The following is a 56,397-nucleotide window of genomic DNA, read 5'->3' as shown; positions in this document are numbered from 1 at the left end:
GCCGTCCGTCCGGCAGGGTGGCGCCAGTGAGCTGGCCGGCTGCGTTGTACTGGTATTTGCTGCTGTTACCGATGGCATTGGTGATGCCGGTGAGGTTACCGGCGGTATTGTAATAGAAATGGGGGATAGAGCCGGAACAGTCTGCATGCTGGATAAGCTGACCGTTTTCGTTCCAGCGCAGACGTTTGTTGCCGCCGCGTGCATCGGTGATGCAGACAACCTGTCCGTGCCGGTCGTACTGGTAGCGGGTATGCTGCTGTAACGGGTCGGTGACGGTGAGCAGGTTGCCGCGCTCGTCGTAGTAATAGCGCCAGCTGCTGCCGTCGGGGTCGACGCTGATGGTCGGCAGTGCCCAGTGCGGCAGCCACTGAGTCTGGGTAGTTCTGCCCAGCGGGTCGGTTTCTTCGGTTAACCGGCCCTGTTCATCGTAGCTGTAGCGCCATTGTCCGCCCTGCGGATCGGTTGCACTGACCAGCTGCTGGTTATCATTCCATTCAAATTCGGTGGTCTGACCAAGGGCATCGGTGTAGCGGGTAATCTGGTAAATTTCATTCCAGTAATGTTCGCTGACACGACCCAGGCTGTCTTCTACTGTGGTCAGACGTTTGTCCAAATCATAATGGAAGTGATAGTCTTCCAGTCGCTGACCGTCGGCTTCGCTCCAGTGCTGGGTCACCCGCCATGCGGTCTCTGCATCTGCTGTGCTGAAGTAGCTCCACTGATAATAACACTGCAAGCCGGCGGGCAGGCGGTGGTAGGTCATGCGCCGGTCGCTGTTGTAGGCAAATTCGCGGGTCTGGCGGTTTTCTGCATCAAAGACCTGTTGCAGGTCACCTTGTCCGGTGTACTGGTAACGGTTCAGTAAGCGGCTGCTGCCATCGCTCAGCTCTTGGCGGATTTCGGTCACGCGCTGCGGATGGCGCTGATCCTGATAGTGCAGGCTAACCCGGGCGGCGTTGTCGTTATCGGCAATTTCGACGATGCGGCTATGGGAATCGCGGTAGATAAGTAACTGGTTGTCGTTGCGATCCTGCAGCATGCTCAGCAGCAGACGTCTGGGGTTGTTGGGATCAGGTTCAAACAGACGGTAGAGGCCGTCATCATCTTCAATTACCCAGCGGTTCTGCTCACCGCGGCGGATGGTGAGGTTTTCATTGATGCCACGCATGCCGTGGTTAGGAAGGAGGGCTTCAATCTCAAGTTGTCGCCCCTGTTCATCGGTATAGATGGCAGAGCAGGAACCGTCGGGCTGCGGGTCGATTTGCATTTCGATTTCATAGCCTACGCTCCAGCCGGCACCGAACATGTTGTGGGTACGGGTGTCGGCGCTGTTGTAAAAGCGCTGCCATTCGAAAGGCAGGTGAGCGGGCAGGGAGAAGTCGAGCTCTTCAGAACCGTCAAGTATTTTGGCACCAGTAGGTATATGAACAGGATGACCGGCTTTTATTGCGTTGATCAAGGCTGTGGTAATCATGCTACTACCAGCACCAATCATAGAATCTGTAGCGAAACAGAATATTTTAGTACAAATTTTACCGGGACGCCTTGCTGCCATGATGACAGAAAGTATCAGACCGATTGGGTGTTTGCCACTTTTGATTTCGCGGACAACAACAGACTCTCCGCCGATACGTACATTGTTAGAGACCTTTTTACTCTTTTTGCAATCTTCGGTAACTTTGGCTTCGCAGGTACTGCGGTCATTGCTGCGTACCGCCGGCTGGCTGTTGATGTAGACTTTTTTAGAACCTTCGGCCAGATATTCGGCTGCACCTGTAATCGATCCTATTGCGGCAGTGGTGACACTAATCCCGAGCTCCAGAACACCCAGTGCAGGTGAACTTGGCATACCTATATCGGAGAAAGAAGACGGGTGTTTTTTACAACTAATTTTGTCGTCATCTCTGGGTTCGGTTGTATTCGGATCCGGCGAAGCAACGGTCGGTCTGACCATTTGTTTTAGGGTTTTTCCTATTCCTTTCAATATATTGCCAGCTGTGTCGATAAAACTTTCCGGTTGTTGCGGTTGTTGCGGTTGTTCATTATTTGCTATTTCTTGAGCTGGTTTTACTATGCCTGCTGCACGGGCGGAAGGTAAGCTATTGGTATGAGTATTCTTGGAACCGGTTTTAATTTTACCATCTTCGGATAGCGGAAATATGCTACTGACTTTTTCTGCTAACCCTGATATTAACTTATCACCTCCTGTAAGGCCCATGCCTACGCCAACAACTACGCCTATGGCAAATGCAGCCAGTCCGCCAGTTGCTACCGTGCCAAAGATTGCCAGGCTTACTGCCGCTGTTATGGCCGCATAACAGGCTATTTCAACGGCAGCCTCTACAAGATCTGCGAGCATGGATGTATGTAAAAGTACATCTCCCTTTCGGGCTGCCCAGTATGCTTCCCCCATTTAATACCCCTTACCAATTAAGCTCGAACTCCAGAGTTTGTTTATTATTTACTAATGTAAAAACTTTGCTTTATTAGATACAGTTTTTCAGATAATTTATTTAAATCATCAGGTGTTAAATTCAAAGTTTTGTTTTATTATCTGCCATTGTGCTGCCTCTTCTTCGCCGAGAGTGGTATTTTTTACATAACTCATGGCAAACATGGTACGAGTGCCCGGAATAAGGCACACCAGCTGATACTGATAAACTCTTTCATTTCCTTTGATAAACTGGTTGCGTAGTTCAAAAGCTTCAATATCCTGATTTTTTCCGAAAACAGTTTTGGTTTTCTGCTGGAATTTTAATCCTTTTACTGAGCTTTCCAGACGCTTTAACTGATCATCAAGACTGGACTCAAGAGTTTCATCCTCACCCAGTTCGCTTCTGCTCATAACCAGTGATGTACCAAGATCTTTAAATTTAAGAATATTTAAAGTTATATCTTTTAAATCATTACTAGGAATTTCTATTTTGGTGTCGTTTGTTTTATATAGCATATGACTGTCCTTTTAATTATTTAGACGGAAAGGATTTGGCAACTGCATTATCAATTGCTTCTTTACTACCAGGCCCCTCTGCCGCAGCTGCACCATTTTCCATATTTAAATCCAGCACTCCTCCCTTAGTATTGATTTGTCCGTTGTCGCTGGCAGTAATATTGAAAGTAACACAGGTAACATTAAATTGTCCGTTTGCATGAAGTTCGAGTATAGTTTGCCCACAGCATAATCGTATTAACTCACCGGCTTCTATTACATAATTATTACCGACACTTGTAGATTTATTTCCGCCGACAAGTACAGCATCATTAGCTTTCACGGCTCTTGTACAGTTATTACCAATTTTAGTATCACGATCATTGGCTACTTTAATCGTTTCATTATGATCGATTGTTTTAGAACGATCATTTCCTATCCAATGGCTTTCATCATTATTCACTTCTATGCGCTGATCTTTTTCAGCGTGCAGCCAGAGTTCTTCCTGACCGGGTTTATCCTCAAAGCGCAATGCATTTGCATTTGCCGGTCCGCCACCGATAGAGTGACTGAACATACCGCTTTGTGTTTTACTACCCGGTAATCCCCATGGCGGCATGGTGTCGGCGTTATATACCCGGCCAGTGATAATGGGTAAATCGGGATCTCCGTTTTTAAAATCTACAATTACTTCCTGTCCGATACGCGGAATCTGAATACCACCAAAACCTTTCCCTGCCCATGGCTGGCTGACGCGGATCCAGCAGGAACTGTTTTCATCCCACTTACCATAACGATCCCAGAGAAATTGTACTTTTACCCGGCCATATTTATCTGTCCAGATTTCTTCGCCTGCAGGACCGGTAATAATGGCACTTTGCGGACCATGGGTATGCGGCTTTTCAATGGTGCGCTGCGGACGAAAAACTTCGCTGGTAGGCAGCAGTTCAAAACTGGTGCTGTATTGAAAATGCTGACCCTGACTACTATGCTCTCCGATATCCTGAATCATAAAGGAGGAATCTACAATCAGATATTCACGGTTGGCTTCAACTGTCGGACAGTTTTCAAGATTAAAAGTACAGCCGGTAATCAGAGTTCGTATAGTACCGCCGCCATAGACACGGCTGCCCAGAGATTTCTGAGCCTCCATCCGTACTCTGGTAAGGAATTCACCTTCACTTTTGTCAAAGTAATCACCCGGCCATTCATAATGTTCATAATCCGGATGTCCGGTTTCGCGCGGTCTGGCAACCACACTGGTCAGTTTGGCTTTGGGTTTCTGAAAATCAAAGTCATCCAATACCCACTTACCGGTACGCAGTGATTCTCGGGCCGAAATAGTATCAATGAATTCTTTATCAAGCTTTAATCCCTGCTGATGGAAGCTTACTGTTGGAGAATCCGGACAAGGTTTGTGCGAACCTATGGCATCAACCAGTACAAGTTTATGACTTCCGGCACTATGTTCAAAGAAATAATAGATACCGAATTCCTGCATTAACCGTTGCAGGAAATCGTAATCCGTTTCTCCATACTGAACCTGAAAATTGCGTTTAGGATATGTTTCCGTGAGACGTTTTTCCATTTCAAACGGATATTCTCCTAATACTTCATCAAGAATATCGACAACACTTTTATCCTGAAATATTTTGTAATCACTGGTGCGGGTGGCCAATTCCAGCCAGGGTTCCAGACGCAGTTCATACACTACTCCCCTGCCCTGATGCCCCACAACCCTTGCTGCAGTTACCAAACCACTGATATAACGCTTGCCTCCGCCGTCGAGTTCAATTTCAACAGACAGATCTTTTCCGACCATTGGTTTTAGCGGAAGGTTCGAACTGGGTGCAAAATAACCAATATTCATTTTATCAGGCGTTTTAAGCTGAATGGTATAGCTAAACAGTTCACTGAGTGTTTCCTGCCCGGACATACTGGCAAAAGTGAGCATGCCCTTCGGTACAGCGGCGCCACTGACGGTAACAGTCCGTGTTCCCGCACCACTGATTGCACCGGAAATCGCATCTTTAATATCCTGAGCATCAGTTGGCATATTATCAAGCATGTTCTTCAATGGAGCGGCTGCATCGCCGGCCGCAGCCTGAGCAGCTTTCATAAGTGCAGACGGATCTGCCACATTTCCTATTGCATCAATAGTATCTTTTGCCGTACTGACGATATCTTGTACCTGACTGAGTGCTGCATTGGCTTTATCCGCCAATTGCCCGGCAAGCTGCTCCGCACCAGCCTGAACAAGCTCTCCTGCATCTGGTATTGCACTCTGTCCGCCAACAAAACCCGGTGTCTGTAAAGATGAATTTCCCGGAAGATTTAGTTTATCCGGATCTGCTTTAAAGCTCATAATCTTTCCCCATCGTTATTGTGCCGTATGCAGTTATACTGACCGCACTGACGTATGTTTCAGTATTGGTTACTCTGCTAGCAGACAGATAATCCTGTCCGATATAATAATGCTGCACAACCACTGCACAGTTTCTGGCCTGATTAATAAAAAGTTACTTCTTATTTACTACGGTATCATTCCGTAATCAAAAACAATATTAGTTAATTTTCTGAAATAATCTTTTTGTAATCATTACAGAAAATTATGAATATTTTTAAAAATTCATGCTTAAAATATTCTGGATAAAAAACTACTCTGTAAAATATTTCTACATTAAAAATACCAAACTTGTTGCGCTGGTTAAATAAGCACGCATAGCTACGTCCCCGAAGTTGATTAACATTTTCAGATCAAATCTGGTGCCAATTTGACCATACAAGAATAAAAGCAATCTTTATCACAAATAATAAAAAGTCAGATTCATTATTACTCTTAACCGAATAAAACATTATTATATATAATTTTTACAAAAATAAATGCATACTTTTTTAAAATATTAAGTCAATTGTCTTAATGAACTTTATTTACAACAAAAATTAATCATAAGCTATTTATATGCTACCCAGATAATGATTATCATTTATACAAATATAAAGCTCTTTTCAAGATGATTTTTAGAATGCTTGAAATGACCTATTTGCATAATCAGTAATATTACCACCAATATACCCATACTAAAATAATTCATTAGTTTTCACGGAAAAAATGAATTAGTATTCCGCTTGTAAATTTTTATTTTTGGTAGATAATTGAACTTATTTAATCCAAAAATAGTAATATTATAAGTGAGGAAAACAATGGGATTTGGTGATTTTTTATTAAAAGCAGCCAGTTTTGTAGGAAAAGCATCATTATCAATTGCTTCCGAGATAATTAACACAGGTCATTTACACATAAATAAAATATATTTAAATAAAGCTTTAGAAATAAATGATTTAGATTCCGAACAAAAAAATGATTCTTGAAGCTAAAAAACTGAATGATCAGGCTTTATCTTTAAAAAATGAAGAAAGATGTCTATTGAGAAGAATAAAAGAAATACAGGAAGATCCTGCTTCTAATTCTTTAGATAAATGTGAACTTAACAGATTAGAAGAGAATGCCGACAGATCCAGACAAGAATATGATGAAACATATTCACACCTTAAACCGCTTCTTGATGAAATAAAAGGCTTTGTAAAACCTCTTAAGGATGCAGGTAATTTACATTTAAATAAACAATATTTAAATAGGGCTTTAAAAATAAATGATTTAGATTCCGAACAAAAAAAAAATGATTCTTGAAGCTAAAAAACTGAATGATCAGGCTTTATCTTTAAAAAATGAAGAAAGATGTCTATTGAGAAGAATAAAAGAAATACAGGAAGATCCTGCTTCTAATTCTTTAGATAAATGTGAACTTAACAGATTAGAAGAGAATGCCGACAGATCCAGACAAAAATATGATGAAACATATTCACACCTTAAACCGCTTCTTGATGAAATAAGAGGCTTTGTAAAATCTCTTATGAATGAAAAAAGAGAAAGAAGATGATAGTATTTTCTTTCTCTTTTTTATAAAGAAACCTAACAGTCAATAGGGCTAACTGTGATTCTTCTTTTTTTGCATTTTGGACAATAATCAGGAGTTCCAAACCCTTCTCTACTAGTCCATTCATATTTGCAATCTAAACACTTAGCTCTATAAATCATATATCCTCCTATTTTTGGTATTTTTAGTAATGTATAGTATACATTGTATATTATACATTAACAAATTAAATATAAATCAGCAATATATAATTCTATTTTATTTACGAAGTTTTGTATTTGCAGCTATTTGTTTTAAAAGAATTTATTACTATTCTTTTGTATAATCTGTTTTTTTTGGTTTTAATGTGTGTTGCTTATGTGTTGCTTATAAGTAGATCTATTAATAGCTCTTTATTTACTTTATTTTTAAAATAACAGATATCTAATTGAGTTAAATTTGATCTCCCGTATTCTATGTGTGTTATTTTTCGGCAATTGAATGATTGTATTATATTTTCTACATCCATGTATATTTATTCTCCAAAATAAATATATAAAATAAAAATTCGAATTAAATAATATTTATAGTATATAGTGGTAACGATTTTTTCATATTCATGAACTATTGATTTTAGAATAAGGATTCTGTCATATTGCAGAGAAAACATCTGTCTGAGTCTGGCCGATAAGCTCAAACAGCTGATACCGCCTTTTTCAATCAGCTTAAGCTGAGATTAGGCACTAATCATTTTGTATCAGATTACCTCTGTTACTGATTACACCAGACAATAATGCAAAAATCTGATAACAGCTGCAGTATATAAGGTATCAGCAATTCTTTGGAAAATAATCACCAGTTATTGTGCTGGTTTGTATTTAATTTATAAATATTTGTTATTTAAATACTTTCTCTAGATTTTGATATAAAGCTAACTAGATAAGTAATACTCTCATGGAAGGGATATTAAAATGCAGACATTCTCCTGTCTGAACTATTTCTTCTATTAAAATACCAAACTCTCAACCACCGACTAAAGATTTATTTGATTTAAACAATGCTTTTTTATCTGCAGGTTCTTTTAAAAATAATTTCAAATAATCGGCATAGACATCCGAACAGTAAGATTTCTAATCCGTACTATTTTAAATTTTTCTCTCGTCATTTTAGACCAGCTGTTAGATTCACTATATATCTAAATATAATAATCAGAAAGAATACAGCATGTCATTCCATATTATATACAGACAGAAATACTCCACAATTCTAATGTATACGCATACTTTGTCTTCCAAATAAAAAATTCTTAATTTAACAGACATTTCCATTTAGTATTGCCAATATATAAATCATTTCATGCATAAACCTAAGAATATTATTGCTACTTTCAGCAATATAAAAATATTATTAAACATTACTTTTCTGGAAAATATACCTCACTATTTGTTGTAACCGTGGTATCTTCATACTAATACGGCTGATAATTACTCATATGAGTCTTTACTGAAGTTATAGTGATTGCTGTGTTTTAAATAACTTTATCGTCATTACAGTTTCTCCCTGTGTCAGTAAACGGAATTTTGCTGATTTAGCTGCCAACTTCATTCTTTCCAAAGCGCTGAACCCAGACATCTGGCATCTAAAAACTCACCCTTTTCATTCTGCTGCCAGAACCACCCTTCTGTAGGTGACTGCTGCCATACAAGCTCCGGCCAGTTAGCCCATGGTAAAAAACGTACCCCTTGTAATCTGTCATCACTTATCTGCTGATGACCGGTTAACTCACGACAAACGGCATGATTACCGATTTGTGCCCGTGCAAACCAGCCACCCCATTTCGGGCTATGCAGTTCCCATAGTTTATCCAGTTGTCCGGCAAGATCTTTTTTGTTATTTCCGCCTGGTATTACGTAACCGGCAACCAGTTGTGCCAGCCAGTAAAGCCAGCCTAATGGTGCATCGAGATAGCGTTGCAGCCAATGCTGGTTAACTGTCTGATAAATCACCAGCGGATAGGATCGGCCTATACTGTCTGCAGACGGACTTACTACGCCGATTAGCCAGTTCCGTCCTGAAAACGGTAAAACACCCGGTGCCAGTACAAAACTCCATGGTAAGGCATGGAATGTGATGCCGGTCTGCCCGAAATCAGGAGTCAGACGCAACCATGCCCGTTTATCCTCTTCAGAAGACATTTGTTTAGTATGCAACCATTCCTGTTTGTTCAGCCATACACTCCAATCCTCAACTTCATGACTACGCACCTGATAACGCACATAATCACCGCGGTCTGGTAATTTACCCCATACTGCAGGTGATGAAACGCGCGGAATACCTATCATGGTGTGACTCCTCCCTGGGGACAGGTAAATCCATGCAATGGGTTGTTGACATTTTGCAAATTGAAATCAACATTGGAAGTTACTTCGAGCACAACCCGGCGCCCGTCAAATCTAAATTCCACTAAATGACGGCTGTCACTCATGCTGCTGATGACACGGCCCTGATTAAGAAGACGGAATAATGCCCAGGGACCGTTGGTAATGATGGTTGAGCTATCCTGACGAATACGCGGATTGGCAGTGATTTCAGCCATTGATCCATTGCGCGGACCAGGCCAGTTAATATGAAGCGGCCGTACCGGTCCGTGCATATAGCGCTGAGACTGTCCGTCAATATCAATGATCAGATCGGTGATAGTAGGATCGAGTTCAACCACTTTAATATCCATAGACCATGACATTTTACGTGCACCCGGCTCCTGAAAAAAAGCTTCGCGGATACGTTTAGCCTGCTGGAATGGTTCCAGATTTGGTCCGGGTAGTGGTGTGGAATTACCTTCATTTTGTTTATAACGCCATGGATTTGTGGTTATGTCTACCTGTGAAGCCAGTTGCTTGTTGAAAAAATCATCCAGCAAACCACCACTGGCAAAGACACGGTTAAAGTCGTCGGCACTCACTTCCTGATTACTGGCCGCAAAGGGATAACGACCATCAATTACATTACGACAGTTACCACCTATCATGGCTTCCATTTGCCGGCTAAGAACTTCTCCGGATGCAAGATTGAGTTTACGCGCGCCCTGTGTAGTCAGATCAAGCAGAATATTTTTCAGAGGCGCCGGCATTTTAGCTGCTTCCAGCCGTATTTTTTCGGCTGCATCAATTTTCGGAGGTAATGTATTGGCTGCCAGTGCATTGTCCGCTATCATTAATTGATTGTAATACTCATTGAGCAGGCTGAGCACATTATCCAGTTTTTGCGGACGACTACCGGCATTACTATTCTGGATGTCAGCTACTCCGGTCACAACTTCACGCAAAGCTGCAAAACGGCTATCAACCAGTGTTTTTTCCAGTTGTTCATTAGGCTGTACATTTTTCAATAATTTGGCTGTCTGTACTGCCTCACGTGCATTACCTGACAATCGTTGTTCTGCCCTTTCAGCCAGAATTTTCTGATTGGATTTGATGTCTATAGGCGGGACTAAGGTAGTCTGCTCAACAACTGCTTTGGACAAACGCATCAATGGCGAATCCGGCGCTGCAAATGTACGCAGGGTTTGCAAATCAAAGGCCAGACTGGTGCTGTTGTCCGCACCAGTACTGTTCACGCTATGAATATCTTCAAGAAAAGTCTGCCAGCGTGAGGTGTATTCCGTCAGGTAAAGACGTCGTACTTCTTTGATTAAAGGATCTTCATCTCCGTTAACCCTCCGTGCCAGCTGCTGCGCACGCTCAGCAGTTTTTTTTTGAGAAGCAGTTGTCTCTCTTCCCATAACCCATTCATCATCTGCATAGGCGGCTGCAACAAATTCAGAGATACGTTTATCAAATAGTTCACGATATCCCTGAACTGTAAAAAGCCCCGGAATGCCCTGATCCAGAGGAGTACCGCTGGCACGAATAAAAACAGAACCTGCATCTGCACCCACAGCCCGGACAATAGTAAAATCCTCCGGTGCCTCATCAGTCATGGTAACTTTGGCACGATCATAAATACGTTCAGTGCTGGAACTACCTTCAAGTAATTCCCGTGCGCTGCGAATCAAAGCATCGTTTTTGGCAAATGGAGAATGTACCACACGGCTGCCATCAAATAATGCACCAAGATGTTCGTAAATACTGGCACTACCGCCAAACACAGCAGCTGTATCGTTTTGTTCCCATTTTTTCAGTATCCATGCCTGAATTTCATTAGCATTAAATTTATCCTGATGTTCAGTATCCAAATTCAGTAACAGATAGACACGCAAGGCATCATAGGTTTCTTTAGCATCTTTCTGTGCAATTGCATTAGATAATGTACTTTCCACACCACGGACAATAGGTGGCAGTAATAATTGATCAAGCAGTTGATCATAAGTGGCTGCGGAACTCTCAATAACCGGAGGCACGCTATACAAACCATAACGGTAACTGGTTGGCGGTTTATCCGGATCAAGCCCCGGATAAGCAGCCAGTTCCCGGGCTGAATTCAATATATCCGGTACGGCTTCAGCAGTTGGTTTTCGCGAATAAGCACGAACTTTTTCCGCCAGTACTGTCGTTTTAGAACTGATTGCAGACAGGTAGCTACTATTTTTACCATAACTGGTATACATACCCTGAACCAGCCAAAGAAAAATAATCAGTACTAGTGTATGCCCGGCAAAACGCATTACCCGGTAACGCATTTCCCATTGCAGGTTCGGCTGCACCAGATTAGGTTCCTGAAATACCAGTTTAGTCAGTAAATCATGCAGAAAATAGCTCCGACTGCCGGTAGGTGTTACTGTATTAGCGTAAAGGCTGTTTTTTTCTGTGAGTGCCGGATCACGTTTTATAGCACGCCATAATCGTTGTAATGGTGATTGACGATCGGCATTAGCATTGGCTGGTGCCTGTGCTGCACTTGTGAAGTAAACGCCACGGAGCGTATTGTGTAGCTGGGTAGAATCAAATTTAGAATCAAGAAATACGCGCTCAATAATATCCAGCAATGGTTCAGACAGTGCTGCAAATTCCTGAGGCAGCGCATAAAGATTACAGCGCCGCTGCACATCATATTCTTCCTGCAAACGGTTATCTATACCCTGATCCAGACGTTTTGCCAGCAGTTTCAGCTCATTTTCACAGCTCGGACGTAACTGATCACGACTGTTTTTCTGCTGTTTCTGATCGTACGGAAGCGTAAAGCCCCATATCTGAGCACGACCTTCTGTCGTCAGTGAATTGAAGTAATCGGTAAACCCTGGCAGCAAATCCATTTTGGTAACCATAAGATATACCGGAAAACGAATGCCAAGCTCAGTGCGCAGCTCCGCCAGCCGTGCTCTTAATGCCGCTGCCGCTGTAATACGTTCGGCCTCGGTTTTACCCGCCAGATCAGCTGCATTAATTGTGAGTAATACACCATTAATAGGTGCACGCGGCCGATATTTACGTAATAAACCAAGAAAACCGCGCCACTCTCCGGCATTACGGGACGCATTTTCTGCTGAATCTCCGTCATCCTGGCGAACATACCGGCCGGCAGTATCAATTAATACTGCTTCATTGGTAAACCACCAGTCGCAATGAAGGGTTCCTCCTTTGCCGGGAATGGCGATTGCTTCCGCCGACTGCCCCATTTGTTCTGCTAAAGGAAATTGCAGACCTGCATTTAGCAATGCAGTAGTCTTACCGTCACCCGGTGCGCCAATAATCATATACCATGGCAATTCATACAGATAACGTTTACCGTCAAAAAGACGGCGAAAACCGATTCCCGGTTTACCAATTCTCATCTGTTTTAACTGCTCAATGGCACGGGTAACAATACTGGTAACAGCCCGCTGATCCTCGCGCGATTCTGCAACAGCAGATTTTTCTTTACGCGGCCGAAGAATTTTTTGCAGTAATTGTTCGTCTACCCGCAATGCCTGCCAGAGACGGTATAAACCATAAAGGGCATAACAGAACAAGACAAGACCGATCAGTACAGCACGAACCCAGGCCGGAGCAAAAGGATGAGTCTTACCATATGCCAGCTGTGGTGCGGCTTGCCAGATTAAAACACATATTGCTGCAACCCAGATAATTGAAAGCGGCCAGTTTTTAAACCAGAGAAACAATAATCCAAACAGAAGCAGAATTGTGATCACGCGCATAGGTATGGATGCAAACGGATGAAATTCTCCAAATGCTAACAATGGCCCGACAAACCATATGACCAGTGCCAAAATGATAATACCGAGAATCGCCAGCATGCGACGTGAAAAAAGAAAATCTAGAATTTTTTGCATGTTATTTGCTTTTGCTATCTATTTTGCTGGATTTTTAATAAAGTTTCCCGAGGATATAACCCCTCTGTCGGGAATTTTTCTATAACTGCTATCGCACTGCTATTTCCTGCATTTTCAGTAAATACGATTAGCAACCGATGACCTGTTTGAACTATGGAAAACGGTATTAGTTTTTTGCTATGCTGGAAATAACGTTTTTTTCCCAGCTGCCGTAAAGCCTGCACTGCCGTTGCTTCATCCGGATAGATGAGTTCTAGAAGAGCCAGCTGAATTGGCGTGACGGTACTGTCTACAGACCTAGTATGCAGGTCAATACCATCCACTTTGGTTAGCAATTTCTCCATCCGCAGATCCAGATTACGGCTGACAATAGTATGTATCTGTTCAGCAGGAATGCGCTGCACAGATACCTGTACAGAAAGTTGCTGCTTAATGAATTCAATAAAAGCACGTTCATCAGCATTCATATCTGATGCCAAACAAATAAAACTACTTAAGCCCAGCGAAATGCATAAAAAATGTTTCAATATATTATTCAACATTTTCATCATCACACCTTTTCATGAGATAAGCCAAAGTCTTCTGCTCTCCAATCGGACTTGCACCAACAAAAATTTTGACACACCTCATAATTGATACCTTAATGCCATACACAGCGATATCAGAATTTATCACTATTTCATTCCGTTACAACAATATCTACACGGCGATTTTTTGCTCTGCCTTGCGCTGTATTGTTGTCATCTACCGGCGCGGTGTCACCTAAACCGATAATTTTCAACCGCGATGCAGCCACACCTTTCTCTGTTAACAAAGAAGCGACTTCAGCAGCCCTTTTTTCAGATAAAATCTGGTTAGAGGGAAATTCAGCAGTATGAATAGGCTGGTTATCGGTATGTCCTGTTACCATAACTGTACCGGATACTTTGTTTATTTCACTGGCAACCTTATCTAGTACAGGTATTATCTTTGGATTAACCGTTTTTTTACCCGGCACAAACATAAAATCTCCAAGGAAAGTCACCTGGCTTTGCTGGGCATTTTCATTAACACTAACGACCCCGCGCTCAATTTCATCTTTCAGTAATGATTTGAGACGCAACACACCGGTAGTGGTAACAGCCGGCGGAGGTACAGCTTTGCCTATAGCCGCAATCCGTTGCTGCAATTTTGTATCAGTACCAACGATCTGAAATTTGAACCAAACAAAAATAACCAGTAAAAAACAGGTAAAAAATGCTGCACTTGCCCAAACCGGTATCCAGTGCAGCCGGCGGAGTCTGCCTGCGGCGTCAGCCAGCCAGTGCGGCGACAAATCCCGGGCAACCGGATCTCGTCCGCTGCTGATAATGGATAACAATTGCTGACGGATCAGGTCAAGTTGTTTCCGGCCATCCGGCCGCACACTGTACCGGCCTTCAAAGCCTAAGCTCAGGATTCGGTAAATTACTTCAAGTACATCACCATACTCCTGAGGATTTGGTGAAAGACGACCGATAAGTAAAAATATTTTCTCGCCGCCATAGCTCTCGTTATGAAAAACAATCAGCAGACTTTTCCGTGCCCATGCACCGCCACCACCCCAGGAGGTTTTGTTTGCAGCCTCATCCAGTGCTGTACACAGACAATAACGTACTGCCAGTACATGTTCACGGCGCAAATTTGCCTGATCACACAATGTTTGATAAATGTGAACTTCGCGTATAAGCAATTCGCGCAAGCTCTCAATACCATTATCATAAGAATCAAGTTGTGTTGGCATGTTTGCCAGTGTCAGCAATAATGGCTGTGCGGCTTCAAGCAATGGATTATCAGCAGTTTCAATATCTGCCAGTCGTTGTTTACTGTCCGGACCGGCATCAATATTAGCCATGATTTTTTTTGTATGCTGATCCTTAAACCACGGTGCTTCACTATGCTGATCAAACTCATATCCGTTTTGCTGCGATAATGATTCTGAAGCAGAGGATGCAATTGTATGTTGCCCCGTAATACCTGAATCACCGAGAATACTATCGAATTCATTCATTGATCACGTACTCCCCAAAGTTCAATCAGCAAGCCTGGAAAATCACCGGCAATATGCATGGCCAATCCGCCATAATGTGCGATGTGCTCCCATAGCGGACCTTCACGCAATAATTCAAAATAGACATATCCTGCATTAAACGGAATCTGACGGGGTGGTACCGGCAACGCCTGTAATACCATGCCCGGTAAATGAGAACGAATTAATTCCGGTAGACGATCGGAAGGTCCGATTTTAGTTTGAGCAGAAAACTGATGAACAAGTATATCCGGCGGTATCTGTGCTTTAACAGCCAGCACCATTGAACCAAAGCCTCGCAGTTCGGTTGGTTCTACTACAGCATTCTTGACGCCATAAGCTGCATCTTCCAGACGAATATGCTGCGCACTGCGAATTAAAACGGCATTGAGTAAATGCTGTACATCATCTACAACAGGTTTCAGACAATAATAAGGTGCTTCATGCAGATAAGGCGGATGTTCTACCGGACGCCGTGTATGGGGCCGGACAAATGTGGACAATTCACCAGCCATACTAAGTAACTGTCGATAAATAAACTCTGGCGATGTTGCACCTACTTTAAGTATATGAAAGAGTAATGGTTCATAACGGTTCAGAATTTGTAATAGCAAATAATCTGATACTTCAGCAGCTTCCGCACCTTTACCATGGCCACCAGTGAGCCTGTCAGCCAGAGAATCAGCACGCAGATGTGTCAGATCATGAATCTGTGATAACCAGGTCTGTAATAGAGTATTGGCTGTATACTGAGTCACCGGCGGAATAACAGTACTGTCAATCTCTACACCACCGTCTGAACGCAATGTGCTTATCCGCGCTATCGGCAGACCAATCCATGCATCAGTCAGCGCTTTTTTAGGCATTAACCGTAAGCGCAAATTACTTAATTGTACAGTTTTTGCACCCAGTCCGATTGAATTGGCATCCCGGACATCGCTTTCAAATACTGCATAACGGGCTAAGGATTCAGGATTATCTTCAAAGCTGGTTTCTTCTCCGTTCGGTGTACGAATCGGCAAAGCCAGATAAATAATCTGATCAAGATGTTCCGGCTGAATTGTCAGCGGCGGCGGCAATGGCGTATTTCCCGGTGCTTCAAAGGGAGTTCCGTCCGCAAATACACCGGCAATATCTTTCAGTACCAGCTTTCCCAGATTTAATGCTTCGTGATCGATGTCATAACGGGAGAATCCCCAGAAGAACGGCGACAACGGCGCACTACGACGATGTGCAAAATGTTCCAGATAACGTTCCTGTTGCTGGAAAATCTGCGGCAGCAGAAATTGCCCTTCGCTCCAGACCACTCGGTTGTACCAACTCATTTAGAGAAATTCCTCTGCTTTAATCCAGTTCAGTGACCACAATGGCCCTCTGTCCAATGTTAATATCCAGCTTTACTTTTTTCAGCGGCCACCACCCCCTATACCACGTGGCATACGGAGCTTCAGCAAGGCGGTAAGTTTCACGCCATTGTGATTGAGCCAGTCCGCGATAACCGGCCAGTACGCCGATTACTGTAGTTTCCGGATTTGTTCTGCGGCGAATGGTTTTAACCTCTCCCGGACGCAGAATAAACTCATCACTCACCAGCAGATCACCACCAAGCATTGATTTATCATTATCCTGTAATGAGTAAAAATCTGCTGAAGTAAAAGCGTTATCATTCTTTAATTCGTAAATTCGCACCTGTATAGGTGCAGCACGACCCTTTTCATCAGGATTGACGTTTTCCGCAGCTTCAATGCGCAAATCAATACTGGTTTGTTCCTTAATCGATGGTCTTGTGCTGGTACAGCCGATAAGACCTGTCAGCAAGGTCATCGACAAGAAAATAAGCACAATGCTCCGATGAAGAAAAGTATTTACATATGTAACCATACGTCGTCCTGTGCAGCACACCAAATACCGGCACCAACCAATTCAAACTGGCTGGTACCGGTATACTCAGGTTTAAGCTGCGTCTTTGTTTGCTTTGAAGTCGTAACCTGCAGTAACAGTACCGCCGCTGCCACCCTGCTGATTCTGAACAACATATTCCTGCACGATGGAAGTGAATGACAAACTAACGAATTCACGCGGAGCCATTTCACCGTCACGACTACCACTAGGCATTACTCGAGATACAATTAAATCCTTGAAAGTGTATTTCAAATATTCCAGAGGAGTACCGCCCGGTTTACGCATTGTCAAAACAGCATTGGCAATGTGTTTACCTGTAGTACAGTACTTGAACAGGTTCGGGCTTGCACGATCGATGTAATGTTCAAATTCAAGATCATTTACTGTAACCTTGCCAGAACCCAGACCGCTACCAGTATGCATTGAAGACTCCTGGTGAACTGTCCATGTCCAGTTCAGCACTTCGATTTCATTTTTATGTTTGTCATCTAATGCTTCACCTTCAATACCATCAATTTTTAAAAATATATCATGAGCCATTATTAGCTTCCTTTTTAAAGTTAAAATTACCTACTACATATTCGGGCAATACAATATTGCAGTCCGAAATTCATTCTATGATGTTACTGTTTATGCATTTTCTTTTTTCACAGACGGCAGCTTGGTAACCAGACGCAAAGATCCGGTCAGTCCTTCAAGCTGGAAATGCGGACGCAGGAAGAATTTGGCATCGTAGTATCCCGGATTGCCTTCGACTTCTTCCACTACTACTTCTGCAGCAGCCAGCGGACGGCGCGCTTTAGTTTCCTGTGATGAATTCACCGGATCTGCGTCGACATAATTCATAATCCATTCATTCAGCCAGCGCTGCATATCTTCACGCTCTTTAAATGAACCAATTTTGTCGCGTACGATACATTTCAGAAAATGCGCAAAACGTGAGCACGCAAACAGATAAGGTAAACGTGCAGACAAATTAGCATTGGCTGTAGCGTCCGGATCATAATATTCCTGAGGTTTTTGCAGAGACTGCGCACCTATAAATGCTGCGTAGTCTGTATTCTTGCGATGAATCAGCGGAATAAAACCATTCTTTGATAACTCTGCTTCACGACGGTCAGAAATGGCGATTTCGGTCGGGCACTTCATATCCACACCACCGTCATCAGTCGGGAAAGTATGACATGGCAGATTTTCAACGGTACCACCTGACTCAACGCCGCGAATCATGGTACACCAGCCAAAGTGTTTAAATGAACGGTTAATGTTAACACCCATGGCGTAAGCGGCATTACTCCATACATATTTGCGATGATCTGATCCGTCTGTATCTTCTTCAAAATCAAATTCATCTACCGGATTGGTTTTAATGCCATATGGTAAACGTGCAAGGAAACGCGGCATAGCCAGACCAAGATAACGTGAATCTTCACTGGCACGCAGTGAGTTCCATGGAGCGTATTCCAGATTCTGGGTAACAATTTTGGTTAAATCGCGCGGATTAGCCAATTCCTGCCAGGAATCCATTTGCAGTACAGCCGGTGACGCACCGGCAATAAACGGCATATGTGAGGCAGCTGCTACTTTGGCAACTGAACCAAGCAGATCCACATCCGGTGGTGTGTGATCAAAATAATAATCAGCAATCATACAGCCATAAGGTTCACCACCAAGCTGACCATATTCTTCTTCATAAATCTGTTTGAATAAAGGACTCTGATCCCATGCAATGCCTTTAAACCGTTTCATGCTGCGGCGCAAATCATCTTTAGACAGATTCATGAAACGAATTTTCAAATGTTCATCCACCTCAGTATTGGATACCAGATGAAACAGACCGCGCCATGATGACTCCAGTTTCTGGAAAGATTCATGATGCAGAATCAGATTGATCTGCTCGGAAAGTTTATGATCAATTTCAGCAATAATAGCTTCAATACTTTTATAAGCATCATCACTGATGGTTACTGAATGAGACAGTGCCTGTTCTGCTAAAGTTTTAACTGCCTGTTCAACAGCCTTGGCAGCCTGATCAGTTTTAGGTTTAAATTCTTTGGTTAGTAAATTGCTGAATTCGGATTGCGCAACCGGGCGTTCTGCCACTGCGACATCGGATTGCTGTTTTGACTGTGTAGCCATAAATACTCCTCAATACTTACAAATAGACTCTGAGCGCGGGTTATTACTTGCTATCCGCAGGTGCAGATGCCCCGGTTTTTTCTTCAGTTGCTGACTGTGGTTTTGGTGCTTTGGCCAGTGCCTGCAACAAACCAGGATCCTGTAGCAGCCGGTTAACTAAATTCTCAGCACCGGATTTGCCATCCATATAGGTTTGCAGGTTAGCCAGCTGGGTACGTGCATCCAGCAATTGTTTCAGAGCATCAACTTTTTGTGCCACGCGTGCCGGTGAGAAATCTTCCATACTCTCAAAAGTGATATCAACCATAAGCTGTCCGTCACCTGATAAGGTATTTGGTACGGCAAATGCCACACGAGGCTGAATGGCTTTCATCCGTTCATCGAAATTATCGATATCAATGGTCAGAAATTTGCGCTCTGCAACCGGTGGCAATTCTTCTGCCGGTTTACCGGATAAGTCTGCCAGCACAGCCATGACAAATGGCAGCTCGATTTTTTTCTCAGAACCGTAAATTTCAACGTCGTACTCAATTTGCACCCTTGGCGCACGATTGCGCTGAATAAATTTCTGGGCGCTGCTGTTAACTACCGCCATATTTGCTTCCTTTACTATTGTCAAATAATACCGGCCTTAACCGGCCATTTAGTTTGCTACTTTGTAGATATTTCACCAGCTAACCGTGCCTGAAAAACAATAGGATCTTCGCTACGGTTCGGATCAATGCTGATATCAATGCATTCCAGAACATTCTTTTCGGACAATGCCTGCAACCAATAACGCGATAATGCCGGCAGAATATGCTGTTCAATATAGCCAATCAGTAACCTTGCGCCCGTTTCATGCATCGGACAGTGTTGAATGATATGGCTGACCAGTGCTTCGTCATAATGTAATGCAATACCGTGCTGTTCCTGCATTCGTTGTACAATACGATCCAGATGCATTCTGGCAATACTGCCCAGTGCTTCATCAGCCAGAGGCAGATAAGGTATAACTGTCAGACGACCTATAAATGCTGCAGGGAAATGCTTGCGCAATTCAGGCATCAGTGCTTCTTTCAAAGTACGCCAGTCAGGAGCAAGAGCAGGATCATCATAAAGCTGAGAAACCAGATCTGAACCAACGTTACTGGTTAGCAAAATAACGGTATTTTTAAAGTCAATATTTAACCCTTCGCCATCTTCCATCATGCCTTTATCAAATACCTGATAAAAAATTTCATGAACATCGTGATGTGCTTTTTCTATTTCATCCAGCAATACCACGCTATAAGGCCGACGACGTACCGCTTCTGTCAGAACCCCACCTTCGCCATAACCAACATAACCCGGAGGCGCACCCTTCAGTGTTGATACGGTATGCGCTTCCTGAAATTCACTCATATTGATTGTGATGAGATTCTGTTCACCACCATACATGGCCTCTGCCAGTGCAAGAGCAGTTTCTGTCTTACCTACACCAGAAGGACCGACCAGCAAAAATACACCAACCGGTTTATTGGGATCAGTTAAACCGCAACGTGATGTCTGTATGCGCTCTCCGATCTGCAACAGCGCCTGGTTTTGCCCGATTACCCGTTGTCCCAGATATTCGGACAGATTCAGTACTGCCCCTACCTCATCTTTGACCATGCGTCCGACCGGAATACCGGTCCAGTCGGAAACAATAGCTGCAACCACTGTTTCACTTACTTCCGGAAAAACCAAAGGCATATCGCCCTGATGCTGGCGCAAAACCGATTCAAGCTCTGATAATTCAGACAATGCATCCGCTTCCTCACTGTTCTGACAGCGCTCACGTGCTGCAAGAACTTTCTCAACTGCTTTCAGCTCCTCTTTCCAGCGCATTTCTTCTGTTTTTAAATCTTCAGATAAGGCTGAAATTCTGGCTTCAATCTCGTTAAGATCGCCTGCATAAACACCTATACGCTGCTGTTTGGATAATAATTTATGTTCTGTCTGAGCCGCTTTTAACTGCTGTCTCAGATACTGCACTCTGCTGGGAGGTGTATGCAAAGACAGTGCAACCCGGGCACAGGCAGTATCCAGCAGACTTATCGCCTTATCCGGTAGCTGCCGTGAAGGAATATAGCGGTGAGACAGCTTAACAGCAGCACGAACAGCATCCTCTAGCACAATAACACCGTGGTGTGCTTCAAATGTTGAAACCAGACCTCGCACCATATCAATGGCTGCAACCTCTTCCGGTTCTGCAACCTGTAAAACCTGAAAACGCCGGGTTAATGCCGGATCTTTTTCAATATGTCGTTTATATTCACTCCAGGTAGTGGCTCCAATCGTGCGTAACGTACCTCTGGCCAGCGCAGGTTTAAGCAGATTGGCAGCATCTCCGGTTCCTGAAGCACCTCCGGCTCCGACTAAAGTATGCACTTCATCGACAAACAGAATCACCGGCTGAGCAGAATTGGTCGCTTCTTCCAGCACGGATTTCAACCGCGACTCAAACTCCCCTTTCATACTGGCACCAGCCAGCAGGGCGCCGACATCCAGAGCCAGCAGGCGTACTTCAGCCAGACTTGGCGGAACCTCTTTTTGCGCGATAGCCAGAGCAAATCCTTCTACCACTGCAGTTTTACCAACACCGGCTTCTCCGGTCAGCAGCGGATTATTCTGCCGGCGACGCAACAGAATATCGATCATCGTGCGTATTTCGTGTTCACGACCAATCACCGGATCTATTTTTCCCTGTTTTGCCTGCTCCGTCAGATCCGCACAGTAACGAGTTAAAGCAGATTGGCCATCCTGACCGGTACTGGTTAATGACTGACTGGCCTCTCCGGGAGAGGCCGGAGTAAAACCAGAATTGTCATAGGCTTGATCCGCAGACTCCGGAGATCCGGCAACAACACCGGGTAAAATATCTGCCAGTCCTTCCTGAGGAATTTTGGCAAATGCAGCAGAAATGCCAACCAGTACACGCCTGAGCTCAGGAGTCATCACCAGAGCAGCAAGTAACCAGGCACTGCGGATTTTGTTATCATTAAATGTTAATGTTGCATAAACCCAGGCACGTTCAATTGACTGATCAATATAGTGGGAAAAGTCACTTATAGAGCTTGCTCCCGATGGCAACAGCAGCAAACTGCGGGAAATATCCTGTTCGATTTGTGCCAGATCAATGTCAAAATGACGCAACACTCGTATCACATCGCCATCATTTAATTGCATAAGCTGGTGTATCCAATGCACCAGTTCAACATAGGGATTTCCGCGCAGCTTACAGAAAGTCGTAGCTGATTCAATAGAGCGAAAAAGTGTTGTATTCAGTTTACCAAACAATGCCTGGCGCGAAATATCCATACTGGTTTACCTACTCCCCAACTCAAATATTCAAATTGTTTATGCATGTAAAATCTGTAATAAAAATAGATTTACACTACATTATAAATATTATTTAACAAAAATTAAATTAATTTAAATTTTAATATGTTTATATATAGGATACAAGAATAAATCTTGCTTAACAATTCAAAAGATAAGATAATAAACAATTATATGCCACAGATGCATACATTTTTTTACAGAAATAGATTTATTTTTCTTTGCTAAATATAATATTTTATTACTTTTTATATAAAATTATGAAATAAATGTTAATCAATCCATAATTCAGACAAAGAGGACTTGGCGTGTTATTGTCGGGAAAGCGTTATGAACAGTACGCTGTTATTACGTCTTGACTACCTTCGCGGGATCAAGATTGGTGAAGTCTATGAATTGAAAGATTTCGCTTTTTTTATGAAAAATGCGATATATGATCTTCATGTTGAGGAAGCTCCTGAAAACGAAGATTTAGCATTATGCTTTCAATATTCAGAAAACGGATGGCAGCTGTTAAACAAATCTTCAGCAGTACATTGCGCTGTAAACGAAATCACCCTGACACCAAATCACCGGTTTCATCTGCATGATGGCGATATTCTCGAATGGGGATTATCTATCTGGCAAATTAACCCTGAAGAACAAATATATACGAACCCAGAATTTGAAACAACCAATATTATTCCGTCAACTAAAGAAATAATGCCTTTAGAGCTGACGTGGTTTGATTCTCAAAAGCAAAAAGAAAATGCGGAAGAAAATCCTTTTGATCTGATCATACCCAATCTGCCGTATGAATTATTGGAAAGCACGGCATTTAAAGTTAAGGATTCATCTCAGGAAGAATCACCAGCCGAAACTATTTTTCATGAGTTATTACAGGAATATTGCCATGCTCTGGATGCACCGCAATTATCCGATAATGACTATGTCTGGCAAAAGAGACTGCTGCAAAACAATATTTCAAGTTCAGCGTCCACAATTAATCTTGCTGATCTTTCTGGCAATACTGATCCTTTAATGACATTACAGGATATAGTTTCCGGACCATTGAATATAGATGATATTTTTAACGGACTGGATAGTCTGAGAGAGGCAGAACTCTTTCACATTGAAGAAATACCAGAAGTCTTGCGCCTGTTTGCACCAGGCTGGCAACAGCATACCGGTCATACTCATATACCGCCTTCGCTGACCAGAAAAGACCATCATACTGTAAGTGTGGACAGTCATTACCGTATGACACAATTTTCTAATAATTATCAAAAGGATTCTACCGATGACAATCACCAGCAGTAATCATGATAAACCATCAACCCTACAACAATGGATGGCAGACCGGTCAATCACTACGCTGATTCAGGAGACTGAACAACAAATCAAAATTAGCCCGACAGACCCTGCTCAGCGCTGGCTGTTATTTCAGTTATTATGCCTGTTGGGTGACTGGCAGCGAGCATTGAAACAACTGCAGGTTTGTGCGCAAATGCAATCAGGATTTGAACAGGAAGCACATGCTTACAGAGGGCTGATTACCTGTGAAATCTATCGGAAAGAATGTTTTGCCGGCCGCAAACGTCCGGGATTTATTCAGCCACCACCAGCTTGGGTGGATCGGTTACTTGACGCAATTACCCTGAATCAGTCAGGGAATGAAGAAAAAGCTGATGAAATCAGAGAAGGAGCACTTGGATCCGGTAAAGATGTTTCCGGTGTTATTGAACCAGGCGGTGAATTTGCATGGATTGCAGACAGTGACACATGGTTAGGTCCTGCTATTGAACTGGTAACCGGAGGTATCTATACATGGCTGCCTTTTGAACAACTAAGTGCTATTTCTTCTGAACAACCCAAAACTATTCTCGATTTACTATGGAAACCGGCACTGATAACACTGAAGGACGGATCAGAACACCACGCTTTCCTGCTTGCGCGCTGCTGTGACTCTGAATCAGCAGGGGAATCATTAATGTTATGCAGGGAAACAGTCTGGCAAGAGCACGGACAAACATCAGTACGTGCTCTGGGACAAAAAACCTGGCAAACAGATCAAAATGATATTGGTATCCTGGAAATGACTTCATGTACATTTACAGATAATAAAGAAGTAATAAATGGCTGAACAATTTCCTCCATTGCGTCCCAGAGAACACCTGTTACCGACATTATTTGATCGCTTACGCGATGATGCTCCGGGACGCAAAACTGAAATTTCAGATAACTATACAGTCTCTGCCGGCCGGTTACGTGAAATTGTTCAGCGTGATCTGATGCTACTGCTCAATACCACAAACCTGGAAGATGAAATAGATGCGGGGAAATACCCTCAGATTGCTTCATCAGTAGTGAATTATGGTGTTCCGCCCATCGCCGGTCAGTATATGCATGAACGCAAATGGGCAGATATTGAAAAAGCTATTCGCCGGGCAATCCTGCGTTTCGAACCCAGGCTGGAGGCCTCTACATTAGGTGTTGCCCCACTCATGAAAGATGAAACAAAACTGAACTATAACGTTCTGTTGTTTGAAATACGCGGCCGGATTCTGACTGAACCATATCCGACATCATTCATTGTGCAAAGTGCTTTTGATCTAGAAACCAACAGGATTAGCATCATCTGACAGACAATCATGGATCCATTATTACTCGATTACTACAATAAAGAACTGACCTACATGCGTGAAATGGCAGCTGAATTTTCACGCCAGCACCCCAAAATTGCCAAACGTCTGGGTATGCAGGGCATAGATATCGCTGATCCTTATGTAGAAAGGATGATCGAAGCTTTCTGTTTTCTGACTGCCCGTACCCAGTTAAAAATTGATGCTGAATTTCCCCGGTTTACACAGCGTCTTCTGGAAGTCATCTATCCGAATTATGTTACACCAACACCGTCCATGGCCGTAGCACAACTGCATCCTAGCCATACGGAAGGTGATTTCATAAATGGTTTTAAGGTACCCAGACATTCATCTTTCCGCGCCGGCATTCCAGTTGGAGAAAATACAGTCTGTGAATTTCGCAATAGTCAGGAAGTTACTCTATGGCCAATACAGATTACTGAGGCCCGATTAACGGCAGCACCTCCCGATATGCCCTTACTGAATCGTTACTTACCGGCACATATCAAAGTTGCCGGAGCCTTACGCCTGACCCTGCATACTTTTGGTGAAATCAATTTTAATCAGATTCAAGGACTGGATCGGCTGCCTATTTATCTGTGCGGAGAAGAAAGAATTGCTTCACATCTTTTTGAACTGCTGCACACCAGTGCTGTTGCAACCATAGCCGGCCAGCCCGGACAATTTACCGGTTCACTGGATATTAATGTACGTGATGCAGTCGTACACGAGGGTTTAGAACCGGGTCAGGGTTTACTCCCCCTTACCTGGGATGTTTTCCACGGACATAACCTGCTGCATGAATATTTCAGCTGTCCGGAAAGATTTTACTTTTTTACACCTACAGGTCTGGCCACAGGTTTACATAAAATCAACGGTAATAAAGCTGAGATTGTTATTTTACTCAACCGCATTCCTGATAGCTGGCTGATCAATCAGACAACCGCAGATCAGTTTGCTCTGTTCTGCACACCGTTAATTAATCTGTTCCGTAAACGTACCGATCGTATTGAGCTGGATACAACACGTACCGAACTACATCTGGTACCCGATCGCTCGCGACCACTTGATTATGAATTTTATACTATCGAAACCGTACACGGATTAAGAGCCAAAACGACAGAAGAGCTAACGTTCCGCCCGCTTTATCATACTCTTAATAATGATGAAGGTAATTATGGCCGCTATTTTTCATTGCGCAGGGAACAACGCAAACTGTCCAATAATGCACGCAAATACGGTACACGCACTAATTATATCGGCACTGAAATTTTTCTGTCTCTGGTTGACCAGAATGATGCGCCTTATCCGGAATATTTGCGATACCTGTCAGCTACAGCTTTACTTACCAATCGTGATCTGGCCACTCTGGTTCCCCGTAATGGCATTGATGACTTGTCTATTGATGATTCAGTACCAGTAGAAAGTATCGGTCTGATTCGGCCACCACGCCCGCCACGCGCACCTTTTGCAGAACGAGAAATTGCCTGGCGTCTGATCCGGCAATTATCCTTCAATTATCTGCCATTATCAGATATGGCTCACCGCCCGGGAGGGCAGGCATTAAGGGATATGTTACGGCTGTTTGTACCGACACATGACAGCCCGCAATTACGCCAGATACAAAGCCTGATCGGGGCAAAAACGGAACCGGTTACCCGACGTTTACCAGGAGCAGGTCCTTTAGTTTACGGACGTGGTATTAAATGTGAACTAACCATTGATGAAGATGGATTTTCCGGTGTCAGTCCTTATTTGTTCGGTCTCATTCTGGAGCATTATTTGTCGCGTCATGTCGCTATTAATACTTTCACACAAACTGCATTACATAGTATTCAGCGCGGACAAATCGCACTTTGGCCGGTACGTATGGGCGGAAGGGGTGCCATCTGATGAATCAGCCAGCTGAACCGGTAAATACATCCGATAGCACTTGGCATGAGACTCTTAACAGGGCAAGTGAAACACCATGGCGTTACGGATATCTGAGTCTCATGCGCCGATTTGGCGCACAGTCTCAGCTAAAAATGCCAATAGGACATGCCGCACTTCCTCAGCAGGAACCATTTCGGCTCGGGCAGTCACCTTCTCTGGTATTCGCGCCTCGCGAAATTGCTGATGCGTCCCTGACATCAGAAGGAAATTTTCGAATACGGCTATACGGACTCGGTTTATGGGGAGCAAACGGTCCGTTACCGATGCACTATACCGAAACTGCCCTGAGTCGGCGGGACAGTAATCGTGACACAACATTAGTTGATTTTACAGATCTGTTTCATCATCGTTATCTGACACAATTTTACAATGCTTGGCAAAGTGCGCAATCAGCCGGTGGCGGGCTGGACAGAGGCGATGCAGAGGATTTCTCATTTTATATTGCCAGCCTGAGCGGACAAAGCCTTGATGAAATTACTGACAGCCCGCTTCCCTCTCATCCCAGACTGGCAGCCGGGGCACATCTGGTACGTGAAGCACGTAATCCGGATGGTATTACCTCAACATTAGCATATTATTTTGGCGTCCCGTTTAATCTTCAGGAATACGTATTACACTGGATCCCGGTTGCTGATGAAGAGCGTACCCGTCTAGGAATTCCCGGACCGGCATCTGTTATGGGTGAAGGTGCTCTGGTAGGACAAATGGTACCGGATCGCCAGCATAAATTTCGCCTGACGATTGGTCCCTTAAATCTGGACAACTACTTACATTTTTTACCTAACGGGCGTGATTTACCGAGGCTAATCGAGTGGGTCAGGGCTTTTGTCGGTTATGAGTATGAATGGGAAATTCAACTCCAGCTTAATCCGCGTTCAGCCCCACCGGCACAAATTGGGGCTGACCAGCGTCTGGGCTGGACAACATGGCTGGGACAATCAATAGACGATCTTCCGGTTACCGGCATGACCTATCAACCTGAACAATATGCCGGCATCAGAAAGTTGTGAGGAAATAATGAGTAACAAAAAATCAAAAACAAATCCAAAATATGCCAATCTTCTTGGGCCTGTGTCTGATGAGCAGCCCTGTGGCAGCAACCTTGAATACGATCCGGAATTTCTGCTTTTACTTTCTAATTCTACTGAACAGCCAGAAGCGCAATACGGGGATTTTGTAAACAAACCGGAAGGCGTAAACTGGAATGAAGTCGAACGTGATGCATTGAGATTGCTACTGCGTACCAAGGACATCAGGATTTATATTATCTTGCTTCGCAGCAAAATCCAGCTTAATGGTGCTACAGGCTTGCGCGATGGGTTAGAGTTACTGGAATTAGCCTGTAGTACTTATCCGCAAGATATCTATCCGCAGATTGAATCTGATGAAACAGGTGATGAAGAAGATGCGGCTCTGGTACGCAGCAATGCTCTGGCCGCACTAATCGATCCGGAAGGTGTAATGGCAGATATTCGCAGTATTACTTTATCAAGCAATTCAGCACTGCGGCTGCAAATCAGGGACGTGGAACGATCTTTATCGATACCGCGCCCTGCTGATGCACTGGCTCCTGATTCCGTTCGGCGACAACTGGTAGATTTACGTTTACGTGCCAATCAGGCTCTGACAGCATTGGATGAAACTATACCAATTCTTGATAAGCTGCAAACCTGGGCTGATGAAATCCTGAAAAATACAGCACCAGATTTAAATCCGTTAAAAAAATTACTGAAAATATTACAGGATAATGAAACCCGGGCTGCACCAAAACGCGAAACTATTGACGAAAACAATATACAAGCAGATACACAAATAGTTTCCAGTGAAACATCAATCACTGAAACTGCAGAAATGACTCTTTCTTCTCCGGAAGAAACAATAATAAATGAGTCAGAGAAGTTTTTGCCGGCTGCGATTACCGACCGCTTTGATGCACTTCAGCGTATTGAAGACATCCGTAACTGGTTTGAAGCTCATGAACCAAGTAGTCCAACCATTCCGCTGCTACGTCAGGCTGAACGCATGGTCGGCAAACGATTTTCCGAAGTAGTTAACACTATACCATTGGAACTGCTGCAGAAATGGGATGACTCCGAATCATAAAACCCAAGATATTTTTAATTTCTCTAATATTATCTATTTAATTAAAATTATTATATAAGTTCAGTATCAATTATTATTCTTATATAATCAATATTTTAAATATAAACCTTGCAAATTTATCATTGTAGTCACTAATGCAGTTATATTGATTTACCTACCAGATTAATGCACTATCAATTAATAAAAAAGGATTGAATCATTCATGATTCAATCTTTTTTATTGTTCTGATTGAATTATCGTAATCTTATTACCAGTTAACTTTCAATCCTACAGAACCATTTACCGGTGATTTCACATGTGAATCTCCGCCATTAGACCATGTATGACCAATTTCACCATAAGCTTTCACCTTATCGGTAATATCATAACTACTACCAATAGCCATTTCAGTATCGGCATGAGAAGCTCCGGCATTCAATGTAGTTGATGCAGCCTTTGTTTTAAAGGTAGTGTGATCTGCACCATTTGGTGAGTAGAAGAAATTAACCCGGGCATAAGGATGGAGCACACCTTTATTTACCTGATAATTACCTTCCACACGACCGCCCAGACGGAATAACCACGCATTATCATGATCCTGTTTAACCGTGGTATTACCACTGATATCAGTATCATTTAAATCCAGCCATTGATGAATAATCTGTGCCTGAGGTTCAAATTTCCAGCTGCTGCTACCAATAGCAAATGGCTGACCGACCTCAACAGAAGCAGTAACACCATGGCCTTTTTGTTTACTATTTGAGGTGCTATCAGGTTTGATATCTACATTATGGCGTGCACCCTGTAATACAACATCCATATAGGCACCATTATCTCGGGTGTAATTACCATAAGCACCAAGGAAATAAGATTTAGTACTATTTTTACCAACCTTACCATTAATGCCGCTGGCAAAACCGTTTACATCAAGATTTCCATGTAAATAACCTAAGTAGCCACCAATACGCAGACCATTATTGCTCCAGATATCGCTACCAACCTGCAAACCGGAATAGTTACCTTTACTACGGGTATTAGCTGTTCCGTTCTGACGAATATCGCTGCGATTAGCAATTACTCTGCCCCAGCTCATCCGTTCATCAGGAGTAGGAGTAGCACCAATACGTTTATGCATATCACCGAGCATCAGACTGTCTGCCTGATGTAACTGGGCACTAACTGCACTATATAAAGGTACTTCTCTACGATAAGTTGTTTTTGTACCGATTTCCTGCATTTTTTCAGAGTAAAGATTCCATTTATTATCTTCACTCTTTTGCAACCTGTATTCATATGCACCGGCATCAACATGATCGCGAAGTAATGTAAAAATATCGCCATCAGCAGTACCATCAACGGAGACAATTTCAATACCATTTGTACCGGCTGTACTTGCCCCCAAACCACTAACTTCAGTTAGATCAATGGCTGTCTCACCACTCGCATTTCCACCAATATGTAATTTATCAGCATTATTTTGCTCAGGTGTTACTTCCAGAAGCAGTTTACTACCCTTTTCACCATGATAGTCACCCTGAATATTCAGACGGTCACCAACATTACCGTTAACCAGATTAATATTACCGGCATTGTTTACATTACCTGAAATAGCAACCTCATTCTTGCCGGAAGAGTTGTTAATCTTATCAAGTTGTACTTCCGCCCCAGATCCGATATTCAGGTTTTGTGTATTAAGGTTACCGGTTAGAGTTAGTCTGGCTGATTGTCCGAGATGGATATTTTCCCAGTTAACAATACCCGCATCACCTGCACTATTACTGGCAGAAGAACCGCGAAGATTAGTATTAAGGTAGAGTTGGTCATTACTGTTGTCTTTACTATCATCTATATCATTGCCACCGTCCAGCATAGTAAGACCAGTAATATCAGCACCATTATTGATAGTGAGAATATCACTACCATGACCCAGATTAATATTACCGGTTACTTTTGCTCCGCTATTAATGGTAAGTAAGGAGTTGCTATCGCCATCTTCAATTGCAATACCTGATGCAGCAGAAACATCTGCTCCCTTATTAAGGATAATACTACTGTTTGAAGCTGGTAAACCATTGGTAGAGATGCCTGCACCGGTACCACCCACCACCTTACCTGACGTTTCTATTGACACAGCTCCGCCAGTTGCATTTATTATACTGATACCATCAGTACCGCCAGTAATGCTTCCTCCGGTCTGATTTACTGCTATAACTCTTTTCTCACCAGAATCCGCCCAGTTAATATTAGTTGCCTGTATACCAGCACCACTAGTACCTGTTACATTACCTCCGGTTGTGATTTTGGTATCACCTTTACCTAAATTTGTCGCAGCAATTCCGGTTTCTTTACCTTTAATACTACCTGTTGTCTGAGTAATATTGATTGCATTCGCTGTTTCACCATTGTAAGCAGAAATGCCTGTGCCATTTATTCCCAGTTCGTCTGCAATCACTGTACCTGCAGTGTTAATAGTTGTAGATCCGGTACCGGAATTAACAGCATTGATGCCTGCTGCGTCTCCCCGAATTTCACTGCTGTCTTTTAACTGATTAATATTGATATCAGTTGTATTAGCACCATTTGAAACAATAATTCCGTTACTAGTATTGTATTTATTACTATTTAAATCCTCAGGATCTTCTAATACTGTTTCAGTACTGGTTGCCTTTACCTTTCCGTTAATTTCAATATTAGTAGCACCTGATCCATGATTATTAACTTCAATACCACTGTTAAAACCAGTTATATCTCCATCATTCTGAGTAACATTAATTCCCTCAGATGAAGCTCGGGTACTATCTGCAATGTTCTTACCGGCTAATTTCTGACTATTGTACCAATCATCTATGCTTACATCATCTGCATCTGCATCAGCTGTACCTGAAACCGCCAGAATACCTGCACCTGCATTACCTGTTACCTGACCGGATGTTTCCACTGATACTGCACCGCCGGTCGTATTTATTGCACTGATACCATCAGTACCGCCTGTAATGCTTCCTCCGGTCTGCTTTACTGCTATGCTGCTTTTCTCACCAGAATCCGTCCAATCAATATTAGTCGCCTGTATACCAGCACCACTAGTACCCGTTACATCACCTCCGGTTGTGATTTCGGTGTCACCTTTACCTAAATTTGTCGCAGCAATTCCGGTTTCTTTACCTTTAATACTACCTTTTGTCTGAGTAATATTGATTGCATTCGCTGTTTCACCATTGAAAACAGAAATGCCTGTACCATTCTTCTCCGGTCCATCTGCAATCACTGTACCCACTGTGGTAATAGTTGTAGATCCGGTACCGGAATTAACAGCACTGATGCCTGTTGCTGTACCCTGAATTCTACTGCTTTCTTCTAATTGATTAATATTGATATCAGTCGCATTTTCTTGATTTTCAGCAATAATTCCACTACCAGTATTAAATATGTCACCATTCGGATTCATCGGATCTATGGTATCATCAGTATCCACAGGTACTGATCCGGTTCCCGTTCCTTCGCCTGTAACATTTCCGCTAATATTGATATTGATAGCATCAATACCCTGATTATTCACCACGATTCCATTAACTGAACCTTCAATATTGCCTGTTTCAGCCTGACTAATATTAATTGCTTTTGAGTCTTGCCCATTATCTGCATAAATACCCGCCTTAGCTTGTACCGTACCGGCAACATTTATATTGGTAGATCCTTTACCGCTATTAGAAGTTGTAATACCAATATTTTCACCCTTAATAGTACTGCTGCTTGCAGTCTGGTTTACAGTCAAATTGGTAGTATCTTCAGAATTGGTTATTGAAACAGCATCGTCAAATTTTGGTGTATCTGTATCACCTGGTATCATTTCATTCCCTGACGAAATAACATCTCCGGAAATATTGATTATTGTTTCGCCTGTTCCGGAATTTATTCCCCAAAGACTGCCTGTCTGGCCGGTACGTTCGCTTTCAACTCTTATATTTTGACCATCCGCCAAGCCAAGAACGTCAAAAATCCCTTCCTGTGATGTAATTGGATCAACAGAAGGAATACCAATGAATGCATTATCCTTGCCATCAGGTCTGTCCCTATCTGAAATGACAAGTTCCCCTGCTGCATTAGTACATATCTGATTTTGCTCCGAAGTAGAAACACACTGAGCCTGAGCTACATTTGCAGTTAAAGCCAGTGCACCAATCACTGTTGTGACAATCTTGGCTCCAACTACTTTCCCACTTTTGCGAGCCAACTCAGAAGTTACAACATAAGTCTGTTCTCTGGCATTCCAAATTAATTTATATATCTTATTCATTGATTATAATCTCAAGATTAAAATTTAAACTTAAATTTTATAGTTAACTTTAGTTAATACCAATAACATCTAATGCAATTCATATTAACACTTTATAAAGAAAATAATCAATTTTTATATTTTTAGAATTTTAAAATAAATATTATTATATAAAATTTTATTCAATTAGTTTTAATTGCATTTAATTTTAATGTATAGATTACAAAACAGATAGAGATTTATTTTATATGAATAACATATTGAAGTACTGACCCGAAGATTTAATGAATAATAGAATTTTTTAAATAACTGATTAATAGTAAAATGCAGTATTTAAAGTTATTTACTGTTATTATTTTTATTTTCTTGAAATAACCAACACCTGAATAGTCGAATACCTTACTGAACATCAATGAAATAATTAGCTAATTATCAATAAATATGGTTTATTTTATATTTATTTAAAAACATAAATTTGAATGAATACAGCAAAATTAATCCGATATTATTAATTAGATATATCAAAAACGAATGTATTCTGTTTTGTCAGAAAAAAGGCATTGGTATCACCAGAATACAAACCTAATATGCTGGCTTAAAATTGATAATTAAAAAATTTATTTAAATTGAATTTTGTATAAATAATCGCCAGAATTACTACCTTAATATAGATTCTGAAGGTGATTGGCGGGTCGTGAGCGACTCGAACGCCCGCCCAATAGATTAAAAGGTATACGCGATCATCTCGATTACTTCTTCCTGAACAGTGAAGCAGAGATCGGAAATCAGAATAGATAGAAATTTTAAAATAAAATAAATACGTAGTCAGATAAGTGACTGTAATAAAATTTGAATATCGAGCTTAACAAAAGGCGTGAAGCACGCAATATTATCCTCTGTATGTCCGCCGAAATATTGCCAGAGTTTATAAAGAATGCATCAAGGTAATTTTACAGTTAAAAGGCTTCATATGTATTTGCGTTATATACGGATACAGAACGGGCAGATGAACACTACATCCACACATACTTCATTGTGTTTTTTATCGGCGGACAAATTTGAATATAGACCAAATTCACATAAGAATAATTTATATGAATGACATTTACCTTTTGCAGAAAAATCTGAGAATAAGGGGTACCTATACGGCCACACACTCCCAGTATAGAGAAGTAACAATTAAAGCAAAGAATTCATATCGTATTCCATGCATAAATATGGATATGTAAGCAATGTACCTAAAAAATAGCAAAAGAGCTTATTGAGACACTGCAACATAATGAGTGACCAGCACACCTTTTATAAAGGAAGTATGTCACAACTCTAAATAAAATCGTCAGCAACTATACCAAAATGGCCAGAGAATAGTATGAAAATGATATAACAAGCCAGAATTATCAGTAAATTGCCATCGGAATTCTCAGCTATTTTTGATAAATCTGTACATGATCCTAATCAACAGCAATCGCAAAATAATAATGCTCCGATATTGAACACTAAAAATAAAATATGATACTTATTTAACTGGTAGTCAATGGTAAAAATCAATCCTTATTAAATCTGCTCACGACTTACTTTAATTAAACTTATCAGAATTTGAGTCTCTTTATACAGTTACTCATTACTTTGGCTGCACAGGCAACCAAAGTAATTGTATAAAAGCAGCAATAGCCTTTCTTAAATTTAAATATTTTTAAGTGCAGAATACTACTTTAAAAATATTATTCTCACACTATTGCTTAAATTTCTATCGTGCTATTCCACCGTGTCGCGAACAGGCCCCTTTTCCTGCTTTAGTTGAAGTTCCATCATTACATTTAATAGTATTTTTTGGTTGTTCAGTTTTTGGTTTTTTATTTGATTCTCTTCTTGTTGGCAAATCATCATAAACAACCCCGCCATGATGAGAACATGTACCCCTTCCGGTTGAAGTTGAATATGTGCCATCTGCACATTTTGACTTCACTTCCGGATCATGTGCATTAGTTGTGATTCTTGCAAATCCTGATTGTGAGAAAAAAAAGCATAAGAAAAGCATGGCAAATCTGCTATTGATTTTTATCATAATTTCTTCGCAATTTACATAATTAAAATATAAATAATTTCTAACATATGTTTATTATAAAAATCAAATTTTCAACCAAATTATTTATATAATTTCAAATTTTAATTATTAAGAAATTATTTATACAACATTCAGCCTATACTTGGTATATTTAATATTATTCTTATTAATAAATTTTACAGTTCTACTGCTCTGTAACAACAGTTCCAATTTTCTAGTCAAAGTAGTAGCTGATAAAATTAATCATTCTTAATCATTTCAACTACTGTATTAATCAAATCAGAACCACATTCCAGCAGAAACCTTCAAATAATAAAAAACCGGTAACTTAGCCTTCTCCGGCTCTTCAGCATAAGCAGTATCTGGCAAATAGCTCTGCTTTACTGGCTGTTGCCCATCCGAAGCGGGAGCGAATTTAGTTTAAAAGTCCTTATTCTTAATTTGTTTTTTAGTCATTTTTCAAAATACTCAGGAAATAAAGACTTAAATCAGCAAATTTTTTGAGTTCAAATCAATTTAATTATCTTATCTATTTTAACGATATATTTTTTTAAATTTTTATAACTGAGAATTAGGTTATGGGTATTTCAGCTGAAGAATTTATAAAATTACTATGAAAAAATCTTTTAAATTTTAGCGATTTAAAGGTGATATTATTCAATTAATACAGGCTAAAGTATCTAATGTAGACATATCTGGAATTAAACGGCCTACAAACAAGAGTAGCGAATTTTGATTATTACTTAAAAAATACAATATGAGCTTAAATAGCTCGGATCTAGAAATACTATTACTGGTAGCACTGAAATCAGGAATACATGAACAGCAGAAGCTTTGAGTGAGAATTCAGCCAGCATGATTCATGATATACATGGGCTACTAGGCTAGTTGAAGATAGTGTTTCAATGCATGGCATTAGATATGAGTGGCTAGAAATCTCTAGAGATAGATGAAAGATATGCTCATTTAGTACTGAAACATTTAATCCAGCCTGCATTAAAGATTAACAATATCATGACATCAAAATGACACAGTTTTGTCACAACAGATAATACAAGGGAAGAAATGATAAAATGCGTAGAATATTAGAATATATGGAGGAGAAATGGTGGGTCGTGAGCGATTCGAACGCTCGACCAACGGATTAAAAGTCTGATAAATAATTATCTAAGTTATTGTTTTTTAATAAATGAACCGCCTGCACATTTTAGTTCATTTAATTTGATTTTAGTTCAGTTTGGCTTAAATAAGGCAAAAATTATTTGTCATTAAAATTCGATTTCTACAACTAAACCGTAGTTTTGCTTCTAAGTATAAGCATTAACTATTGTTCAGTTGTCGTGATTATATTTTATTTTGATTATCTAACAACGACCGAGTTAAAGTTATTGTAATCTCCACTGAAACTAAAGAGGCTTATTATGAACACAATTTATTCTGAAGGTTGGGATTTTTGATATTTCCCCCAATGCTAGGATAGAAATCTTGCCAGAATTCAACTGTGGTGATCTCCACCACGGTTGAAGATGTACGTAGTCTTAAAGCAGACAATACCAATTTAATTAACTAAACCTGATTAACTAACCCAAGCCAGCTAACCGCTGGCTTTTTTATTGAAGCAAAAGGAATGAAACATGGAAAACGAGCTGATAATTACCCGTGACATCGTTGAAAAGTATGAGAATAAATTTTTTAAAAATGATGATCTTAAATTATTTGAAGATGCATTTAATGAGGTTTTTCCTCATGGTGCTAAAATCTCAGAAATACCAAAATTAATACCAGAACTAGAAGAGGACTATTCACATTTTGTAGATTGGCTGTTACAACAAGTACCTCCCACAGATACACCTGTAGTGGTTGATACATTACAAGATAGTATTGTTCATAATGGCGATGTTATTGTTAAAGGTGATGTAATTATTGATGACAATTCAGAATTTTCGATTTATATAAAAGGAAAAATTAAATTTGAAGGGAAACTAGAGATTAATACCAATCGAATACCTATATATGTCAACATCAATAAATCAGATACATAATATAGGAAAAGCCAGCTATTTGCTGGCTTTTTTATTGGAGAATAAAAATGGAAGCCAAAGAAGAAGAATTTATAGTTACTCAAGAATGGATTGAAAAAGTGGGAGCTTATAAAGATGGGTTTCAAGCTTTTAAACAGCATTTCCCTAATGGCGGAGAGGCTTTAGAGGTACTAAAGCAATGCGAAAAGTTCAATTATAGAGATCTTGGGGAATGGTTGGTAGATATCTTGCCTATCACTTATCCACCTTTAGAGCTTAATACTTTAATAGGTAATCTTTTTTACCCCAATGATGTTCATATTAAGGGCGATATTTCTACTCAAGAGTTCTTTTATATCAAAGGAAGTCTTAAGGTAGATGGGAAATTAACAGTTAATAAATATGGGGAGGCCTCCACCAATAAAGACTTTATAAATGCTGATGAGATTGATCTTGGTGAATATGCATATCTTTACTCACAAATTAAAGCTAATAGTATAAGCTTGCGTAATTCTGCTCATATTTTCGGGAATACTAAAGCTAATGTTATTAAAGTTAATGGCGGTTATCTCCACGGTGACGTTGATGCTGATGAAATTATTAATGATAGTGGAGAGATTCAGGGATACGTTAAAACTATTAAAATTGAAAATATTAATGGTGGAGTAATAAAAGGAAACATTAACACTATTAAAATTAAAAATATCAATGGTGGTCAGATACATGGAGATGTTGATGCCGATGAAATTATCAACGATGGCGGATTGATTAGGGGAGACGTTAACACTTTCACCATTGAAAATATTAATGGTGGTAGAGTTAAAGGAAAGATTTCTTATAAGCGTTCTGATGAACATAAATAAAGCCAGCTAACCGTTGGCTTTTTAATTGAGATTTATAGCCTGCAATAAAAAGGAATTCGAAATGACTGGACAAGTTAATTATTTAGTAGAGGCTCCTGAGTTAGGGCAAGAATATTATGTTTTGCATATTCAGAAAGACCCATTTTATTCATTCTATAGGTGGGAAGATAAAGATTTAGAAAAAAGATGGCTTGCCCTGCATAGAGTTTATCCAACTAAAGAGGATGTTGTAAGGGCTGCTGAATTCGTAAGGAACTTCTACATATCGCATAAAGAACAATTAAACTATTTGACATCTGAACCCGAAGCCGGAACCAAATTATGGCTTGATATGAATGTCATGTGGTCGTTTGGCAGACCATATATTTATTTTAAATATAGAGATAGAGATTCTTTTCACCAAGTCTTATTAGAGACCTTCCAACTTTATGGAACTCGTGAGGACTTAATAAAAGACATGAATCTAATAATTGAAGCGTTAGAAAAGGAATACAAAAAAGCCCACTAAACAGTGGGCTTTAATTTTGAACTTAGGCTAATCAATCCAAGCACATTTAAACAAGTGTGCTTGTGTGGATCAGTAGACATGCCAGCCTCAGCTGGCTTTTTTATTAGCTATAGATAAGAGGTAATCATAATGTTCAATCCAGATCAACTTAAATTTGCTTTAGATCTACGCGGATTATCAAAAGCAGATCTGGCGAAAATGATGGAGGTAACACCTAGAACAATAACTAATTATCTTAAAGGAATAAGTGAACCTGATCTAAAAACATTGGGGAGAATCTTAAAATTCTCTCCTGATTTTTTTAAAAGGGATGATTTACCTGTTATTAGTGAGCATGCTGTCAGTTTTAGATCTTATGCCAGAATGCCTGCAAAATACAAAAAAATGGCTTTAAGCTATGGTGTAACTGCTTTTATTTTGGATGATTGGATTAATAAAAAGTTTGAACTAAAAACAGCAAATCTTCCTGATTTATCCTCTCTTCCGCCTGAAACAGCTGCACAGATATTAAGGTTAGAATGGAGCTTAGGTAATAAACCTATTCCTAATCTTATTGCACTACTGGAATCAAAAGGTATAAGAATCTTTTCTATATCTGCAAAGGCGAAAGAGATAGATGCTTTTTGTGTATGGAATAATAGCACTCCTTTTATATTTCTCAATAATCAAAAATCGGCTGAACGAAGCAGATTTGATGCGGCTCATGAATTAGGACATTTAATTCGCGATACTTCAAGTATGAAACATGATGGTTCCTTTAATGTTAATAACAATGATGGCGAAGATACCAGGCAAATAGAAAAAGACGCTAATACTTTTGCGGCGGCATTTTTGATGCCAGAACAGGCTTTACGCCAATATCAAATTACTCAAATTAGTATTGAGCAACTTTTAAAACTAAAGGCAATATTTGGTGTATCTATTACGGCATTAGCGTCTCGGATGTATAGTTTAAATATGATTACAGAATGGGTATATAACAGAGTATTATGCCCACAGTTCGCTCAACTGAAATACCGAACAAATGAACCAAGACCAATGAAGAAAGAAACATCAAAGGTTTGGGAAAAATTACTTCTCCTATTAGAAGAAGACAACATCTCAATAAAAGAGATCGCAAACCAATTAAATATACATGAAAATGACATTTCAGATCTAATATTCAAGTTAACAAAAAACTCAAGAAATCAGCTTAGAATTGTTAAATAGATTGTAGTCCCCTCAATGACGGTAAAATCCTGCTTAGTGATTTCAATAGCTCGCTTAACGACCTTAACCAGATTGGCATCAACGTCACGTAAATTGTTCAGAGAACGACTGCCTAGTTTGTACATATCTAACCTTTCATGAATAAAAAAGCAGCCATAACGGCTGCTGTGTATTGACTATTTAAACTTATTTATATATTATTAATTTATGTTTCCCCTTTAGTACATTTAAAGCCCTCAAAAACTCCCCCGGCTTGAGGGTATTTTTTTGCCATTCATACATTGGGCGAAGTTGGCCTTTACCATCAATATACTCAACCAATCCAAAATTGGATTGGATAAAAGAATCAGGTATTTGTGCTGTAATATTCTTAAAAAAGCCAGCACCTAGCTGGCCTTTATTTTATAGTTTCAACTCCTATACCATATAATAAAACCCAGTAAAGCTGTACTTTACTGGGTTTCTGTCATCACAAGTCAAAAACATTGAATGATTAATTTAATGATTTAACTAAATGGGCAAAATTAGGAACAGTCCAGTAATAAAACAAAAAGTCCGCGCATTCATCCTGATAATTAATGATGCTTTGCTTCTTATCAGCGGCTACTTGATTGGGATTAATTAACATCATCCAGCTTAAAAGCTTCTTTAATAGCAAGCATAACATGCGCCTGCTTTGTCCATTATTCCCAGACACAACTATCTCAGCAATACAATTATTAAAGCTTTTCTTTAGCTTTTTATATTGTGATGGCCAGCTTAAACCTATATTTTCTACGATTGAACGCATAGGCACGTAAAGTTGATCATTATGTTTAAAAATCTTGGTATGTGGTCCAATAAAACTAAGATCTAAATAAGTCTCAACTTTCATACTTAAGCCTCATTTGTGCTTAGTTTTCCGGAAGAAGTTAGAACAGGGAGCGCATATCGACCAGGTAAAGGAGATGATTTAACTGCTTTACCAGACCATATGCTAGGCCAGTAATAACCTGTTACCCTACTGCGTGAAAAAGCGGCAATTTTGACTTCATCCCCTTGATTACCGCCTAGTACCATCAGATTGTTTTTTGCATCTACGCCCACAACAAAACCAACATGACCGCCACCCTGCCGGGTAAAGGTAACAATACAGCCATATGCGGGCTTATCCAGCTTAGTCATTAATTGAGCATTATCCCATTCTCTTGCCCTGAACCAGTTTTTGACCACATACCGCCCAGTTTCACCCAAACAGTGCCCGACAAATAAACCGCACCATGGTGTCTCATCATCACGCCACCATGCTTTGCTTTCCATACCGTACTTCCCCATATCGTCAAGCCATTTTATGATTGTCGGGTTATGTTTAGCGCCTTTAATCTCACGTAACCCGATGTATTTACGTGCTTCACTAATCCATGCTAATTCATTCATTTCAAATTTCCTTCATCTTTTTTATGTTCAGAATCGCCTATCAAGCGTTCTGCTTTGCTACAAACAGAATTAATTAGTTTTTGAGATAGTCTTGGAGCTGTAGCCTTAAAAGCGTCCAGCAAAGAGGTTGTTGTCATTCCGGCAAATACACCGGCACCAGCAAACAGCCATGGGTGATTGGGTGGTAACAGATACTCTGTAATGGCAGCGGCAAAAACCATGCCTATAACAACCAAAATCAAAGTTAGTAACACTCCATAGCGTTTATGGTCAGAAACAACCAGAGAACCCAAAAAACCACCTGCAAGGGCAAAGCAATTCGCTAGCGAAAATACGCTATCCATTACTTACCGCCTTCTTTTTAATTTTTTTTGGTCTTCAAGCTTTTTGGTGTATCTGATGAGACTGAAACCAGCCAGTCCGCAAAAGAATGCGAAAATCAGATAAGTGAACATACCGGTAGACAATGGCGGATACGCGGCCCAGAAAGTCCCTGCGATTACCGACCAGACAAGAGCCGACCATATCAGTAACCATCCTGACCAGATATTGCTTTTATTTGATTGGTAAATAGCAGCGTAAAGCTGGAGAAGCGCGGTACCAGTCAGAACGATAACCATCAGATTCGGGGGAATATGCTGAAATTTGGCATATAAATCTTCATGCAGTATTTCCTTACCGCTAACATGGAATACAAGTGCAAAGCCAAGCATAACGGCACTGTTAAGCATTTCAATTGCGCGAGTACATGTACCAAAAATCCATTGCTGAAATTTATCCGGCAAAAAACGTAGATCCAAAATAAAACCGAGCACCGACTGCGTTTTCGACAGCACCCTTAATATAAAGCTCATGCCTGAGCACTCCTTTTGTTAGTGAAGTAACACGTTTAATGTTATTGCCTAAAAAAGCATCACTAAGGGCATGTTCCTTTTTCTTAGACGGATAAAAAAAACCACCCTTTCCAGGGTGGCTGGTTTTGAAACTATCTGACTTCAGACTGGTACAGATGTAGGACTTCCTGGCTCGCTGCTGATATGCGTATGTGTATCGCCGATATTCTTACCATTATGTTCTACGGTTCCGTCTTTCACTTTAAGACCGCCGGTAATCACTGGAGCACCGCCCTCGGAAGTAGTGGCTCCGCCATCGAGATTCGTCTGGCTCAACAGCGTATTTACTCCGGTTGCGGTCATCTGGGTATGATCCAAAGTTGTATTTTGAGATTTGATCTTGATATCAGGTGCATCAATGAGCACAGAGCCGGTTGCAATCAGCTCAATATTTTTCTGTCTGAAACGTCTGATTTCTGTCATGTTACCTGTAGGCGGATTGCGATAAGCCATAATAAGCGGAACGCGGACATCATTAGCTATTGCAAAAGACACCCAGACAGCATCACCCTCTTGTATCAGTATTTCAGTATCTGAATGAAGGTCACCTATAGGGTAAGCAATCTCTGCTTCAGGATAGATACCCGAATTGTTATCTGTTAACCCGAATATCTCTACTCGCGCCCTATGTTTTGCCGGTATATATTCTTTAACTACCGCTGCATATAAACTACTACTCATTACTACCCTCTCCCGGATTTCTTACGCCTAACCAGAATCTGGAACAACTTTCCTCACCAGATCCGCCTGTACCCGCCGCCTGCATAAAAGAATGTGCCGCAGTAATAATGACAAACTTACAGCCGCCGGTTTGAATAACATCTCCAGCATTGATTTCCGGCGCATAACGGCTGGGCAGTACCTTGGCGTTGATCAGGACATCAGTCATCGCATTTAGTTCAGCCTGAGTTTTTTCCGGAACAAAGACTACATTACGTTTTTTATCAAAATTACCTCTGATGGCACTGCCATCGTTTGCACAGCTTACATATGAAGGTACCTCATGCCGTTCCAGAAATTCACTGCGCTGAGTATGATCACTCAGTATCCGGTCACCAATCCCCATCTTTGGTTCTTGATTGGATAAATCGTAAATCCGGGCAAATTCAATAGTATTTGTTTCCGGCACAATATGTACAACACCGCTATGTTCCTGACAGATTTCCTGTATTTGGTGGCTTGGATACTTGCCCTTATACAAATAGAACTTATTTACGACAAAATCTTTCTCAATGGTTGCTTTCGCTCCGCAAGCCTTATAAATTTTAGACAGGCTGGTTTTTTCCAAAAAAATACCCTTATTCGCAACATAGCTTATCGCGATAGTATTACTGTGCAAGGCAATAATTTGCCGAAGCTGTACCATTCCACCCTGATAAACATCACTGATATTGTCGCGAACATAATTAATGGTTACCGGTATCTGATAAGGACCAACTAATAACTCCTTTCCTTCTTGCAAAAAAGGTGCGATAGATTCATCAATGCGGATAGTGGCTTCAAGGGTGTAAGGAATCGGTACCAGTGAACTGCGGATAATGGCCGAAAATATAGCCGAACCATCAATATAACTACCGTTTTCAAGCTGAATTAACATGATGGCCAATCCTGTTCTGTCTGACTGGTAACAATTCCCTTCACTTTCATATTCGAATTAGGCTCAATCTGCATATCCACACTTTTGATAGTCGGTACTTCATCCGCGATATACGGCATCATGAAAGTAATCGGGAAATTAAAGGCGTGGCAGATAATATTAGTACGCCCTGATATGGGTACTGCCATTTCTTCAATTTCAAAACCATCGCTAAGCATTCCCCATGTATTAAAGGGTTTACCGTCATGTTTCCATGCAATTGGCCAGCGATGATTTTTAAAGCGGAAAAAATACATGCGCAGAAAATCCATAATGCAGGTAATGGATTCCTGTTCGTGCGCAAAGACAGCAATCTGTACGTCCCACTCTTTAAAAGCCAGGCGCGTATCATAGTAAACAGAATCATCCTGAGTTAATAACATAGGTTCGCCCTGCACTCTTGACCAGCCACGAGAAGGTTGTGCCGGCCTCATTGCAGAACCGAAAGCAATCACAATTACTGGCAAACAGGCATCAACCGCCTCGTTATTGTCATTATCATTACGCCAGATACTTTTAAGCATGGCCTCAACATCATCTACCATCCTGGACGGTGCAATTCGAAACCGTTCGGCTTGCGGACGCTGGCAGAACTTCTTTAATTGCTGGGTAATGGGTTTAATCTCGCATATTCCGGTGCCTACAAAGCTTGTGAATGCTTCTTTTACCCTTGAAGACATGCCGGCATCACTTACAGCTTTTTCAGATTCTAAGCGCGGGCTATCTACCTTATTACCACTATCATCATTAACCATATATCTTATCCGTAGAAATATCCGCCAATCTTACTGTTGGTTTTTCAGTTAAAAATCTTTGTTCCCTTTGCTTCACAATTTGGCAAGAATTTAGCCAAAATTGTATATACATTTTACTAAAATTAAGTAAATAATAATATTAATATTTTCATTATTTATTTATGATTTATATATGTTTTTTGTTTTTATTTTCAAAATAAATTTATAAATATATAAAAAATATTTTACTTTATAAAATTAGCTGTGCTATGATGTTTTTGTGGTTTTAAATTTACGTTTTTTTATCACCACAATACCAATTGCAAACGTTTAATTTGTGTAACAAATTAACTTACTCTATGAGATACCGATCAGGCGGGTGCAGTACATAAGTAAGGGTAGTACCTCTAATTTGCAGCAGTTTATTTTTGGGTAATTGAGTAGGGCGGTAGATTAGAGTTTGGTCAGTACCTGAAGCTGACCACCCTTAACGGGTCGGGTTATTTCTCTTTGTCTTGTGAAAATATCGGGACTGTAGCTCAGTGGTAAGAGCAGTGAACTCATAATTCATTGGTCGCAGGTTCGATGCCTGCCAGTCCCACCAACAAAAAAGCTGCCTATTGGCAGCTTATTCAATTCTCTAAAATTCACTTAGTCCATTTAATATCAAGCTTGCGCTTATTTTCGGCGCAATCTTTTAAATACATATTCATTAAAACCTGATATGGTAATCCGGTTTCATCGGCCATATCTTTGAAATAAGTAATACTATCTTCATCAATCCGGATAGTGATTATTTTCTTTAGCTGTCCGGAATACGGATTGCGTTTTGCCTGACTAAAATCGTACTCTTTTTTCATAAATGTGCCTCGTATTGTTTGCGTTCTCGCTTGGTGGCCGTCCTTGCAGAAATCAAACGGATTGTATCGCCTCTTTCACAATGAATAACTACTAATATGCGTAAATTCTCACTCACTCCTAGCAATATGAAACGGTCTTCATCTTCGGAATGATCTGGATCATTAATTATCAAGGCATTTTTGTCCCAAAATACTGTAACAGCTTCATCAAATGAGACGCCGTGCTTTTTGATATTGCTTGCTGCTTTTTCCGGATTCCATTCAAAGCCATTAATCATTCTATCCCCTTTAGTTGTAAATATATTATATTTATATCTTAAATATACAACAAGTAGTTAATTTTCATATAGATGATTTTTTCATATCATCTATGGTTATAACTGTATCAATGGCACCAGTGCTCCAGGAAGAATCCTTGCGGTGTGTTAAAACAGATAATGAAATTACATCTAAATGGCCGAATTTATCAAAAACCTGATTAAGAAACTCCCAACTTATAAAATCATTATCCGACATCATATATACAATTGCCTCATTTTTAGGAGTTAATATCCGAATATAATCCCTAAAAGCACCAGAACCATAACTTATCAGTTGATAATAAAGTGAAGGAATAACAGGACCGAATCTCCAACGAACAAAGTTATCATCAATCAAAGCACTATCTTCAAAGTTCTTTAAATAAAAGAACTGAGCAAAGTACATCAGTTTTTGGATCTTCATAGGAGTTAAATCATTAACTCCTTTATTTTTTGCTACCTTAATAATTGAATTAGCTACTGCAATAGCTGAATAACTCATTATAAAAATAATATGGTTTATATCTAGAACAAGATTTATTTTACTTTAATTAAGTAAAAAGTAAAATTTTATAATTTATTTTGTAACTCTGAATTTGGTTGTATTTTTATTCTTCGGGTAGAATCCATGTTTTTAAGCAGCCAAGGCATGTTTTGTGAATTAGTCCGTTTATCGGGTGTGTAACAATTACCGTTCTATTTGCTCAAAGAGAATAATATGAAACAACCTGAAAATAAAAAAACCGCGCTACAAGAACAGATAAGAGATTTCAGGATACGCAGGTTAAATGAATGGATAAAGGAACACCCTGAATTAAAAATGGGCTGTAATTCACATGTGTCACAACTCAGACATGGTAAGAGTGCATTCGGAGATAGGGCCGCACGCAATATTGAATATAAATGGGGTATGCCTGACGGCTATCTAGATGGTATAGTCCCTCCGGAAAATAATTTTGTATCTATCAGATATTTTGATACTAAAACTTACTTTAATCGGTTGGACAGAGAAATTACGAATAAATCTTTAATTACTGGTAACGATTTACTAAGAGGGATAGATTTACCACGAACTAAGTTCAATGGTCTGTTCAGTCATCCTGTATCTGAGAATACAATTAAATTACTGTCGATCCAGGGTGACACAATGTGCCCGGACATTTCGAATCAAGATGTGCTTTTGATTGATACCTCAATACAAAGCTTGGTCGGAAATGGGATATATGTCTTCATACTGTATGATCTGGTTTATGTTCAGAGATTACAGGCAACACCTTCAGGTATTATCTCTATAGCTGCTAACCCTCAGTATGAAAATATAGCTATCACTGATTCAATGGAAAACGATTTAATTATCGTAGCAAAATGTATAGCAAAAGTTCCTTTTCAAATCCAAATGCTGTAAGACAGCACCAGCCAACTTAATTTTGATTCTGTAACAAAATCAAGCCAGCCATGCGCTGGCTTCTGATATTGTATTTATAGTGTTTAAGCATTTGCGTTATAAATGAATTTAATTCATTATGTATATAGGAATTTACCCTTTGAATTAAAACTAATAAACTAAATAATGAACTATTATGAAGACTGATATGAACATGCTAGCAATGCGTTTTGCAGTCGTCCGTTTTATGCCTCATATCCAAACTCGCGAATTTTCGAATGTGGGAATTATTTTAATTTGCCCGAACACCGGTTTTTTCGATTATAAATTAGAGATTGAATATCAGCGTTTAAGTTGTTTTTTTAGATATTTCGATGCTAGTGTTTTTAAACAGGCATTGATTTCTTTTTCTGATGAGCTGGATAGAATTAAATCTAGTTTAGAAAAACACTCCTATAAAAAACCAGAAACTCTTCGAGCATTACTAGATCATCTGGCCAGACCCAGAGATGCAATTATTTGCACAAGCGACATAGGTGTCACAACAGGATCAAGTGAACAAGAAGAATTAGATCACCTTTTTGGTTATTATATCGGGCATGGATTGAAATAAAAAAAAAGCCAGTAAACACTGGCTTTAATGTCTTTCGGAGGATAAGAAAGACTGATGATAATATATTCAGTATTGTAACTTAAGCTAACAAATCAAAATAAATATATGTGTAAAAACAACAAATATTATAAATTAAACAATTCTTTAGCTGATTAATGAATCTTACGTAAATAGTCATAAGAATCTTCTGGATCACTATGAATATAAATGCCCTCATTTGGAGATAAAAAGGCAAATTCTTCATAATTATCTGCGCAATCTGAATCAACACGGATAACCTTATATTGTTGATTTTGATTGATACGTGTTTTGATTTTTTGCCAATAAGCAATCGCTTCTTTATAGTCTTCTTCACCTTGATACATCTTGGTAGATTTATTAATTTTATTAATGAGCTGTTTTCCACTATAAGTAATTAATTTTTGTCTAAAATAAAGTTTTCCACGGCATTTTTCTTCAAGATTAGTCTTGTGATAATCTTCAAATCCATGCTTATTAATAACAATTTTATATTTTTCTCCAAATTGCCCTTTCCCTGCCCATGTACCATAACTATCAGTCACAGGATTGTCAAAAGCAAATGTTAGCTGCGTAATTAAAGAAATGGATATTGCCAGTAATAATTTTTTCATATTATTCTCAAAGGGTTTAATCTAATAATAGATTACAAATCAATTTTTAATTTCCACTATAATTTACATTTTTAAAACATAATTCATAAGCCTGTTCTCCTGCTCCTTTCCGCTTAAGGCAATGAAATTTTTGATATGAATCACTTACAATTTTAAAGTTTGCATTTCTATATAACTCTTTAGCATCGTCATATTTTGAATTTTTATCGTTTTCAGAAGATAAAAGACCTTCTCGACAATGTGGTCGTGGGTTATCAGAGCAATTCAAGAAGTCAGCTTGATATTTAATACCATTGAATAGAATTGCTGCATTAATACCTCTTTTAAAATAAAAAGAATGAGCTAAACATGCGCCATGAGTAATTTTACCTTTTTGAATCAAGACACATTCATCTTTTTTGAATGCTTCTGGAGGTAAAGAATCATTTTCAAAATCCTCTGCATTAGCAAACGCAGTAAGAAAAAATACTAATGTAAAAAAAGCAAATTTTTTAAGCATTATTTTCTTTCGATAATTAATGTATTTATTTGTATATTATCTTAATAATTAAAAGTTACATCAACCTGTAGTACCACCACTAACGACATGCGTAATCCGTGGTTGTGATACTTGTCTAGTTGGAATATGTGCAATGGAACCGTTTTCAGTTTGCGTGCTGACATAGCCGGCCAGAGGAGGATGGTACAACATCCTCTGGCTTGATATTTAATAAATTTGTTGCACAACAATATAAATACATTGATAATTTTAATTATGTTATGAGAATGAAAAAAGATATTATGATTAAGAAATGCCTGTTAACACTATTTTGTGTAGTTACAACTCAAATTGCTTTTGCATTTAATAATTCTATTGATGATAGCTATGGTACTTGGGTTGGTGGTGAAGAACCTGTGGTTATTTCGAATCATGGATTCGAAGAATTCTATAAAGAAAATTTGACTAAGAAATGCTTTGGCAAAGTTTTACATAAGCAAGAAATGCTTACCCGTACAGGTAAAGAATTACTTGACGATCTAGATATGGCTATTAGTTACATGCTTGATGACGACAAAGATAAAAACCATTATGATATTTATATTGGAAGATTACAATTAATCAAAACATTTATAAATAAAGATCAGAGTTATAAATCAATATATGTTGATTCTAATTGCGGAGACGGATCCGAAGAATTTGTAATACTATCTCCAAACGATGGGATTTTTATTCAAACAGGTGGCGATTCTGCATATTATTTTGTACGTAAATTAAAATAATGCAAAAAAGCAGGGAACCACCCATAAATTAATTTGGATATAAAAACAATATGTTTTATTTGTGTTTTAATACTTTTATAATCAATTTAAAATACAGAGTTCATACGGGTTTTTTGTAGATTTCTTTCGCTTTAAACAGTAGAATTTAGCGTCTTCGCTCTTTGTTAATTCCAGGTTATCGTTGCGATATTGTTCGATTGCATCTGTTTTCAAACTTGGATCAGCATCCCTGTATAAACTAATTATTTTACAAGCTCCAATTCTATAATTACTGCAATCGATCACAGTTATTGTGTATTTTTCACCCTTAAAAATAACACCTGCATCAAAACCTTTAGAATAAAATCTGTCGCTTTTACACATTCCCCGTGTAATATTATTTCCTTTGATTAAAACACATTCATCTTTTTTATACTCAGCAAAAGCCGGCAATGCGGGAAATGACATACACAATAATAGAATCAGTATTTTTTTCATTCTATAAACTTTGTTGAAGTAAATATTTATGTGATTATCAATCACATTGATTTAAGAAATCAAGAAGCAGGCAGATTATTTAGGCATTTGTCCCTCCGCTGACGACATGCGCAATCCGTGGTTGTGATACTTGTCTAGTTGGAATATGTGCAATGGAACCGTTTTCAGTTTGCGTGCTGACATAGCCGGCCAGAGCAAGCTGACGTGCCGAGTTAGTCGGTTTAGGTGGTGATGGTGCAACATCCTGTGGCTTGATATTTACCTGCTTAGACTGAACTGCCTGTGTATTAGCCTCTTTTTTAGTCTGAATTGCTTTCTGTACCTGCTGTGCTGGTTTAGTTGATGGATTATTAATCACATTTGCTTTGGCTTTAAAGGTATTAATACTACCTCCTTGACGTTTAAGCCATTGCTGCTGGGTTTCATTGGCTTTTTTGCCATTTAGTTTCATTGCTCTCTCAATGTCTTTACGCAGTTTCGTATTTTTAATTGTTTTTCCTGCAAGTAAAGGTAAAACGCCATTGCCAATATTGTAGACTAGATAGCGATTTTCATCTGTGATTGGTATGCCATAACGTTTTAAAGCAGGGTCAATTTCCTTAGTGATGTATAAAGCCATCGCCATGGAATTCACCCTTTTATCGCGCCGTGGGTCATTCGCTTTTAGTTTATTACTATCATTAATATCAGTCATACCGATAGCAGCGGCTTCTTGTGGAAAATTTTTAATTAAGCCTCTCCATGTGCCTACTGTAAATTGACCAACACCAACGGCATTTGTACTCGAATCCTTACCGGTCCAGCCACCCTCTTTTAATGCAAATCCGCGTAGTGTAGCTTCACTGATTTTGTATCTCTGAGAAGCTTCATGCAGATGTTCATCTACACCGCCACCAAAGCGAAATGCATAGTTAGGCATGCCAGAAGGTAATATTTTGGGACTGTTGGGAGTAAGAGCTGTTGCTGTGACAGTAGCCACACCTTTGGCTGTCTGTGTGGTCATATCTTTTTTATCAATTCTGGCACGTTCCTGCGCATATGGATCACCTGCATACAGGTGGCGGTTTTTATCATCTTTGCGGCGTTTAGCTTCGGTTGCCAGGTACTCTTTTAGAGTACGCACCCGTACACCGGCTTTCAATTTTCCTTCTGCAACAGCAGATTCAGATATCATTTTGACACCGGTTTTCGGATCGGTAAAAACGGTAACGATGTGACCAATATTTTTAAAACGGCCATTATTTTTTTTTGCCATACCAATGACCATACCATCTTTGAGTTTATCTTCGGTGATCTGGTTATCCTGCATGGCTGCGCCCTGCTTCATGGCAAATTCAACTTCACCCGCAGCACCACCACGTGCCGCAGCAAGGTGCATGGCCTTAGCTTTGTTTGCTGATATGGTGCCGGCACCGATATTGCGGTTAATGTCTGCTATGGTTGCCTGCTGTACGGCATCTACCCAGCCTGAACAATCAATCACATTTTGATCAAGATTCTTACCATTCAGTTTATAGCCTACCTTGGCGTGTTTTTTGGACATAGAGGCAATGGTATTGCTGATAAAGCTGCCTGCACTAGCAACAGCTTTATTAGTGGCTTGACCCACACTGGATTTATCCCATGTTTCTTTAACTGCCTTACTCGCCTGGACTACTTTTGTTTGTACGGCCTTAGTGGTTTCTTCAACTTTCTTTTGAGCTGTTTTGACAGTTGCAGCCGCTTCGTTGCTCAGTTTCTGTATTGGCTGCGGCAGGGTTTTGTATACTTTCTGCATGCCTTCTTTGGCAGTGCTCACAAAGCCATCCCATGAGCTAAGCATTTTCTTACTGGTTTCCGGATCAATTGCTTTATCCAATCTCTCCATACCATAATCGACAAGTGCTGTACCACCTATGGCACCGGCAAGCCCGCCAATCACTCCGCCTATAGCTGTCCCATAGCCGGGCACGACTGAGCCGATTGCCGCTCCAGCCTGCATACCTGCCCAGCCACCAGCTAAACTGCCGCCCAGTCCGGCAACATTTTTTACGTGCTGCTTATTCTTATCAGCACGATCCATATTGCTGTTTTCAACACCAAAGACATCTAATGCTGCCAGTCCCATTCCGAGTAAACCGCCGATTTTGCCGAATTTACCCAGTTTGCGTCCAAGTTTGCCCAGTGCGCCCATTTTACCATTGGCAGATGTTTTACCTTTGCCGCCTCCGATAGCGCGTCCGAGTTTTTTGCCGGCACTACCTATGCCGGTTAATGCTTTACCTCCCCAGCGGGCTAAACCGGTTTCACCAAGTGCACCTGAGAGTATATTAACACCCGGTATTATGCCGGCTATTGCACCCAATACGCCCAGTCCCGGTATTTTTTTGAATAGTCCGGAAAATATTCCGTTGCTTTCAGATCCGCTGCCGCCGCGCTTTTTAAGAATCTTTTTCAGCAACTTGGTTTGTTCTTGCTGTTCTTTCTGGCTTTTGACGAACCTGCCCTTTTCATCCCTTTCCCGCTTCCGCTGACCACCTAGTAATTCACGCGGAACATGGCGTACCAAGCCGTAATCAGGGTGAGTGGCATTGATTACCCGCGGGTTTTTGCGTGGCGTTTTCAAGCCGGCCGCCTTAGCTGCCTGCGGGTTCATTTTACGGACCGCATCAGAATTCGGTATGTTTTTTATTACTCGCGGTGTTTTAACCGATGGCAGTTTTTTTTCCTGTGTTTTGACCAGGTCGGTTGAACTGATAATCCGTTTAGACTGATTGACCAGCACGGGCAGGCTGTTTTTTGCAACACCAGATGAATTACCAGAGAGGGTACCGGGAACATTGATGGTAATAACCGGGTTAGCTGCCTTTTTGGATTTGCTCAGATTGCGTAATATCAGCTCAGTATTATCCAGTGTCTGATTAACACTGGTGTCGATACTGTCTAGTTTGCCATCTATCACGTCCAGTTTTTTGCCGGTTTTACTGGCTTTATTTGCCGGTTTTGACTGACTGACAGTTGGTGTTTGCGGATTTTTTTTACGTCTTTCGAATCGGACACCTACCAGAAAGCCATTTTCATCGTGTTCCGGTATGGCAATTTTGTCATTACTCTCGCTGGCCATTTCTGTTTATCCTCATACCGAATAAAATGCTTTATTTATTTTGTCTACCATCTGAGATGATGTTTGTTCGGTCGGAGTTGGTCGATTAATATCGCTCGCGATTTCTGTTAATGAATCCATGATGGCGGCAGTATCTTTAAATTCATTATCGGAATTGAGGCGATAGGTAGTCGAACGGCCAGAATCGGTACCGGCTGTATTACTGTCGCTATCATTCACACTTAGCCGCGCCATGGGTTTTTGTGCTGAATCCATCACGAATTTATTAATATCAAGGCGCATGCTTGGCTGATGTTCTGGCGGTGTTTTTTCCGGCGGCATGCTCAAACGGCTGTTTTCATACTCCAGTGAACTAATGCTGGCTTTTAACACGGCATTGTCTTTCTGTGCTGAATCAAAAGCAGCCTGTAAGTTTTGCAGTTGATCGTTCAGTTTTTTATTGGTTTCCTGATCCTTAACCATCTTCTCCTGCATAAACGTATATTTTTGTGTTATGCAGTCCATAATCGCCGCCTTTTCTTCCAGTCTGACCTGTTTTATGGCCTCACGCTGTTTCAGTGTCAGACGTTTATCATCGTCCTGTAGGTCGAACATGATACTGTCGGCCACATAGCCGCGATTACTGTCATAATTCGGTATACGGACATAATCGAACCCATAAAAGCCGGTCGGGTTTTCTGTCGTTGGGCTGAACACACTGGAAAATCCGCCAAGTTTATTTTTAAACCATTCCCATGCAGTGCGCCCAAACTGATTGTCGATAAACTCTGCCTGATGCTCGATAGTACCGTCCTCGTAAGCTTTAATGCTGATAGTCCGGATACATGGCTCAATAGGTATTAACTGTAACTTACCCTCTGGATTGGCCGTCATACCCATCTCCTGCGGCATCAGTCCGAATTCACTCCGGACACCGTGACCAAGATAACCGATCATATCGCCTTTCTGCACCATTTCCTGTACTGAATCGCTATTGATCAGGCTGACTACTTTGGATAAATTGAAATTGCGCGGTTGTCCGCTATATTTACGGTTACGGTTAGTAATGTTGTAACGGATAACACCGGTACGCATTTTGTTACTCATATCTGTTTCCTTGTTTGTGTTTGAATCCATTTTCCTCATCATCTTCAGCACTATTTTCTTCACGAGCCTTCATCATATCTGCGGCATACAGCTCTGCATCTGATTCGTCCATCTGCAATTGATCTTTCATGAAGTTAATCATGCTGGTTTCGCTAAAGTTCTGCTCGTTAAGTTCTCTGAGTACGCTAAGGATATTACCGGCGGACATACTGCGGCGTTCCTGTACATCCTGTTTTTCTTTTTCCATGGCCGTTTGTGCGCCAATGAAGGTAATCTGATAGGGTCGCTTATAGAAAGTACCGCCATATTTGAGCTGCATGTGTACATCAATGCAGTGATCGACAAATGCGGTAAAGCCGGATCTAATAAAGATGGACCGTAAGGCAGCTTGGGCAGAAACGCGATAAAAACCGCCGTCCCCCAGCCCGCCGCTGAGCTGGTCGGAAAAACCGAGCATAGACAGATCGTGACCGAGTACAGCCGCCAGTACCCGTGCATAAAACATGACATCATCCAGGTTATAGACTGAAGCATTGCCTGAACCGCTTAGGGAGTGGTCCACTTGTACTAGCTGTTTCTCATCAAATACGGGCATAAGATGGGTAAAGCGTCTGGATATGGGCTTACCGCTTCTAACGGCTTCATTGACATAATCCGCACTGTTTTTGAGAATGCTATACAGGTTCTTCATGAAGTGGTCCTGCTGGGCTTTGTTCATATTGGACATATTCGCTGAGATCATGCTTTCGCGCACTGAATCCAGAATACGGCTTGAATTCAGTCCGAACAGGGCATTTTGCAGCATGTAGAATGGTCCGCCTGCATCCTGTAAAAATGAGCCGCCTACCAGACTAGGCAGAGGTAAATGTTTATCTGGATCATCTTCACATACATTGGTTTGCCAGGCGTTATACAACATCCGCTGCTGAGGTACAGAACCCATGCGCTGTAAGCGTAAACGGGCTATCTGTTTATTGCTCATTGGTGTCAGGTTGTTGTTACCCTGTTCCAGTGCCATCAGATAACCTACGGTTTTTCCGCCGCGCTCCATAGCAATAATATTCGGCGTATTAAAGTCTGCATTGTGCACAATGGATAAAATGCCATCTTTCGGCCGGCCGTAGATACGTGCATAGGCATCACCGTATACCGTTGCGTTATAGGTAATTTCGTATGCCATTGCATTGAGCATGGGTGATAAATTATCCCGTAACTCATTAATGTATTTAATTTCTTCTTTAGTGGCTTCCGGTTTGGATTCAATGAAAAATACCTCACTGGTATTTTCATGTGCGCCCAGAGATTGTGTGACATGCAGATTCAGTGCTGTCGCTATTATCGGACTGCCGGACATGAAGCTGTAGTTGTCATATATTTGCTGTCGTGTTTCAACCGATCGTGAATCAGCACTCAGGGATTGACTGATAGTAATGGAATCCATATCAGCCCAGCTCCGTGCGCCGGCATCTATTAGCTGCTGAGAACTGATATCAAATTGATTACCGTTTAAATCTAATATGATGGATTTTGTTTGCGACATAAAAAAAGCCCAGTATCTTTGGGCTTTATTATGCGTGGACGGGAACGGGTATTTTTATGCGTTCCCTTATTTTGGTAATAAGAGATAAAAATGAGTGTTTCTAAAAATACTCATTCATTTAAAACAGAAATTATTCTGTATTACCCGTAAAGATTCTACGGTTCTATCTTTCATATATTTAATAATTTTTTTTAGCTTCTTCCCATAGCCGGAACAGCCTGTCCTGATCAATATCCAAGGTATCAGTAAAAAACTGCCAGATATCATCATTTTCCAGTGTGAATGTCTGTGCTTCCATGATGGCATTGCGCACTTTAATCAGATGAATACCGGTCAATTCCC

48 protein-coding genes and 1 tRNA gene are annotated in these 56,397 nt (G+C 40.5%); 17 read left to right on the top strand and 32 right to left on the bottom strand.

The features are described from left to right. From GYY70_RS01030 to GYY70_RS01020, 3 genes are all read right to left on the bottom strand, one after another. Positions 1-2,413, bottom strand: a 2,413-nt coding sequence (locus GYY70_RS01030) for a DUF6531 domain-containing protein (RefSeq protein WP_174830958.1), incomplete at its 3' end; no start/stop codon positions are given. Between the two features lie 108 nt (positions 2,414-2,521). Continuing rightward, complete coding sequence (locus GYY70_RS01025; protein WP_084547344.1) at positions 2,522-2,950, bottom strand: DUF1795 domain-containing protein; 429 nt, start codon at positions 2,948-2,950, stop codon at positions 2,522-2,524. Positions 2,951-2,966: 16 nt separating this feature from the next. Beyond that, positions 2,967-5,294, bottom strand: coding sequence for a type VI secretion system Vgr family protein (locus tag GYY70_RS01020; RefSeq protein ID WP_174830957.1), 2,328 nt, complete (start codon positions 5,292-5,294; stop codon positions 2,967-2,969). An 839-nt stretch (positions 5,295-6,133) separates the two neighbouring features. Here GYY70_RS01020 and GYY70_RS01015 point away from each other — a divergent pair. Genes GYY70_RS01015 through GYY70_RS01005 form a run of 3 tightly spaced genes read left to right on the top strand, consistent with a single transcriptional unit; the run spans position 6,134 to position 6,870 of the window. Then, on the top strand, positions 6,134-6,301 hold the full coding sequence (locus tag GYY70_RS01015; RefSeq protein WP_174830956.1) for a hypothetical protein: 168 nt from the start codon (positions 6,134-6,136) through the stop codon (positions 6,299-6,301). Further along, on the top strand, positions 6,291-6,620 hold the full coding sequence (locus tag GYY70_RS01010) for a hypothetical protein (RefSeq protein ID WP_174830955.1): 330 nt from the start codon (positions 6,291-6,293) through the stop codon (positions 6,618-6,620). The genes GYY70_RS01015 and GYY70_RS01010 overlap by 11 nt, the downstream gene beginning before the upstream one ends. Next, complete coding sequence (locus GYY70_RS01005; RefSeq protein WP_174830954.1) at positions 6,610-6,870, top strand: hypothetical protein; 261 nt, start codon at positions 6,610-6,612, stop codon at positions 6,868-6,870. Before GYY70_RS01010 ends, GYY70_RS01005 begins: the two co-directional genes overlap by 11 nt. 1,577 nt (positions 6,871-8,447) lie before the next feature. On the opposite strand, the gene tagF is transcribed toward GYY70_RS01005, so the two are convergent. The 10 genes from tagF to tssH form a co-directional block, all read right to left on the bottom strand. Continuing rightward, positions 8,448-9,188: a type VI secretion system-associated protein TagF gene (gene tagF / locus GYY70_RS01000; RefSeq protein ID WP_084564159.1), complete on the bottom strand. Its 741-nt coding sequence runs from the start codon at positions 9,186-9,188 to the stop codon at positions 8,448-8,450. Next, entirely contained in the window at positions 9,185-13,114 is a 3,930-nt protein-coding gene (gene tssM / locus GYY70_RS00995; protein WP_174830953.1) for a type VI secretion system membrane subunit TssM, read from the bottom strand. Before tssM ends, tagF begins: the two co-directional genes overlap by 4 nt. A 14-nt stretch (positions 13,115-13,128) precedes the next feature. Then, the gene (locus tag GYY70_RS00990; protein WP_174830952.1) at positions 13,129-13,581 is read right to left on the bottom strand and encodes a hypothetical protein; all 453 of its coding nucleotides are present in this window, start codon (positions 13,579-13,581) and stop codon (positions 13,129-13,131) included. 212 nt (positions 13,582-13,793) lie between these two features. Next, positions 13,794-15,143, bottom strand: coding sequence for a type VI secretion system protein TssL, long form (gene tssL, locus GYY70_RS00985; protein WP_174830951.1), 1,350 nt, complete (start codon positions 15,141-15,143; stop codon positions 13,794-13,796). Continuing rightward, positions 15,140-16,486: a type VI secretion system baseplate subunit TssK gene (tssK, locus tag GYY70_RS00980; RefSeq protein WP_174830950.1), complete on the bottom strand. Its 1,347-nt coding sequence runs from the start codon at positions 16,484-16,486 to the stop codon at positions 15,140-15,142. The genes tssL and tssK overlap by 4 nt, the downstream gene beginning before the upstream one ends. Positions 16,487-16,505: 19 nt before the next feature. Further along, on the bottom strand, positions 16,506-17,042 hold the full coding sequence (gene tssJ, locus GYY70_RS00975; protein WP_174830949.1) for a type VI secretion system lipoprotein TssJ: 537 nt from the start codon (positions 17,040-17,042) through the stop codon (positions 16,506-16,508). Between the two features lie 72 nt (positions 17,043-17,114). After that, a complete protein-coding gene (locus GYY70_RS00970) occupies positions 17,115-17,603 on the bottom strand; it encodes an Hcp family type VI secretion system effector (protein WP_025329759.1) in 489 nt (162 codons plus the stop codon). A 90-nt stretch (positions 17,604-17,693) separates the two neighbouring features. Next, a complete protein-coding gene (gene tssC, locus GYY70_RS00965) occupies positions 17,694-19,202 on the bottom strand; it encodes a type VI secretion system contractile sheath large subunit (protein WP_025329758.1) in 1,509 nt (502 codons plus the stop codon). 43 nt (positions 19,203-19,245) lie between these two features. Beyond that, positions 19,246-19,797, bottom strand: coding sequence for a type VI secretion system contractile sheath small subunit (gene tssB, locus GYY70_RS00960; protein ID WP_174830948.1), 552 nt, complete (start codon positions 19,795-19,797; stop codon positions 19,246-19,248). 56 nt (positions 19,798-19,853) lie between these two features. Then, positions 19,854-22,523 (bottom strand): type VI secretion system ATPase TssH, encoded by a 2,670-nt coding sequence (tssH, locus tag GYY70_RS00955; protein ID WP_174830947.1) that lies wholly within the window; start codon positions 22,521-22,523, stop codon positions 19,854-19,856. A 351-nt stretch (positions 22,524-22,874) separates the two neighbouring features. Between tssH and tagK the strand changes: the two genes are divergently transcribed. The 6 genes from tagK to tssA are packed head-to-tail and all read left to right on the top strand — an operon-like array spanning position 22,875 to position 29,203. After that, positions 22,875-23,843, top strand: a complete 969-nt coding sequence (gene tagK, locus GYY70_RS00950; protein ID WP_174830946.1) for a type VI secretion system-associated protein TagK — start codon at positions 22,875-22,877, stop codon at positions 23,841-23,843. Further along, a complete protein-coding gene (locus GYY70_RS00945; protein ID WP_202984428.1) occupies positions 23,824-24,666 on the top strand; it encodes a type VI secretion system accessory protein TagJ in 843 nt (280 codons plus the stop codon). The genes tagK and GYY70_RS00945 overlap by 20 nt, the downstream gene beginning before the upstream one ends. Continuing rightward, positions 24,659-25,165: a type VI secretion system baseplate subunit TssE gene (gene tssE / locus GYY70_RS00940; RefSeq protein WP_174830945.1), complete on the top strand. Its 507-nt coding sequence runs from the start codon at positions 24,659-24,661 to the stop codon at positions 25,163-25,165. Before GYY70_RS00945 ends, tssE begins: the two co-directional genes overlap by 8 nt. A 9-nt stretch (positions 25,166-25,174) precedes the next feature. Continuing rightward, on the top strand, positions 25,175-27,058 hold the full coding sequence (gene tssF / locus GYY70_RS00935) for a type VI secretion system baseplate subunit TssF (protein ID WP_174830944.1): 1,884 nt from the start codon (positions 25,175-25,177) through the stop codon (positions 27,056-27,058). Continuing rightward, on the top strand, positions 27,058-28,110 hold the full coding sequence (gene tssG, locus GYY70_RS00930) for a type VI secretion system baseplate subunit TssG (RefSeq protein ID WP_025329751.1): 1,053 nt from the start codon (positions 27,058-27,060) through the stop codon (positions 28,108-28,110). The genes tssF and tssG overlap by 1 nt, the downstream gene beginning before the upstream one ends. Before the next feature lie 7 nt (positions 28,111-28,117). Next, positions 28,118-29,203 carry a type VI secretion system protein TssA gene (tssA, locus tag GYY70_RS00925; RefSeq protein ID WP_174830943.1) on the top strand — a complete coding sequence of 362 codons (1,086 nt, stop codon included), beginning with the start codon at positions 28,118-28,120 and terminating at the stop codon, positions 29,201-29,203. Positions 29,204-29,451: 248 nt separating this feature from the next. Here the strand turns inward: tssA and GYY70_RS00920 are convergent, their stop codons facing one another. Next, complete coding sequence (locus GYY70_RS00920) at positions 29,452-33,477, bottom strand: autotransporter outer membrane beta-barrel domain-containing protein (RefSeq protein WP_174830942.1); 4,026 nt, start codon at positions 33,475-33,477, stop codon at positions 29,452-29,454. Positions 33,478-35,203: 1,726 nt separating this feature from the next. Continuing rightward, complete coding sequence (locus GYY70_RS00915) at positions 35,204-35,521, bottom strand: DUF3761 domain-containing protein (protein ID WP_174830941.1); 318 nt, start codon at positions 35,519-35,521, stop codon at positions 35,204-35,206. 1,634 nt (positions 35,522-37,155) lie between these two features. On the opposite strand from GYY70_RS00915, the gene GYY70_RS00910 reads away from it, so the two are divergent. From GYY70_RS00910 to GYY70_RS00895, 4 genes are all read left to right on the top strand, one after another. Further along, a complete protein-coding gene (locus GYY70_RS00910; protein ID WP_174830940.1) occupies positions 37,156-37,563 on the top strand; it encodes a hypothetical protein in 408 nt (135 codons plus the stop codon). 47 nt (positions 37,564-37,610) lie between these two features. Next, positions 37,611-38,405 carry a polymer-forming cytoskeletal protein gene (locus tag GYY70_RS00905; protein WP_174830939.1) on the top strand — a complete coding sequence of 265 codons (795 nt, stop codon included), beginning with the start codon at positions 37,611-37,613 and terminating at the stop codon, positions 38,403-38,405. A gap of 61 nt (positions 38,406-38,466) precedes the next feature. After that, positions 38,467-38,913, top strand: coding sequence for a hypothetical protein (locus tag GYY70_RS00900; protein ID WP_174830938.1), 447 nt, complete (start codon positions 38,467-38,469; stop codon positions 38,911-38,913). A 129-nt stretch (positions 38,914-39,042) separates the two neighbouring features. Continuing rightward, complete coding sequence (locus GYY70_RS00895; RefSeq protein WP_180214697.1) at positions 39,043-40,122, top strand: XRE family transcriptional regulator; 1,080 nt, start codon at positions 39,043-39,045, stop codon at positions 40,120-40,122. A 493-nt stretch (positions 40,123-40,615) separates the two neighbouring features. Here the strand turns inward: GYY70_RS00895 and GYY70_RS00890 are convergent, their stop codons facing one another. From GYY70_RS00890 to GYY70_RS00860, 7 genes are all read right to left on the bottom strand, one after another. Further along, positions 40,616-40,996, bottom strand: coding sequence for a phage antirepressor N-terminal domain-containing protein (locus GYY70_RS00890; protein ID WP_174830937.1), 381 nt, complete (start codon positions 40,994-40,996; stop codon positions 40,616-40,618). A gap of 2 nt (positions 40,997-40,998) precedes the next feature. Further along, the gene (locus tag GYY70_RS00885; RefSeq protein WP_174830936.1) at positions 40,999-41,538 is read right to left on the bottom strand and encodes a TIGR02594 family protein; all 540 of its coding nucleotides are present in this window, start codon (positions 41,536-41,538) and stop codon (positions 40,999-41,001) included. Further along, positions 41,535-41,882, bottom strand: a complete 348-nt coding sequence (locus GYY70_RS00880; protein ID WP_174830935.1) for a hypothetical protein — start codon at positions 41,880-41,882, stop codon at positions 41,535-41,537. The genes GYY70_RS00885 and GYY70_RS00880 overlap by 4 nt, the downstream gene beginning before the upstream one ends. 3 nt (positions 41,883-41,885) lie before the next feature. After that, the gene (locus GYY70_RS00875; RefSeq protein WP_174830934.1) at positions 41,886-42,392 is read right to left on the bottom strand and encodes a hypothetical protein; all 507 of its coding nucleotides are present in this window, start codon (positions 42,390-42,392) and stop codon (positions 41,886-41,888) included. A 141-nt stretch (positions 42,393-42,533) separates the two neighbouring features. Next, positions 42,534-43,112: a hypothetical protein gene (locus tag GYY70_RS00870; protein WP_174830933.1), complete on the bottom strand. Its 579-nt coding sequence runs from the start codon at positions 43,110-43,112 to the stop codon at positions 42,534-42,536. After that, on the bottom strand, positions 43,105-44,028 hold the full coding sequence (locus GYY70_RS00865; protein WP_174830932.1) for a hypothetical protein: 924 nt from the start codon (positions 44,026-44,028) through the stop codon (positions 43,105-43,107). Before GYY70_RS00865 ends, GYY70_RS00870 begins: the two co-directional genes overlap by 8 nt. Further along, the gene (locus tag GYY70_RS00860) at positions 44,022-44,822 is read right to left on the bottom strand and encodes a hypothetical protein (RefSeq protein WP_174830931.1); all 801 of its coding nucleotides are present in this window, start codon (positions 44,820-44,822) and stop codon (positions 44,022-44,024) included. Before GYY70_RS00860 ends, GYY70_RS00865 begins: the two co-directional genes overlap by 7 nt. Positions 44,823-45,329: 507 nt before the next feature. Here GYY70_RS00860 and GYY70_RS00855 point away from each other — a divergent pair. Further along, a tRNA-Ile gene (locus GYY70_RS00855) sits at positions 45,330-45,405 on the top strand. 43 nt (positions 45,406-45,448) lie between these two features. Here the strand turns inward: GYY70_RS00855 and GYY70_RS00850 are convergent. From GYY70_RS00850 to GYY70_RS00840, 3 genes are all read right to left on the bottom strand, one after another. After that, positions 45,449-45,661: a BrnA antitoxin family protein gene (locus tag GYY70_RS00850; RefSeq protein WP_174830930.1), complete on the bottom strand. Its 213-nt coding sequence runs from the start codon at positions 45,659-45,661 to the stop codon at positions 45,449-45,451. Beyond that, entirely contained in the window at positions 45,658-45,939 is a 282-nt protein-coding gene (locus GYY70_RS00845; protein ID WP_174830929.1) for a BrnT family toxin, read from the bottom strand. The genes GYY70_RS00850 and GYY70_RS00845 overlap by 4 nt, the downstream gene beginning before the upstream one ends. A gap of 64 nt (positions 45,940-46,003) precedes the next feature. After that, entirely contained in the window at positions 46,004-46,462 is a 459-nt protein-coding gene (locus GYY70_RS00840) for a Panacea domain-containing protein (protein WP_174830928.1), read from the bottom strand. A gap of 216 nt (positions 46,463-46,678) precedes the next feature. Between GYY70_RS00840 and GYY70_RS00835 the strand changes: the two genes are divergently transcribed. Together GYY70_RS00835 and GYY70_RS00830 are read left to right on the top strand one after the other, a co-directional pair. Next, a complete protein-coding gene (locus GYY70_RS00835) occupies positions 46,679-47,365 on the top strand; it encodes a S24 family peptidase (protein WP_174830927.1) in 687 nt (228 codons plus the stop codon). A 175-nt stretch (positions 47,366-47,540) separates the two neighbouring features. Beyond that, positions 47,541-47,957, top strand: a complete 417-nt coding sequence (locus GYY70_RS00830; RefSeq protein WP_174830926.1) for a DUF3037 domain-containing protein — start codon at positions 47,541-47,543, stop codon at positions 47,955-47,957. Between the two features lie 152 nt (positions 47,958-48,109). On the opposite strand, the gene GYY70_RS00825 is transcribed toward GYY70_RS00830, so the two are convergent. From GYY70_RS00825 to GYY70_RS12210, 3 genes are read right to left on the bottom strand one after another with little or no spacing between them, the layout of a single operon-like run. Continuing rightward, positions 48,110-48,589 (bottom strand): hypothetical protein, encoded by a 480-nt coding sequence (locus GYY70_RS00825; RefSeq protein WP_174830925.1) that lies wholly within the window; start codon positions 48,587-48,589, stop codon positions 48,110-48,112. A gap of 46 nt (positions 48,590-48,635) precedes the next feature. Next, the gene (locus GYY70_RS00820) at positions 48,636-49,088 is read right to left on the bottom strand and encodes a hypothetical protein (protein WP_174830924.1); all 453 of its coding nucleotides are present in this window, start codon (positions 49,086-49,088) and stop codon (positions 48,636-48,638) included. A 60-nt stretch (positions 49,089-49,148) separates the two neighbouring features. Continuing rightward, on the bottom strand, positions 49,149-49,280 hold the full coding sequence (locus tag GYY70_RS12210) for a hypothetical protein (RefSeq protein ID WP_255454265.1): 132 nt from the start codon (positions 49,278-49,280) through the stop codon (positions 49,149-49,151). 74 nt (positions 49,281-49,354) lie between these two features. Here GYY70_RS12210 and GYY70_RS00815 point away from each other — a divergent pair, with 74 nt between their 5' ends. Continuing rightward, positions 49,355-49,849 (top strand): hypothetical protein, encoded by a 495-nt coding sequence (locus tag GYY70_RS00815; protein ID WP_174830923.1) that lies wholly within the window; start codon positions 49,355-49,357, stop codon positions 49,847-49,849. An 81-nt stretch (positions 49,850-49,930) separates the two neighbouring features. On the opposite strand, the gene GYY70_RS00810 is transcribed toward GYY70_RS00815, so the two are convergent. The 4 genes from GYY70_RS00810 to GYY70_RS00795 all read right to left on the bottom strand — a co-directional run bounded on the left by GYY70_RS00810 (position 49,931) and on the right by GYY70_RS00795 (position 56,055). Beyond that, positions 49,931-50,326 carry a hypothetical protein gene (locus tag GYY70_RS00810; RefSeq protein WP_174830922.1) on the bottom strand — a complete coding sequence of 132 codons (396 nt, stop codon included), beginning with the start codon at positions 50,324-50,326 and terminating at the stop codon, positions 49,931-49,933. 79 nt (positions 50,327-50,405) lie between these two features. After that, on the bottom strand, positions 50,406-53,429 hold the full coding sequence (locus GYY70_RS00805; protein WP_174830921.1) for a hypothetical protein: 3,024 nt from the start codon (positions 53,427-53,429) through the stop codon (positions 50,406-50,408). 12 nt (positions 53,430-53,441) lie between these two features. Beyond that, positions 53,442-54,515, bottom strand: a complete 1,074-nt coding sequence (locus GYY70_RS00800; RefSeq protein WP_174830920.1) for a hypothetical protein — start codon at positions 54,513-54,515, stop codon at positions 53,442-53,444. Further along, a complete protein-coding gene (locus GYY70_RS00795; protein WP_174830919.1) occupies positions 54,508-56,055 on the bottom strand; it encodes a hypothetical protein in 1,548 nt (515 codons plus the stop codon). Before GYY70_RS00795 ends, GYY70_RS00800 begins: the two co-directional genes overlap by 8 nt. Positions 56,056-56,397: the final 342 nt, after the last annotated feature.

It is taken from the genome of Snodgrassella sp. ESL0324 (assembly GCF_013344955.1).
Taxonomy (GTDB): Bacteria; Pseudomonadota; Gammaproteobacteria; order Burkholderiales; family Neisseriaceae; genus Snodgrassella; species Snodgrassella alvi.
The sequence above is the reverse complement of the archived record's forward strand: the minus strand, read 5'-3'. Positions and strand labels throughout refer to the sequence as shown.

What these genes read in the sequence shown, in the direction of transcription:
- GYY70_RS01025 (WP_084547344.1), bottom strand. Translation starts at nt 2,950, where the DNA reads ATGCTATATAAAACAAACGACACCAAAATAGAAATTCCTAGTAATGAT.
- GYY70_RS01020 (WP_174830957.1), bottom strand. Translation starts at nt 5,294, where the DNA reads ATGAGCTTTAAAGCAGATCCGGATAAACTAAATCTTCCGGGAAATTCA.
- GYY70_RS01015 (WP_174830956.1), top strand. Translation starts at nt 6,134, where the DNA reads ATGGGATTTGGTGATTTTTTATTAAAAGCAGCCAGTTTTGTAGGAAAA.
- GYY70_RS01010 (WP_174830955.1), top strand. Translation starts at nt 6,291, where the DNA reads ATGATTCTTGAAGCTAAAAAACTGAATGATCAGGCTTTATCTTTAAAA.
- GYY70_RS01005 (WP_174830954.1), top strand. Translation starts at nt 6,610, where the DNA reads ATGATTCTTGAAGCTAAAAAACTGAATGATCAGGCTTTATCTTTAAAA.
- tagF (WP_084564159.1), bottom strand. Translation starts at nt 9,188, where the DNA reads ATGATAGGTATTCCGCGCGTTTCATCACCTGCAGTATGGGGTAAATTA.
- tssM (WP_174830953.1), bottom strand. Translation starts at nt 13,114, where the DNA reads ATGCAAAAAATTCTAGATTTTCTTTTTTCACGTCGCATGCTGGCGATT.
- GYY70_RS00990 (WP_174830952.1), bottom strand. Translation starts at nt 13,581, where the DNA reads ATGAATGCTGATGAACGTGCTTTTATTGAATTCATTAAGCAGCAACTT.
- tssL (WP_174830951.1), bottom strand. Translation starts at nt 15,143, where the DNA reads ATGAATGAATTCGATAGTATTCTCGGTGATTCAGGTATTACGGGGCAA.
- tssK (WP_174830950.1), bottom strand. Translation starts at nt 16,486, where the DNA reads ATGAGTTGGTACAACCGAGTGGTCTGGAGCGAAGGGCAATTTCTGCTG.
- tssJ (WP_174830949.1), bottom strand. Translation starts at nt 17,042, where the DNA reads ATGGTTACATATGTAAATACTTTTCTTCATCGGAGCATTGTGCTTATT.
- GYY70_RS00970 (WP_025329759.1), bottom strand. Translation starts at nt 17,603, where the DNA reads ATGGCTCATGATATATTTTTAAAAATTGATGGTATTGAAGGTGAAGCA.
- tssC (WP_025329758.1), bottom strand. Translation starts at nt 19,202, where the DNA reads ATGGCTACACAGTCAAAACAGCAATCCGATGTCGCAGTGGCAGAACGC.
- tssB (WP_174830948.1), bottom strand. Translation starts at nt 19,797, where the DNA reads ATGGCGGTAGTTAACAGCAGCGCCCAGAAATTTATTCAGCGCAATCGT.
- tssH (WP_174830947.1), bottom strand. Translation starts at nt 22,523, where the DNA reads ATGGATATTTCGCGCCAGGCATTGTTTGGTAAACTGAATACAACACTT.
- tagK (WP_174830946.1), top strand. Translation starts at nt 22,875, where the DNA reads ATGAACAGTACGCTGTTATTACGTCTTGACTACCTTCGCGGGATCAAG.
- GYY70_RS00945 (WP_202984428.1), top strand. Translation starts at nt 23,824, where the DNA reads ATGACAATCACCAGCAGTAATCATGATAAACCATCAACCCTACAACAA.
- tssE (WP_174830945.1), top strand. Translation starts at nt 24,659, where the DNA reads ATGGCTGAACAATTTCCTCCATTGCGTCCCAGAGAACACCTGTTACCG.
- tssF (WP_174830944.1), top strand. Translation starts at nt 25,175, where the DNA reads ATGGATCCATTATTACTCGATTACTACAATAAAGAACTGACCTACATG.
- tssG (WP_025329751.1), top strand. Translation starts at nt 27,058, where the DNA reads ATGAATCAGCCAGCTGAACCGGTAAATACATCCGATAGCACTTGGCAT.
- tssA (WP_174830943.1), top strand. Translation starts at nt 28,118, where the DNA reads ATGAGTAACAAAAAATCAAAAACAAATCCAAAATATGCCAATCTTCTT.
- GYY70_RS00920 (WP_174830942.1), bottom strand. Translation starts at nt 33,477, where the DNA reads ATGAATAAGATATATAAATTAATTTGGAATGCCAGAGAACAGACTTAT.
- GYY70_RS00915 (WP_174830941.1), bottom strand. Translation starts at nt 35,521, where the DNA reads ATGATAAAAATCAATAGCAGATTTGCCATGCTTTTCTTATGCTTTTTT.
- GYY70_RS00910 (WP_174830940.1), top strand. Translation starts at nt 37,156, where the DNA reads ATGGAAAACGAGCTGATAATTACCCGTGACATCGTTGAAAAGTATGAG.
- GYY70_RS00905 (WP_174830939.1), top strand. Translation starts at nt 37,611, where the DNA reads ATGGAAGCCAAAGAAGAAGAATTTATAGTTACTCAAGAATGGATTGAA.
- GYY70_RS00900 (WP_174830938.1), top strand. Translation starts at nt 38,467, where the DNA reads ATGACTGGACAAGTTAATTATTTAGTAGAGGCTCCTGAGTTAGGGCAA.
- GYY70_RS00895 (WP_180214697.1), top strand. Translation starts at nt 39,043, where the DNA reads ATGTTCAATCCAGATCAACTTAAATTTGCTTTAGATCTACGCGGATTA.
- GYY70_RS00890 (WP_174830937.1), bottom strand. Translation starts at nt 40,996, where the DNA reads ATGAAAGTTGAGACTTATTTAGATCTTAGTTTTATTGGACCACATACC.
- GYY70_RS00885 (WP_174830936.1), bottom strand. Translation starts at nt 41,538, where the DNA reads ATGAATGAATTAGCATGGATTAGTGAAGCACGTAAATACATCGGGTTA.
- GYY70_RS00880 (WP_174830935.1), bottom strand. Translation starts at nt 41,882, where the DNA reads ATGGATAGCGTATTTTCGCTAGCGAATTGCTTTGCCCTTGCAGGTGGT.
- GYY70_RS00875 (WP_174830934.1), bottom strand. Translation starts at nt 42,392, where the DNA reads ATGAGCTTTATATTAAGGGTGCTGTCGAAAACGCAGTCGGTGCTCGGT.
- GYY70_RS00870 (WP_174830933.1), bottom strand. Translation starts at nt 43,112, where the DNA reads ATGAGTAGTAGTTTATATGCAGCGGTAGTTAAAGAATATATACCGGCA.
- GYY70_RS00865 (WP_174830932.1), bottom strand. Translation starts at nt 44,028, where the DNA reads ATGTTAATTCAGCTTGAAAACGGTAGTTATATTGATGGTTCGGCTATA.
- GYY70_RS00860 (WP_174830931.1), bottom strand. Translation starts at nt 44,822, where the DNA reads ATGGTTAATGATGATAGTGGTAATAAGGTAGATAGCCCGCGCTTAGAA.
- GYY70_RS00850 (WP_174830930.1), bottom strand. Translation starts at nt 45,661, where the DNA reads ATGAAAAAAGAGTACGATTTTAGTCAGGCAAAACGCAATCCGTATTCC.
- GYY70_RS00845 (WP_174830929.1), bottom strand. Translation starts at nt 45,939, where the DNA reads ATGATTAATGGCTTTGAATGGAATCCGGAAAAAGCAGCAAGCAATATC.
- GYY70_RS00840 (WP_174830928.1), bottom strand. Translation starts at nt 46,462, where the DNA reads ATGAGTTATTCAGCTATTGCAGTAGCTAATTCAATTATTAAGGTAGCA.
- GYY70_RS00835 (WP_174830927.1), top strand. Translation starts at nt 46,679, where the DNA reads ATGAAACAACCTGAAAATAAAAAAACCGCGCTACAAGAACAGATAAGA.
- GYY70_RS00830 (WP_174830926.1), top strand. Translation starts at nt 47,541, where the DNA reads ATGAAGACTGATATGAACATGCTAGCAATGCGTTTTGCAGTCGTCCGT.
- GYY70_RS00825 (WP_174830925.1), bottom strand. Translation starts at nt 48,589, where the DNA reads ATGAAAAAATTATTACTGGCAATATCCATTTCTTTAATTACGCAGCTA.
- GYY70_RS00820 (WP_174830924.1), bottom strand. Translation starts at nt 49,088, where the DNA reads ATGCTTAAAAAATTTGCTTTTTTTACATTAGTATTTTTTCTTACTGCG.
- GYY70_RS12210 (WP_255454265.1), bottom strand. Translation starts at nt 49,280, where the DNA reads ATGTTGTACCATCCTCCTCTGGCCGGCTATGTCAGCACGCAAACTGAA.
- GYY70_RS00815 (WP_174830923.1), top strand. Translation starts at nt 49,355, where the DNA reads ATGAAAAAAGATATTATGATTAAGAAATGCCTGTTAACACTATTTTGT.
- GYY70_RS00810 (WP_174830922.1), bottom strand. Translation starts at nt 50,326, where the DNA reads ATGAAAAAAATACTGATTCTATTATTGTGTATGTCATTTCCCGCATTG.
- GYY70_RS00805 (WP_174830921.1), bottom strand. Translation starts at nt 53,429, where the DNA reads ATGGCCAGCGAGAGTAATGACAAAATTGCCATACCGGAACACGATGAA.
- GYY70_RS00800 (WP_174830920.1), bottom strand. Translation starts at nt 54,515, where the DNA reads ATGAGTAACAAAATGCGTACCGGTGTTATCCGTTACAACATTACTAAC.
- GYY70_RS00795 (WP_174830919.1), bottom strand. Translation starts at nt 56,055, where the DNA reads ATGTCGCAAACAAAATCCATCATATTAGATTTAAACGGTAATCAATTT.